Origin of the sequence: Nocardia amikacinitolerans NBRC 108937 (assembly GCF_001612615.1) — a bacterium.
In the GTDB taxonomy this organism is placed as follows: domain Bacteria; phylum Actinomycetota; class Actinomycetes; order Mycobacteriales; family Mycobacteriaceae; genus Nocardia; species Nocardia amikacinitolerans.
Genome location: NZ_BDAU01000002.1, coordinates 57,175 through 113,796, shown reverse-complemented (window position 1 = coordinate 113,796; position 56,622 = coordinate 57,175). Strand labels below are relative to the sequence as shown.

Here is a 56,622-nt window from a genome sequence, read left to right as displayed (position 1 = left end):
AGGCGCCCGCGCCGGGAGCCGCGCCGGTGGCGATGGGCGAACCGCTCGGCCGCAGCGCGTCCGCGTCGAACGGGATCACCGAGCTCGGCCGGTTGCTCGCCCGCACGAGGGGCTGGAGCAGCGAGGCCGGATCGAATCCGGCGATGGGCGAGACGACCGGTGCGGACTGCGGGCCGAGGCTGCCCACGTAGAGCTTGGCGCCGTCGGCGGTGAAGCCGACCGAGACCGGCGCGTCCACCGGGACCCTGTCCGTCACGCGATCGGTCGCCACGTCGACGACCTGGACCGCGTTCACGCCCGGCGTGGCCACCAGCAGCCGATCACCGTCGGGACTGAACGCGCCCGACACCGGGGCGCTGCCCGCCGGGAGCGCGATGGCGCCGAGCCGCTGCCAGGACGCCGTGTCGATCACCGAGACGTTGTCGCCGAGCGCGTTCATCGCGTACAGCTTGCGGCCGTCGGGGGAGACCGCGGCGAACGCGGGCACCGAGCCGTCGATCTGAATGCGTTCGCCGAGCTGGAATCCGCTCTCGGGGTCGAACGCGGCCGCGGTCGAATCGGCGAACACCGCGTAGAGGCGTTCACCGTCCGGCGCGATGGCGGCGGCGAGCGCGAGCGACGGCAGCGGCATCGAGCGGACCAGCGTGTTGGACGTGGTGCTCAGCACGTCGATGGACGGGCGAGCGGTGACGACGTAGACGAGGTCCCGGACCGGATCGGTGATCGGTCGTGTCATGCCGTCGGTGCCGCTGATCGGGATGCGGGCGGTAACGCGGTCGGTCGCTCGGTCGATGACAGCTATGTCGTCGGCGCCGACGAACGGGGGATTGAACGCCTGAACGTAGAGATGCTGTCCGTCCCGCGAGGCGGTCACCGCGGACGCCTGCGGTCCGACTCCTTCGACTCGGCCGACGATCCGGTCGGTCGCGGTGTCGACCACGACCACCGCGCCCTCGCCCGCGACCGGGATGTAGGCCAGCGGCCCGGTATCGGCGGCCCCAGCGGTCGGCGCGAGTAGCGACAGGGCGACCGCGGCGAGCGCCAACGCGCGCGACGATCGCCGCCGGAACCGGTTTGCCATCGTGGGACCTTTCTGGTGAGTATCCGAACGGACTATTCCGCGTAATCGCCGCCGCCGCAAGCGGTTGCCGCGCTACCGGGGCGTATTGGTCCGGTTTCCGCGCGTTCGGAGGCGACTCAGGCCTTGTCGGCCCACATGTTGCTGAGCAGTCGGTGACTCGGTGTATCGGCGAGCGACTGGCTCGACTCGTAGATCCGTCGGTAGCCGGTCTCGGTGATGCGCCACTGCCCGTCGGCGTCGCGACGGTAGCGATCGGAGTAATACCCCGCGCCGCGGATCAACACGCCGTACTCGGTGGCGATGACGGTGTCCTCGAAGGCCCACGAGCCCGTCGCGGTGTCGCCGTCGACGCTGATCTCGGGGTGGTTGGCGATGTGCACGGTGAGGACGGTGGGTCCGACGTTCTGGCGCATGAAGTCGGTGATCGCTTCGCGGCCGTCCAGGACGAGCGGCTCGCCGAGCGCGTGCGTGCCGTACCGCCCGACCGCGTCGACGGCGAGGGTGTCGGCGAACTCCGCCCAGAGCTTGAGATCCAAGGTCCGGAAGTATCGGTACTTCAGCTGGCGCACGGCTTCGACGGCGGCGAGATCCATCCGCTCAGCCTGGCACGGCGTCACCGGCTGGACAAGAACGTGTTCTCATTCGTCTTCCGTGTGAATCCGCGCTGTCCGAATGGGTAACCGACACGCGGGTGCGGAAGAGATCCGCGCCCCTGCCGTGCACATCCCCGTCACGAGGAGGAGCCGTGACCGAGACACCCGTGCCCGCCGATCGCCCCGCCGAACCGTCCCTCGACCAGCGGCACGCTTTGCAGACCGCCGCGGCCCGCTTGGAAAAGGAGTTCGAAGGGGTCGCGCCCGATGCCGCGATCGAACAGTTCCTGCAAGCCGCGTACGACCATATGGCAGACGGCGCCGCCTTCGACAATTTCCTGCCTCTTCTCGCCGAGCGTTATACACGGGAATGGTTGCTGGCCCTGGCCGAAGAGAAGTCCTCGGCATAGGTCCGGCGGCCGACCTCGGGGTCACTGTCGTAGCCGAGCGGCCAAGCCGGGGACACCGGGTCCGGCCAGCCGGTCGAGCGCCACTTCGCGTCCGGTCGCGAGCAGCAGCAGCGCGGAGACCGGTCCTTCGATCTCGGGTCCGTCGCCGCGTTGCCAGCCGGTGTCGGTCGCGGTGAGGCGGTAGCCGGAGAAGCGCCGTGCCGCCTGGAACGTCCGGCCCATCGTCCACACCCGATCGAGTGAGATACGCGCTGCCGCAACGGGCATCTCGCGGGACAGGCCGAGCGGAACGGCGATGTCCTGGCCGTGCACCAACAGGTCCATCAGCCGGTCGGTGGGGGTGGTGCCTGCCGCGGTGTATCGGTGATCGACGGTGGCGCGGAGCCGGGCGAGCAGTTCCGGTGGCGTCGATCGATCGGCGAGCCGGATAGCGGTGTCGCGGATCATCCTGTCGATGTCGCCGCGGGCGCGGATCATATTCACCGCGAGCACGCCGAGCGTCACTCTGCTCGACAGCACCACGTGCGCGACGACATCCGCGATCCGCCAGCCCGCGCACAGCGACGGCCGCTGCCACGCGGATTCCGGTATCGCCGCGAGCATGTCGGCCAGTTCGGCGCGTTCGCGGGCGACGGCGCGCCAGATGTTCTCCGTCATCGTTCTCCTTCCGTACGGGTCCGTGGGTTCGGCCCGCGCGTACGGTAGGAACTCCAGTCGGGTGGAGGTGCAAGGGACTGTGAGCGGAGACACGCGGCGGCGCGAGATCGCTATCGGCGAATTGGCCGAGGCGACGGGACTTTCCGTGCGCACCGTCCGGTTCTATTGCGACGAGGGGCTGGTGGCGGCGCGGCGCAGCACCGGTGGTCATCGGATGTTCGACGCGGGCGCGGCGATCGAGCGGGTGACGGCGATTCGCAGGCTGCGGGCGCTCGGGTTGGGGCTCGTGGTCATCGGCGATGTCTTGAACGGACGCCGGTCCTTGGACGATGCGGTGGCCGAGGAGCGGGCCGCCGTGGAGCGTTCGGTTCGCGAACTGTCTTGGCGGCGTGCGTCTTTGCGTGCCGTCGAGGCGGCGGCTCCCGGCGAGCGCGCGGCGGCACTCGCCATCCTCGCGGGCGCGGCGGACGGCGGGGCCGCCCACGACTCGCTGGTGCGTTTCTGGCGCGAGATTCTGGCGCCGATGGCGGCCGAGCAGTTCGACGGGCTCGTGTCGATGGACATCCCGCCGCCGCCCGCCGATCCGGCGGTGGAGCAGGTTCTCGCTTACGCCGAGATGATCGCGCTCGTCGCGGATCGGTCGATGTATGCCGCGGTGCGGCAACAGATCTGGCGCTCCGGTTCGGTGCGGGACCGGCGCGGGCTGCTGGACGGCGTCGGGGAAGCTTGTGGTGCGGTGATCGAGGTGCTGCCGTCCGGAGAACGCCCGCGCCCGGGTCCCGAACTCGACCGCTTCGTCGCCGCCCACGCCGAGGCCCGAAGGGCCCGCGACACCCCGGACTTCCGGCGACAGTTGCTGGTCGGCGCGACCGACGCCGATCGACGCATCGCCCGCTACTGGACGCTCACCGAGACGCTGATCGGCACGCCGATTAGCGTTGGGCGCGCGCATGATTGGCTGTACGAGGCGCTGCGACAGTCGGTGTCCACCGACGGGTGTTCGCGGTTGCCGGTGCCCTGACGGGCGGAAGGAAGCCGATCCGCGACGGGACGACAGGCCAAACCCCGGCGTTCTGGTGGCGCGGCGCCACGCAGGCAGTCCGTCTGGCCGATGCCGCTGGGTAGTCGAACCGGTCAGGAATCGAGAAGCGCTGGTCAGCGGGCCGCAACTAGCGTTGTCGCCATGAACAGCACCACTGAACAGACCACCATCGACGCCGTCATCCTCGAGGTGCCCGACCCGACGGCCGCCGCGACCTACTACGACGCTGCGTTCGGTCTCGGCGACAAGGTGCGATTCCGCGCCTCGGAGGCGCCGACGACCGGCTTCCGCGGCTTCATCCTCTCGCTCGTCGTGTCCCAGCCGAGCACCGTCGACAGCCTCATCGGCACCGCCCTCGACGCGGGCGCGACCACGCTGAAGCCGGCCAAGAAGAGCTTCTGGGGCTATGGCGGCGTCATCCAGGCGCCGGACGGCGCGATTTGGAAGATCGCCACGTCGGCGAAGAAGGACACCGGCCCCGCCACCCGCGAGATCGACGATTTCGTGGTGCTGTTCGGCGTCGACAACGTCAAAACCACCAAGCAGTTCTACATCGACCGCGGCCTGACCGTGGGAAAGAGCTTCGGCAGCAAGTACGTAGAGTTCGACACCCCACCGTCCTCGGTCAAGCTGGCACTCTACGGCCGCCGCGCCGCCGCCAAGGACGCCGGCGTCGCCCCGGAGGGCACCGGCTCACACCGGCTCGTCATCGGCAGCGGCCTCGGGGAATTCGTCGACCCGGACGGGTTCGAATGGGAGGCCACCCCGGCCTGAGCGGTGCGGCACTCCAGAAGCCGGAATTCGAGAAGGCAGCGTTGGTCGGTCGGCTCGGTCACGGTATCGAGGACCAGGCCGTGTGCGGCGGCGAGCGTGCGGAACTCATCGATGCGGCGTTCGCGGCCGCCGTAGATCGCGAGCATCGCCAGGTCCATTTCGGTACTGGCTCGCCGCCCTCCCACCGGTTCGATGACGAGGACGCGACCGGCCGGGTTGACGGCTTCGGCGCATCGGGCGAGGATGCGGTGGGCGTGCTCGTCGTCCCAGTCGTGCAGGATGTCGGACAGCAGATAGGCGTCCGCCCCGGCCGGGAGGGTGTCGAAGAAGCTGCCCGCGGTCACTTCGGTTCGGTCGCCGAGGCCATGAGCGCTGAAGGTGCGGCGGGCCTCGGTCGCGGTGGGTGCGAGATCGATCAGATGGCCGCGAATGCCGGTGTGCGCCAGCAGGATCGCGGCGAGCAGGGTTCCTCGGCCACCACCGACGTCGACGACGGTGGTGAATCGAGACCAGTCGAAACCGGCGACGAGTCGCGGGATCTGCTCCTGGAACCGCAGGGTCATCTGCCGGTCGAACGACTCACGCAGGTGCGGGTTTTCGGCGAGGTCGGCCCAGAAGTCTCGACCGTAGCGGCGTGGGTAGGCCGCTCGGCCGGTGGCGATGCTGTGGGCGAGCTCTACCAGGGCCAGTTCGGCGCGGCCGGCCGCGGAGCCCAAGTGCAGCAGGATGTTGGTGAAACCGTTGTCGGCATCGGCGCACAGATTCGCGCCGAACTCGGTGGTCCGGTAACCGGTGGCTGTCGGTTCGACGACCCCGAGTGTCGTCAGATGGCCGAGCAGGAGGTCGAGCGCGACCGGTGCGACGCCGAGTTCGACCGCGAGTTCCGCGGCGGCGGCGCCGTTTCCGAGGAGCCGGTCCGGCAGACCAATGGTCACCGCGACCCGCAAGGCCATCGGTGTCGCCAGACCGGCCATGCGACGGAGCGTGTCCGCATCGTTGCCGTTGTGTCCCATGAAGATTCACTGTGGCATGCCCGTCAATCGAAATTCAGCCGACATGTCATGTCGGTCTAGACGGCCAGTGGGGGTGATCCTGGGGCGGGGTGGTCGGGTGGTTCGTAGGTTCGCCATGCCTCGGCCAGGCGGCGTGCGGCTTCGCGGAGGTCGGCGGGGTCGGCGACGAAGCTGACGCGGACGTGATCGATGCTGCCGCCGGAGGCGTCGAGGCCGGCGCCGGGCAGGATCGCGACACCGTGTCGCAGGGCGCGCTGGGCGAACGAGGTGCCGTCCCCGTGGGGCAGGCGGATCCACAGGGTCTGACCGCCGGACACCGGAGGGACCTCCCATTCCGGTAGGCGCTCGGTCAGCTCGGTCACCAGGGTGTCGTGGCTTTCCTTGCGCTGCCGCGTGATTCGTTCACGCAGCGCGTCCAGATCGCGAAGCAGCCAGGCGGCGGCCAACTGAGCGGGGATGTTGCCGCCGAGATCGTGCACGGCGCGCAGCCGAGCCAGCCGGGCGATCACCGGGATCGGCGCCCGCACCCAGCCGACACGCAGGCCGCCCCAGACGATCTTGCTGAGCGAACCGATGGATATCACGGACTCGTCGAAGGCGGCCAACGGCGGTGGCGGCGGATCGGTGCCGGGAAATCCGAGCTCCGTCAGCACCTCGTCATCGATCAGCGGCACCCCGGCTGTTCTCGCAGACTCGACGAGCGTCCGCCGGGCCAGCGCGGAAAGCACCGCGCCCGTGGGGTTCTGGTGGGTCGCCACGACATAGGCGAGCGCCGCTGGGATCACCGCGCCGAGGCCGACCGGACCTGTCCTCGGGACCGCCGCGACCTCCCGAAACGCCTCCAGCGCACCGGGATAGGTCGGCGCCTCCACCAGAACCCGGTCGCCGGGCCGGAGCAGTGCTTGGGCGAGCAAGGACAGCGCCTGCTGCCCACCGCCGGTGACGAGAATCTGCTCCGGATCGGTCGGCACGCCACGTGCCCGATAACGCTCGGCGATCATCCTGCGCAACAGTGGATGCCCGGTCGGCCGGTAGCCGATGTCGCGGTCGGCCGCGGCGAGGTCGGGCAGGATGTGCTGATACGCCTGAGCGACTTCGGGCGGCGGCGTCGCGGGGGCGGCACAGGCGAGCGCGATGACATCGGCCTCCGGCTCCAGCAGCTGCAGAAAGGCCGGAGAATGGGTGGTTTCCCGCGCGGGGAGCGCTGCGGGTCCCGCGACCCGGGTGCCGCTGCCCTGCCTGCGCACCACCCGACCCTCCACACTGAGCAGGTCATAGGCCGCCACAACCGTGCTGCGCCCCACCGCGAGCGTTTTCGCCAGCCTGCGGTCGGGTGGCAACCGCGTGCCTGACGGCAGCTCACCGTCGTCGATCAACGTCCGCAATCGCCCGGCAAGCAACAGATACAACGGTCCGCGGTCGGCGGACCACCGACCGAGCCGGTCGGCAAGTTCGATTGGCTCCATACGCAAACCATTCTGCCCCGATTGGCTCTAGGACCACCACCCTGCCGCCGTGAGGATGAAGCCATGAGCAAGATCTCCATCACCGATGTCGTCGACGACCTGACCGGACCGTGGCAACCGAGGGACCTGGCAACGGCCAACGACGCCGTGGTGCGCATCGCCCGCTTCCACGGCGCGTTCCCCTGGCACCACCACGACGAGGACGAGCTGTTCCTGTGCTGGAGCGGAACCTTCCGCATCGAATTGCAAGACGGCGAGTCGGTGACGCTCCACCCCGGCGAAATCTTCGTCGTTCCCCGCGGAGTCGAGCATCGGCCGGTCGCCGAGGAACCGGCTCACGGGATCATGATCGAACGACCCGAAACCAAGCAGTACGGCAACTGACTACGAGAAACGGCTGATCCAAGCCGGCGGAACCGCTGCGCCATGCGTGCGTCGGGCCCGGGCAGAGGTGGGTGGGCCCGACGCACGGCCCCTCTCACAAATCCGGGCGGACCAGGATCTGAATGTGCTCGTCCGGATTGCGGAGGGCGTCGATGGCGTTCGCCACGCCGTCCAGCCCCACCTGGTCGGTGATGAGCGACGCCGCGTCGAGGGTGCCGTCGGCGATGCGGGTGAGGGTCTTCGCGTACTCCTCGTGCGGATAGACCATGCACATCTGCAACGAGATGTCCTTGTAGATGCCGACGATAGGGCGGATCACGTCGTCGGTCATCACCGCACCGATCTGCAGGATGGTGGTCTGGCGCGGCGCCTTGTACATCAGGTCGTTGATCAGGCCGGGCACTGCGGCGCACACCCAGATGTGCAGGAGCTGACCGGGTGCGGCGGCTGCACGCCACACGTCGATCGGGTCGGCCACCGCGGGATCGACGACGCGGTGCGCGCCGAGGCGTAAGGCGGTGTCGCGCCGCAGTTTCGACGGATCGGAGGCGACGATGGGCGCGACACCCCGTTCGGCCAGCGCGGCGACCGCGCCCAAACCGACAGGGCCGCAACCGATCACGATGCCGGATCCAGACGCTCCGATCCCGGTGCGCGCCACGTTGCCGAAGCCGACCGCGAGCGGCTCGGTCAGCGCGGCGACGTGCGGCGGGACATGCGAGGGGATCGGTTCGAGCGCCATGGCCTGCAAGACCATCCGCTCCCCGTAACCGCCGGGGAACTCGTTGGAGAATCCGACGCCGTGGATCTGCCCCGCGTGGTCGACCGCCCACGGCAGGGCGACCACGAGCTGTCCGGGTTCGTGCGGGGTGTCCGGCCCGGCCGAGACCACCCGGGCCGCGATCTCGTGGCCGAGCACCACGTCACGGCCCGGGTCGAACTCGAAGGTCGGTACCCCGCTGTCGCGCGAGGCCTGGAGGAACTCGTCGGTGAAATCCAGTGCCTGCTTGTCGGATCCACAGATCCCGCAGGCCACCGTCTCCACCAGCACCTGGCCGGGTCCGGGCACCGGATCGGCGACCTCGTCGACGACCAGACGGCGATCCCGCATCACCACCGCGCGCATCAGCGGCTCTCCTCATCGGTGCCGAGCGCGGCGGCCAGCGTCTTCCCGTGTTTGTCGAAGGCGCTCTGGATGCCCGCCTGCAGACCGCCGATCATGCGCTCGCTGTTGGCGTTCGCCCACTCGAGGGAGGCGACCCGGTTGCGATTCGCCTGGGTGAAATGCGGAATCACGTGCTCGGCGAACAGTCGCGCCGAACGCTGAGTCGCCTCCCAGTCCGCCACGTTGAGCCCGAGCAGCAAGAAGGTCCCGAAGCCGCCGGACTGTTCGGTCAGCTTCTCGATGGTGGCGATCGCGTCGTCCGGTGTGCCGATGGTGGCGCGGCCGAAGGCAGGGAAGCCCTCACCGACCCACTGCCGCACGGCATCTCGCGGCGACTGCCCCCACGGCGCGGTCCGGCCACTGAGCTTCTCGATGTAGTCGACCAGGTGCTCGACGCCCCACTCGGCGTCCCGCATCGCCTGCTCCCGCGTCTCGGCGAGGTGCATCGGCGCGACCAGCCGCCACCGCGACCGGTCCACCGCGTGCCCGTGCTCGAGCAGGGTCTTCTCGTAGACCTTCCAGTTCGGCACCAGCGCCTCGTAGCCGCTGGGATCCGAGGCGGCCAGCGAAAGCAGCCCGGCGCCGTGCCGACCGGCCAGCACCGCACCCGAGGGCGAAATGGTCGACGCCACAGCCATTTCCATGCCGCCGGACTGGTAGGGGAGCAGCTGCAGCCGCGCCTCGCCGAGCCGATACCAGTCGGTTTCGGCGGTCACCGTCTCCCCGCGCAGCAGCCGCACGAGCACGGCCATGGACTCGTGCATCATGTCGCGCTGCCGCACCGGGTCGATCCCCAGCATGGCCGCGTCGGTGGCCAGCTGGCCGGGGCCGACGCCCATCATGGTGCGGCCCATGGTGAGGTGGTCGAGCAGGCAGAGCCGGTCGGCGAGCATCAACGGCTGGTGATAGGGCAGCGAGTTCACACCGGTGCCGAGCCGGATCCGGCTGGTGCGCTGCGCCGCGGCGGCGAGGAACATCTCGGGCGCCGCGATGATCTCCAGCCCGGCCGAATGATGTTCGCCGACCCAGGCTTCCGCGTAACCGAGCCGGTCGGCCAGCTCCACCAACTCCAGGTCGCGCTGGAGTTGTAGCGTGGGGTTGCCGGTGAGCGGATGGTACGGGGCGAGGAAGAAACCGAACCTGGTGGGTCCGGTCGATGCGGTGTCGCTCAATTCAGTTGTCCTGACTTCGGGTTCGCGCGAGTCAGCGCGACCAGTCGTGGCCCCAGTAGCTGTCCGCGGTGATCTCCTCCGCGGTGTAGGTGGATTCGTCCACCAGCAGCCCCTCGGTGCCGAATTCCAGATCCCAGCCGCCCGGGGTGCGGACGTAGAAGGAGATCATCTTGTCGTTGGTGTGCCTGCCGAGGGTGGAGGACAGGTGGTAGCCGGCCTTGCCGACCCGGTCCAGCGCGCGGCCCACGTCGTCGAGTGCGTCGACCTCGACCATGATGTGCACCAGGCCGGAGCTCTCCTTCCCGCCGGACGGGATCAGCGCCAGGCTGTGGTGGCGCTGGTTGACGCCGAGGAACCGCACCCGCATCGGGCCGTACTCCGGCGGGGTCGGCAGCCGGAACGCACCGCGCGGCAGGAAGCCGAGCACGTCGGTGTAGAAGCGGAACGCGACGTCCAGGTCCGGCACCGGAAGCACGACGTGTCCGAGGCCGAGTCCTTCTGTGACGAAACGGTTTCCGTGCTGGGACACCACCGGGCTGTGGTCGAGCACCGGACCGTGGAACACCTCGACGGGCGTGCCCGCCGGATCGGTGAACGCGATCGCCTCCTCGACGCGGCGCGCGTCGGCCTCCTCGACCGAGAGCGTGGTCACCTCGATCCCCGCCGCCCGCACCGCGTCGCGCGCGGCGGCCAGCGCCCGATGATCGCGGACCTCCCAGCCGACGGCGAGCACCTTGTCGGTGTCGGCCGGAACCAGCACCAAGCGGGCGCCGCGCTCGTCCATCCGCAGGTAGATCGCGTCCGGATCCGGGCCGCTGCCCTCGGCGAAGCCCATCACGTCGAAGGCGAAGGTGCGCCAGGCGTGCGGATCGCTGACGGCGACCTGCACATAACCGAGCGAGCTGATGACAGCCATGGGGTGGTTCTCCTCAGTCATAGGTGATCCGGACCGTGTCGGTGACCGGAATCGCCTGGCAGGCGAGCACATAGCCGTCGGCCAGGTCTTCTTTCTCCAAAACGTCGTTGCGCAGCATCTTCACCTCGCCGTCGCGCAGGCGGCACACGCACGCGCTGCACGCGCCTTCCCGGCACGAGTACGGCGCCTCGACGCCGCGGGCGAGCAGCACATCCAGCAGCACGGTCTCGCGCGGCCAGCCGAATTCGTGTGTCTCGCCGTCGATCTCGACGGTGACGGCGGCGGCGTCCTCGGCCGAGTCGTCCGCGGTGGGCACCGGGGCGAACGGGTCGCCGGTGATCGAGACGAATCGCTCCGAGTGCACGCGGTCGACGCCGAGCTCGGTCGCCGCCCACTCGACGGCGTCCATGAAAGGCTCCGGGCCGCAGACGAACACGGCGTGGTCGGCCCACGGTTCGATCAACGTCCGCAGCTGAGCAGCGGTGGGCAGGCCCTGCACGGTCTCCAGCCAGTGCACCACCGTCAGCCGTTCGGGGTGCGCGCGCGCAAGCTCGGCCAGCTCGGCGGCGAAGATCACCGAGCGCTCGTCCCTGTTGGCGTAGACGAGGGTGCAGCGGCCACTGCCCTGTGCCAGCGCGGATTTCGCGATGGAGAGCACCGGCGTGATGCCGCTGCCCGCCGCGAGCAACAGCAGGTCGTCGTCGAGCGAGGCCGGTGTGAACACGCCCGCCGGGGGCAGGCTTTCGAGCTCCATGCCCTCGGCGGCGTTGTCGCACAACCAGTTCGAGCCGTACCCGCCCTTGGTCCGCTTCACGGTCACTTTCAGCGGCCCGTCCTCGTGCGGTGCGCTGGACAGCGAGTACGAGCGCGCCACCGACCCGGTGCGGTCGCTGGGGATACGCAGCGTGAGGAACTGGCCGGGCCGGTACGTGGGACGTCGGCCCTCGGCGACCAGCTCCAGCGACACCGCGTCGGCGGTCTCGGCGATCACCCGTGCGACGCGCAACCGGATACTCACAGCAGATCCTGCTCTCGGGTGCTGAGCCCGAGCGCGCCCGCGATGACCGCGTTGTCGATGCTGCGGCGCAGTGCGGCGCACCCGGCCACCGGACTGCCGTTGCCGCGCAGCTCGGCGCAGTTGCCCGCCGCCGCGGCGGACCACTGCACGCTGGTGTGCGCCGGACTGAATTTGACTACGGCGACCCGGTTTCCGCAGGCCTGACAGATGACGGCATCCATGGCGCTCCGCTCAGGCACCGCTGCCGGCGCGCTGGGCGGCCAGGTTCTCGGCGACCTCGGCCTCCCACGCGGTGATCGCGCGGGCGGTGTCGACCTCGAATTCGAAACGGTCGGTCATCTTCTCGTCCACCTCCGCGACGTCCCGGTAGAACTGCTCGTACCAGCGGCGCAGCTGGTAGACCGGCCCGTCCTCCTCGCACAGCAGCGGGTTGTCGATGCGGGTCTTGCGCTTCCAGATCGCCACGTCCTGCTCGAAGCCGCGGCCGAGCCCGCCCGCGAACCGCACCGCCATCGCATCGGCCTCCTCCGGCGCGAGACCGGGCAGCTTCTTCACGATCGCGCCGTACTGGAGCACGAACTTGGTCGGGGTCACCGGGTAGTGGCAGTTGATCAGCACCGCCTCCACCCGCTGGCCGTTGGACTCGTTGATCAGGTTGTCGATCATGTAGGAGGGGCCGTAGTAGTGCGCCTCGGAGTGCAGCACGTTCTTGCCGCCCGCCTCCTTGGCCAGTTCGCCCTGCATGTCCTCGCGGCCGATGGAGGTCATGTACTGGCTGGCGATGTGGCCCTCGAAGACGTTCTTGAAGTAGGTCGGGAAGGCGAAGTGCACGTAGAAGAAGTGCGCCATGTCGACGACGTTGTCGATGACCTCTCGGCAGTTCGCGCCGTCGATGACGATCTGGTTCCAGGTCCAGTCGCTCCACTCGTCGCTGAACGCGCCCTCGATGCGCGGGATGGTGATGTCTTCCGGCGGCGGGTTGCCCTCGGGGTCGTGCCAGACGAACAGCTGCCGGTTCTGTTCGAGGGTGGTCCACGCCTTGGTGCGGGCCAGCGGCGGCACCCGGCGCGCGTAGGGGATCGCGGCGCAGCGGCCGTTACCCTTCCAACGCCAGTCGTGGAACGGGCAGGCGATGGTGTCACCCTTGATGGTGCCGTCGCCGAGGTTGCCGCCCATGTGCCTGCAGTAGGCGTCGAGCACGTTGAGCTTGCCGTCGGCGCCCGCGAAGACCACCAGTTCGGTGCCGAACGCGGTGATGGTGTGCGGCTTGCCGTCGCGGAAGCTGTCGGCGAGGCCGAGGCAGTGCCAGCCGCGCGCGTAGCGGGTGGGCGGGGCGCCGGTGTCGATCACGCGCACCTGATCGTCGGTGTTCGCCGTGCTCATGATGTCGGGTCCTCCAGAGGTATTTCGCTCAGGCCTATGTCGTTCCGGGCTATTTCGATGCTGTGACGGCGCTCGCGGCGCCGGTAGGCGTGGTCCCACTGATCGGGAGGACGCTCACACCACCGCGAGCCGTTCGTAGCCGGACCGGTAGAACAGCAGCGGCGCCGCCTCGCGCTGCTCGCTCAGCTCGGTGACGTGCGCGACGACGATGGTGTGGTCGCCGCCGTCGACCTCGCGGTCGAGGGTGCAGTCGATCCAGGCGATCGAGCCCTCCAGCAGTGGCGAGCCGTTGGGGGAGCGGCGCCAGCGCAGATCGGCGAACTTGTCCTGGCCGCTGCGGCCCAGCTGCCTGCACACGTCTTCCTGGTCGTGGGCCAGGATGTTGACGCAGAACCGGCCGACCTCGCGGATGCGCGGCCACGTGGTGGACGTGCGGGCCGGGAACAGGGCGACCGCGGGCGGATCCAGCGACAGCGAGGAAAAGGACTGGCAGGCGAAGCCGAGCGGCTGATCGTCGGCGAGCGCCGTGATCGCGGTGATGCCGGTGCAGAACCGGCCCAGGACGGCCTTGAAGTCGAGATCGACGGCCATGGTGCTCCTAGTTTCGACTAGAAATATTCCGTTTCGTCATGACCGTAGGCGGTGGGGTGCCCGGAGTGTCAAGCACGGGTTCCGGCTACCGAGAAGATCCGTACCGATCTCCGTAGTTTCCGGGATTCAGGGTCGACGCCGGCGCGGCACTGTGATGGGAGACACATGCGCTTGTGCCTAAAATGCACATGCCTAATCGAAATACTTCTAAGCTTGATGCGCTACACAATGGAGGTGAGCCATGACGGTCGAGATGCTGACCCATCCCGAGTCCGGCGAGTGGACGGGTACGGGTCGTGCGACCGCCAAGCCGGCCCAGCCGCCGGTGTCGATGATCGAACGAATGACGCTGATCCTAGATGCGTTCGACGGCGCGACACCGACTTTGACGCTGCTCGGCCTCGCCGAACGCACCGGGCTGCCCCGCTCCACCGTGCACCGCATCCTGGATCAGATGATCCGCCTGCGCTGGCTCGCGCACGCCCCTGGCGGCTACCGGCTCGGCATGCGCACCCTGGAACTCGGCGGACTCGCCGCCGACCACAACGAGATTCGCGATGTGGTGAGCCCGCTGCTGCACGACCTGTGTCAGCGCACCGGGATGGTCGGACACCTCGGCGTGCTCGACGGGCGCGAGGTGCTGTATCTCGACAAGGCGGGTGGACGCTTGGCCGCGACCATCCCGACCAGGCTCGGCGGCCGCATGCCCGCGCACAGCACGGCGCTGGGCAAGGCGCTGCTCGCGACGCTGGAACCCAGCATCGTCGAAGCGTCGTTCCGTGACCGGATGCCCCAGCTCACCGCCCGAACCGTGTGCGACAGAGGCGAATTGCACCGGGAACTGAACCGGATCCGGCACCGTCAGGGTGTCGCCGTGGACAACGAGGAGTCGGTCAACGGCATCGCGTGCGTGGCCGTGCCGGTGCGCGGACGCGGCGCCGCGGTGGCCGCGCTGTCGCTGTCCGGACAGGTCAGCGGTGAGCGACCCGCGCTCGACACCGCCCGACTGGCACGCGTTCTCATCGAGGTCGCCCACGAGGCGGGTCGGGCGCTGTTCCCGCGCCACGCCCGCTGGCGCTGAGCCGTGCGGCATCGCGCGACCCGATCCCGGCGGCGCCGCGACACTTGGGTCCGGCGCGGCGTCACGCACGTCATCGAGCCGGTCTACAGCTCGGTAGCGGTCCGCCGCTTGCCCCCGCGTACAGGCACGCCCCGTTCGAGCGGACGGCACCGACCGCTAGAGCGTGAGCGAGAACGCGCCCGGCGCAACGAGACTCGATGGAGGCACTCGTGGTGAGCTCCGACTGCACGACGTCGACGCGGCGGTCGCGTTGGACCAGCTGGTTGCCGAGACCGTCGAGGGCATCACCGAGCACGAGTCACATATCGCGAAATAGCGAGAGCCCCCATGCGGAGTTTCGTTCGTTCGGCTCTTCCTGAGTCAAGCCGAGCAACATGCCGAGACCCTGGAAGGCACGTTCGCCGACCACCTGGCGGAGCGTTTCTGGATCGCCGGTGAAGCTTCCCGCGTGGAAGTTCGAGAACGTGCCTCCGACCTCGTACTCCTCGTTCTGGCACTCCCAGCAGTGATTCCCGATCAGGCCGACCTTGGCTTTCGTCGTCCCGCACACCCCGGAGATCCCCGCTTCGTAGAAGCCGTAGACGACGCCTCGCATCGTCGCGTTTCCCTGAATCTCGAGATTGCCCTCGAGGTACAGATGCCTGCACTCGAGCGAGCCGGTCACGATGAGACTGCCGGTCTCGTCGGTGGCGACCGAGCCTGTCGCCGAAAGGTTCCCGATTACGATGAGCGCGCCGCTGTCGATGCCGAGGTCTCCATCGATCCTCAAATCGCCGCGGTGCACCTTGGTGTCGTCATCGAGGCAAGCGCGAATATCCTCGTCGAGGATCTTCTCGAGATCCGCCTCCCTCGCCTGTTCCACGCGCCCGGTCGCGCTCAACGATTCGATCGACTCGTCCGCCACTGCTACTCCTCTTACGCGAATATGTCGAGGACACTATCGCTTCCGCGTCCGACACCCGTTCCTCGCCGCGGCCGTCGGATGACCTGCCCGGCAACAGATCCAACGCCGCACCGGCTTTCGACGCCGAACCCGCGCACCTGATCGACCTTGCCCGCCCGCAGGCCGAGGCCGCCGTCGAATGAGCCGATCGCGCAGCGCGGTGGATCGCCGGTCGTCATCGCGTGTCTCCATCGCGCCAACTGGCGCGAGAGCGGTAACGAGCTCATGCCTCGACGACTCGGATCCCCGCCGAACTCCGTGCGGCACACGGGGATTCAATTGGACACGCCGCCCGACGATGCCGCGTTGCCGAGAACGTGTCCACATCCGACGAATTCATGGATCGATGACTGCGATCGGGTTGAATACAGCGTGTAGTCCGAAGTGGTCGGAGATGTGTAAACCGTTGTGAGTGAATCTCATTATCTCGACCTCGGAGGTGATTGGACAGACAAGGTCCGCCGGACGCAGCAGGATGTAGTCCAGTCTCTGATCGGTGCCCGGCCGATCGTCTTCGTCTTCGTAGAAGGTGTTGTTCGTGACGAAGGTCGGACCGCTGGCGATCGGATTTCCGACCAGGGTCCAGGAGTCCCGGAACCCGTCCAAGGTGCGCAGTAGCCGGGTGTAATCGGCGGTGCGTTCCGCGGGAATGTTCAAGTCTCCCATGACGATCGCGGGCAATTCGTGGTCGGAATGAGCTTCGATGAATTCGCGCATGTCCGCGATTTGGGCGTGCAGCGTCGGCTGTCCCGCCCCGGTCGAAATATTCTGCGTGTGTGAATAGAAGATGTCGAGCGCGGTCGGCCACTGCGTGCCGCGGACCCGAATGTGCAAGACTCCCTTGTTCGCCCAGCAGTCGATGCCGTCGCATTCATCGAAGATGAAATCGTTCGACGCGAGGAGTGGGAACCTGCTCAGTAGCAGCAGGCCGCCATCGGAGTTGACGCCGAACTGGTCGGGTCCTTCTCTGAAGTAAGGGTAGATGTCTTTTACGGTCGTGCGAATTTCGTCTCGCTCCGAGTCTTTGAATACCTCGCAAAGTCCTACGATATCAGGGGACAACGCACGGATGCGCGCACAGATCTCGGCAACGGCGCCTCCGCGGTCGGTGCCGAGATACGGCGCCGGCGCGACGAGCAGTGCCATATTTTGTGTCAGGACCGAGATGGGTCCGGCGCGGGCCCCGATCCGGACAGGGCCGCTCGGGCGGCCGAGAATCTGCCGCAGACTCTTCCGGGGGCTCGCGCCTACTCCGAATCGGTGTTCGGCTAGTTCACCGAGCGTGAAACTATCGCCCGCCATCACGCCAGCCTTCCGTGTCGATTTCGATCGAGATCGCCAGGGCGCGAAGCGGTGTGGGGCGGCTGCTGCGTCCTCGCGATGCGCTTGCTACAAGTTCTCTGCCAAGGGGACGCGATAGTGCTTGAAGAACACGTCGTCACCGTCTGGCCAGTCGTTGTCGAGAAGTACTAGATGAACGTGGGTTTCGACGCCGTCGTAGGAGACGCCCTCCCAGATGGTGAGGCCTTCGACCTCTTCACCCTCGCCGCCATCCTTGCGGATGGGCACCCTGCCGAGATAGTGCCCGTTGAGGGCGCTGTAGCAGCGAATGTCATCGGTGTCGTTCGAGGCAAGAAGCACATGGCCGTTCTTTGAGAAGACCGCACCCTGAACGAACAACAGCTTCTCCGGCAGCACTATGTCGGCGTCGGGTACATGCACGAATCGCCGCCCTGCCGAATCGAATCGGTACGCATAGAGCGTGTCGTGAGCAATGCTTGCGGTGATCTGGGCGCTGTAGAGCAAGCCGTTCCAGGGGTTCACCGCACACCAGGCGCTGCGTGTCTGGGGCGGTGGTCCGCCCGACGCGCCGACCAGCGGAGCCGACCACCATCCCGTGAACGGTGGCGTATCGATGACGACGATCTTCACAGGATCGTCCATCGCGCAGTAGATGCGGCCTTTGTAGTAGTCGATAGCACCCAGGTGGTCGCTGCCATTGCCGGACAGCTCGACGTGGTCCACGACTTCATTGGACAGTGCGATCCGGTAGACGCGTTGTCTGCCATTGCTGCTGGACTTGCCCGCGTTACTCGACATGTACCAGAAGCTCTCGTCATGTGTTACGCCCTGACACTCCTCCGTCCAGCCCTTGTTGGCGAACTCTTTCTCGGCGGCCTTCGCCCACTGTTCAGGTTCAGGAGACCTGGTTGCCTTCATGAAGTCTCGCAGTCGGCCCGACGGTGGAAACACGAAAAAGTCTGTGGGAATTCGTACGCCGGCAGGTGACTTCGGCTCGCCGATCCGCGCCAAATGCTGTCGCAAGCTGAGGTCTGTCATCTCGCTCGAGCCTTTCGTAATCGCTGTGTCGGATGTTCTACTGCAGGCTGATGAGCATCGGGACCAGGCCTTCACCCGCATCCAGAGAATCGAGCGCCTTGCCGATGACGGTTCCGAAGGCGCGGCCGGGCTCCGAAGCCTTCATCGCGCACCCCGGGTTCGGGGATGTCGTGAGTAGATCTCCGACGCGGATACTGCCGTAGCGGGCGTCCGCACGGCATACCACCTTGCCCATGACCGAGATGGGCATCCGGCTGTCGTCCTGCGTCTCGCCGCGGTCGAAGACCAGCCCGGGCCGGTACCTATCGGCGCCGGACACGACGCCGACCACTGTCTGGTCGTAGGCGATGGAGCAGGGACGGAGTTTGCCGTCCTGCCCGAGCGACATGACCGTTCCCGGTGTCGCCTCCACGGGGTCGGCGATCTCGAAGTCCTCGGCGGCGTCCGCATTGCCGAGATGGATCTCGCCCTTGGCGCCGTCCAGTCTGATCGTCTGCTTGTTCGTCTTGTCGTGAACAACGAGGTCACCGTCGTTGCCCTGGCAACCGATAGAGACTCTTGCCGTCCTATCGATTTGAACCGCATTGTTGTTGCTGACCGGATCTTTCACCCAGATCATGCCGTCGTGACCATTGAGGACAACTTGGTGCTTGTTCTGATTGTCACGAACGATGAAAGAACCGCCGCCGGCGTCCTTGCCGCCGAGAAAGAGGGCGGTACCTTCGAGTTCGAGAGTCTTGTTTCCACGCGTATTCTTCACCGAGATCTCGCCCTCGGCGCCGTCCAGCTTGATCCGCTCCCTGAAGAGGTCCACGTCGACCGGGGTGTTCGGGTTGGCAGGGCGGTGACCGAGATACAGCGCGCCGGTGCTGGTTTCGAAACGAAACAGGATGTTGCCTTCGCCGTCTCGCGCCACAATACTGCCCGCGTCGTCCAACCGAAGGCGCTCCTTGCCGGTGGCATCTTTCACCCAGATCTGCCCCTCGCCACCGTCGAGCTTGATCCGCTCGTCGTTCGCTGCATCGCGAACGATTAGATCGCCCTCGTTGCCTTTTCCGCCGAGGTAAAGTGCGGCCCGCACGCCATCGAAATGTAACCGCAGATCGCCGCCTGCATTCTTCACCACAATGTCGCTTTGTGTGGCGTCCAGCTTGATTCTTTCCTTGTCGGCGTCGTCGCGAACGACGACTTCCTTTTTGAAATCAGGCATTGCAGCCTCCTGTGTGAGTCCGGTCGAGGCCGAAAATCATGCCTCGGAACAGATCCTTCGCTGGAGACTGCCGCGCGACGCGAGTAGTGCACTACGCGAATCGCGCTCGACATGGCGCGATATCGCTTGCTCTTTCAATTATCGGCCGGTGTCGGGCAGGGCCTCCGCGCGGCGCGAATCAGGGCGGTCGAGTGGCCATGATCCGCTCGATCGATTCCGCGTAGTTGGCGAGAGAGGCGTCGGAGTCCCCGCGGTGCAGGACTAGTGCGGGATGGAATCGATGAGGGCGCGGGCGCCCTGGCGGAGGAGGTCGGCGCCGACGAAGAAGCCGAGGGCCTGGGGGTCCTCCGGCACGCCCCAGTGTTTGGCGTCCAACCAGCGGCTGCCGTCGCTGTCGAAGACCTTGCCGTGCAAGGTGAGTCGGCCCGCGGGGTCGGTGGTGGCGTAACCGGCGATGGGGGAGTTGCAGTGGCCCTGGAGCGCGTGCAGCATGGCCCGTTCGGCGTCGGCGTGCCGGTGCGTCTCGGGATGATCCAGTTCGCCGCCGACGTCGAGCAGCCAGGCGTCGTCGGCACGGCATTCCAGCGCGATGACGCCCGCGCCGACCGGCGGGCACATGGTGTCCAGGTCGAGGATCTCGGTGATGCGGTGCTCCTGGCCGACCCGGTGCAGTCCGGCGACCGCCGCGATGAGCACGTCGACGTGGCCCTCCTCGAGCCGCGCCAGGCGGGTGTTCACGTTGCCGCGCAACGGTTTCACGGTCAGGTGCGGGAAGTGCAGATTCAGTTGCGCCTTGCGGCGCACCGAGCTGGTGCCGACCACGGTGCCCTCCGGCAGGTCCGCCAGCCGCGCCCCGCTCGCGGTGATCACCGCGTCGTGCACGTCCTCGCGGGCCAGAAATCCCGCGAATGCCAACCCCTCCGGCACCGGGATGTCGCCGGGAATGTCCTTGAGACAGTGCACCGCGAGATCGGCTTGGTCCGACTGCAAAGCGAAATCGATCTCCTTGACGAACGCGCCCTTGCCGCCGAGTTTCGACAGATCCCCCATCCACCGGTCGCCCGCGGTGGTCACCTTCACCAGCTCGCTGTCCACCCCCAGCCCGGCCAGCAGCGCCGCCACGTGCTCGGCTTGCGCGAGCGCCATGGGGCTGGATCGGGTAGCGATGCGAATGATGCGCGTCCGCGACATGGCGTGCACACTACTCCGGGGGTGTGCGCCCCGATGGCGAGGGCAAGGAGTAGAGCATGGGGTGGAATGTGGCCGGTCTGCTGGTGGAGGGTGAGATCGGCAAGAACGAGCTCGTCGCACTACCGGGAGCGCCGGATGAGAACGGCGAAACCTGTTCGGGCTACGAGGTTTTCAGCACGAGCTTCCAAGGCGACTACGCCATCGCGGCGGTCGGCGGGTGGACCGTGCTCGCCGATCCGTGGATCAGCGTTCTGGAGGACGAATCCGCAGGCCCGCGACTGGCCGAGGGGCGTCGGCTCCTGACGTTCGTCGGGAACGGCACGACGGACATGTACGGCGTCGGCTGGTATGTGGACGGCGAACTCGTCCGTGACGTCCTCGTCGTCGAAGGAGAGCCGGTCGCCGAGGAGGGCGTGCCGCTTCCGGAAGAGGACGGTCTCGGACTGCACCAAGAGGACGATCTGTTCGCGCTGATGCTCCGACTCACCGGAGTGGATTTCGGCAGCGTCGCCGACGCCGAGTATCGCGTCCTCGAGAACACCCAACCGGATTGATCGCGAGCGGGGGCCGGTGTCCCGGCCCCCGCCCCGCGACTCAGTACGCGGTGCCGCCGGTCGCTGGTGTGCGGCCGTGCCGCATGACCAGCGCGATCAGCAGCGCGAGCGCCGAGGCGCCCGCCGCGACCCAGAACCCCAGTTCGTAGCCCCGGTCGCCGAAGATGCCGGGAATCGGGTTCGATGGCGTCGGCTGACCGGCCACGGTGACCAACGCCCGCATCGGACTGGCGTGGAGGAACGCGGTGACGATCGCCAGCCCGACCGCCACGCCCATGGACTGCATGACACCGAGCATGCCGAGGCTGATGCCCTGCTGTTCCTGCGGGACCGCCTCGACCATGAGGATCGGCATGGCCGCGTAGTAGAAACCGAACCCGATGCCGAACGCGGCGCTGACCCAGAGGAACACCACCCAGGTGTGCGGCAGCACGGCGTAGCAGACGCCCGCGCCGACGAACAGCGCGAGCGCGGCGATCAGCGGAATCCTGGCGCCGATCTTGCGGGCCAGCACGCCGGCCAGCGCGCCGCACAGCATGGCGAGCACGGCTTGCAGCAGCGCGATGCGCACCGCGAATTCCATTAGCGTGTAACCGTTTCCGTAGCTGTAGCCGGGATCGAGCAGCACCTGCACGGCCTCGGGCGGCATCGGATGGCCGGTCTGCTGTTGGATCTGGGCCAGCGTCGCCTGCTGCACGCCCGCGGTGACAGTGGCCTGATCGGGCGTCTGCGTCATGTAGCCGAGCGCATAGGACTGCACGCCGATCAGGAACGAGGCGAAAAGCGCGCCCGCGAGCACCAGCGCGACCCGAGGATGGAACAGCAGGCGCATGTCCATGATCGGCCTGCTCACCCGAGTCTCGATCACCACGAACAGCACGAGCAGCGCGAGACCGGCCACCAGCCAGGCCAGCGTGGTCGGCCTGTCCCAGCCCCAGTCGTGGCCCTTGTCCAGGTAGATCAGGGTCAGGCCGGCGCCCGCGGAGAGCAGCACCGCGCCGACGATGTCGATGCGCTCGGGTACCCGCAGCTTGGACTCCGGCACCACGAAATAGACCAGCGGCAGCATCAGCAGCGTGAACCCGGCCAGGCACCAGAAGATGGCGCGCCAGCTGTAGTTGTCCACCAGGAAGCCGCCGAGCAGCGGACCCGCGATGGCCGAGAGACCGAGTCCGGTGGCGGTGATACCGAGCCCGAGCGGAACGTACTTGCGCGGCAACAGATCCCGGATCAGACCGTAGGCGATCACGGCGGTCGCGATGGCGGTGGCCTGCAGGCCGCGTCCGATCAGGAACAGCGCCCAGTTCGAGGTCACCGCGTCGAGCAGGCAGCCGAGCATGAACAGCACGCCGCACACGAGGAACATCCGCTTCTTGCCCCAGACGTCGCTCATCTTGCCGATCAGCGGCGAGGCGGCGGCGCCGATGAGGCCGAAAACGATGATGGCCCAGTTGATGTTCGCGCCGACACCGGGGAAGGTCGGCGCGATCTTCTGCAGGGCCGCGGCGACGATCGTGTACTGCATCGGGGCGACCTCGGTGAACAGCACGATGACCGCGAGAACGGCGAAGATCCGGCCGCGCGACGCGCCGTCGAGTCGTCCGGTGTCGTCGACGATTTCGGATACGGCGCCCGGACTTTCGGTAGTCGCGGGGTCGCGGGGAATGGTGGACATGAATCGCCCTCCGATGCTCAGGTGATACGTGTTGTGAAACCTGTCACATGGGCGGTGGATCGATGCCGCGCGAATCCCACTCAACGGGATTTCTCACCCGTTATATGCCTAAGCGATATAGTCCTAGCGTGACCGAAGCCAAGCCCGTCCCCGCCGACGCCGGGGTGCCCGACCTGCCCACGACGAGCTGGGCCGTGCTCGGAATGCTCTCGCACGCCGAGGAATTGTCCGGCTACGACCTGAAGAAGTGGGCCGACTGGAGTCTCCAATTCTTCTACTGGAGCCCGTCGTTCAGCCAGATCTACGCCGAACTCAAGCGGCTGGAGAAGCACGGTTACGCCACCTCGCGCACCGTGCTGCAGGACGACGGGGTGCGCGGCAAGCGGATGTACGCCATCACCGAGGCGGGTCGCGAAGCGGCAGCGCACTGGGTCAACCACGCGCCGGTGGAGGCGCCCGTCCTCAAGCACAGCGTGATGCTGCGCGCCTGGCTCGGTCATCTCGCCGAACCGGAGCGGCTGCGCGAGATCCTCACCGAACACATCGACTACGCCGAGCGGATGCGCAAGCTCGCCGAGGTGGACGCCGAGGGCGCCGAGGAGAATCCGGACTGGGCCTACCCGGGCGCGGTGCTGCGCTGGTGTGTGCGCCACTACGAGGCCGAACGCGACTTCGCCAAGGAACTGCTCGCCGACGTCGACAAACTCGCCGAAGGCCGGCGTCCGAAGCGGGCCGCCAAGGGCAAGGGGCGCCGCGCGTCCTGAGCGTGCCCGCTGAGCGGGACTGCCGCTTTCTATATCGATTAGGGATATTTCTACTAGTCATATAGGAGGTGGTCATGCGTACCGAATTCGCAGGACAGCGGACGTTGGATCCGGTCGAGACGGCGATCGCCGCGATCGCCGCGGGCGGGATGGCGGTCGTCGTGGACGACGAGGACCGGGAGAACGAGGGCGATCTCATCCTCGCCGCCGAGCTGGCTACCACGGAGTCCATCGCGTTCCTGGTCCGCCACACCAGCGGCGTGCTGTGCGCACCGATGGCGGGACCCGATCTGGACCGCCTGCTGTTGCCGCCGATGACCGCGGTCAACGAGGACCCGAAGGGCACCGCGTACACCGTGTCGGTCGACGCGGCGCACGGTGTCAGCACCGGAATCTCGGCCGCCGATCGCGCCCACACGCTTCGCCTGCTCGCCGACCCGCGCACCAGGGCCAACGATCTGACCCGGCCCGGCCACGTCTTCCCGCTGCGCGCCCACCCGAGCGGCGTGCTCGGCAGGCCTGGGCACACCGAGGCGGCGGTGGACCTCGCCCGCCTCGCCGGACTGCGACCCGCCGGGGTGATCGCGGAGGTCGTGCGCGACGACGGCGCCATGGCCCGGCTTCCGGAACTGCGCGAGTTCGCCCGCGCGCACGGCCTGCCGATCATCTCGATCGCCGACCTGATCGAGTACCGCCGCCGAGCCGAGCGAAGCGTGACGCGCGTGGTGCAGACTCGGATGCCGACGAAGTACGGCGAGTTCCGGCTCGTCGGCTACCGCGACGAACTCACCGGAACCGAATCGCTCGCCATGGTCTTCGGCGAACCCGGCCGGGACGCGGTGCTGGCGCGCCTGCACTCCGAATGCCTCACCGGCGACGCGCTCGGCTCGCTGCGCTGCGACTGCGGCGACCAGCTGGACGCCGCACTGCGCGCGGTCGCCGCCGAGGGCAGCGGCGTGGTGGTGTACCTGCGCGGGCAGGAGGGGCGCGGCATCGGACTGCTGAACAAGTTGCGCGCCTACGAGCTTCAGGACCGCGGCGCCGACACGGTCGAGGCCAACGTGGCGCTCGGGCTTCCAGTGGACGCGCGCCGCTATGCCGCGGGCGCGGAGGTCCTCGCCGATCTCGGCATCCGCTCCGTGCGCCTGCTGAGCAACAACCCGGCCAAACAGGCCGGGCTCGAGGAGCACGGCATCGCCGTGGTGCGCAGGCTGCCGTTGCAGTCCACCCCGACCGAGCACAACATCCGATACCTGCGCGCGAAGCGGGACCGGATGGATCACCAGTTGTCCGAGATGGACGCCGAACTGGAGCGGGCGAGCTCCTAGCGGAGGTCCGATCGAATCATTTTCGGTGCCGGGCGTCCGTCCAGTCTCGAATGCCGGGTATTTGCTTGGGGATTGCCGACTGGTGAGTCTCGCACGGCGAAGAATTTCCGTTCGGGCCGTGCGGGGCGAATTCTGCTGGTTTCCTAGTGGAGACAGGATCGACAGTCCGCGAGTGGGGAGAGCCGAAAGCCGGGGACGACCGTGCACCGAATACCGATACAGCAAACAAGCTTTCGGATGGGCTGGGTGTGGGCGTCCGTCGGCGCGGTGATCGCGGTGGTCGGCGTCGCGGTGTGGGCGGCGCGGCCCGAGGCGGTCGCGTGCGAGTCATCGGCGGATGGCGGCGTGCAGACCCTCCCGACGTGGTCGCCCGCGACCGGAGGCAGTTCCGGTGTGGCCGCCCGGCATTGGCCGCCGCTGCCGCCGATGCCCGGTGAGGCGCGGTACTACTCGTCCCGCTCGACCGTCGCGTGCTCGTTCGAGGACCTGCCCGCCGACGGACTCTACGCGGGGCTGTCCACAGCCGAGTTCGGACGCGCGGACCTGTGCGGGGGCCACCTCGACGTGCGCGGTCCGCGCGGCGCCGTGCGCGTGCTCGTCGCCGACCGTTGCCCGGGATGCGCTCCGGGACAGCTGGATCTGAGCACGGCCGCCTTCGACCGGATCGCCGACCGCGCCGACGGCGTCGCCCAGATCAGCTATCGGCTGGTGCGCGATCCGGAGCCCGCACCCGAACTCGGCTACGTGGTGAAGCCGGATTCGACGGCGGGCTGGTTCGCCCTGCTGATCACCGGCACCGGCAACCCGATCCGTCAGGTCGCGATGCGCGGTGTGGCAAGCGAGGAGTGGCGCGATCTGACGCGCGGTATGGACAACTACTGGACGCTCGTCGGGGGCGGATCGGGACCGTTCGTCGCGCGGATCACCGACGCCTACGGGCACGAGGCCGAGATCGTCGGCGTGACGCCGGATTCCGGTGAGCAGCGGACCGGCGTGCGGCTGTATACCGCCCAACCGGTCGACCCTGTTCCAGTTGCCCCGCCCGCGGCATCCACGGTGCGTGCCGAGCCGTCGGTCATGCCGTCGCTGTGCGTTCCCTAGTGTGCGAGCCAGCCCGACGCGATCCGATGTCGGCCATCGCGGTCGGCTCACGGTGGCGACCATCGGGACCATGCGAGGTCTCGAGCTGAACGCCGAGTGGCGTCCCTGCCGGGAACCGAGAGTTCGCTCCCGCACCGCGAACATCGAGCCCTTGTGCGGGAATTCCTGGGCACGCACGAAATTCGCGGGGTAACCGTGACGACGCGGGGGTACTCCTCGGGCAGGGCGGATCGAGCGCGCGGACTGTTCACGGGCGCAGTGGTTCTCGTATCGTCGTGTCCGCGAACCGACGGGCTACCCACTCGCACAACGATTGTGCGTTGACTCGGTCTCGCTTGGATCGAGTTGCTTGACGCAACTCACTGCCGTTCTTACCTTCGCGGATATAGCCGAGTGATTGTCACTGACAACCGTCACTCGGTGTTTTCTCACAACGGCGTGAGTGGGTGATCGTCATGGCCAACCGGAAGGTAATTCTGTTCCGAAATCGACCTCTGGCAAGGGTATTCGCAGTACTCCTGCTCGTGGTGGGGGTCGGAGCGACGACAAGTCTCGGCACGCAGGCGTCAGCGAACGCGTGCGCGTCGGTGGACGTGGTCGTCGCCCGAGGTACCGGGGAACCGGGGTGGTTGGGCAGTGTGGTCGGAGATCCGCTGTACCACACTCTGCTGCAGGCACTTCCGGTCGACTCCACCGCGTACCCGGTGAACTACCCGGCGAACCTGCTCGTTCCGTCCTCGGTGAGCGACGGCACGCGGGACATGACCGCTCACATCATGGCGCAGGCGGCGATGTGCCCGGATCAGCGGTTCGTCCTGGTCGGTTACTCGCAGGGCGCGGTCGTCACGCACGGTGTGCTCGGCACCGGCATCGTGACCGCGCTGCCCGGAATCTATACGCTCCCTTACGAATTGGAGTCGAGGATCGCCGCGGTCCTGCTGTTCGGCGATCCGGTCCGCCTGATCGGATGGAACGTGCCGGGGCTGTACGCCTGGCGCACCGCCAACTACTGCACCGGCGGTGACCCGGTGTGCGGCGGCGGTTTCGATCCGGGAGCGCACGGCAACTACGGATGGGCGATGTGGCTCGCCGCGAACTTCGCGGCCGTCCGCGTCTGAACATCGGACCGGGAAATCCGGGAGATGGGGCCGGTGACAACACCGGCCCCATCGCCGTGCGAGGACACCATCGCAAGGGTGACCTGGGGTGAGATGGGTCACCCGGCAGGCGGGCGCGTCACATCGCTACGGCGCGAAGCACTCTCATGCTCGAGACGTGCGGGCGACAAGGGAGATGTGATGGAAGACCGGAGCGGGGGCGCATCGGAGACCGATGCCGCGACCGAGGTGTTCCTGCGACACCGTGAGCTGCTGTTCTCGGTCGTCTACACGATGCTCGGCAGCGTCGCCGACACCGAGGACGTGCTGCGGGAGGCGTGGCTGTCGCTGACGCCGCGCGATACGGCGCTGTCGGCCGGGCGGATCGGGAACCCGCGCGCCTACCTGGTGCGGGTGGCGGTGAATCTGGCGCTGGCCCGGCGCAGCGCAATGGTTCGGCGGCGGGAAACCTCTGTCGGACAGTGGATTCCGGAACTCCGCGTGCGCGAATCGGACCCCGAGCCGGACGCCGCCGGCCGCGTGCCGCGCACCGAGGCCTTCTCGACAGCGCTGCTCGATGTGCTCGAATCGCTGAACCCCGCTGGAGCGCACGGTGTTCGGACTGCATGAGGTATTCGGCTACCCGCACACCGAGATCGTCGGCCGCGGCCCGGCGCCAGTTCGCGCATCGAGCCCGCGGCCACGCCTGGGCTCGGCGTCCCCGCGGGCCCGCCGAGCCCGAGGACCGCCGGGCGGTGACCGAACGGTTCGTCGCGGCGGCGATGGGGGCGATAACGAAGAACTGCTCGCCGTGCTCGTGCCCGACGTCACCCTGTGGACCGACGGCGGCGAGCACGGACCGGCCACTAGCCTGCGCCCGGTGCACGGCGCGGGCGCGGTGGCGCGGCTGTTCGCCGAGGCGGCGCGGCCTGCGGCCCGGCTACCGAGTTCGGTACCGGGCCGTCGGCACCGATCCGTGCGCGGTGCTCTTCGACGGCAACGCCCCGCTGGCCGTCGTCGTGCGGGAGGTGACCGCCGAGGACGCCGTGCGCGGCATGTACTCGGTCACCAATCCGGACAAGCTCACGCACATCCGCTGAGCGGCGCTACCACTGCAGGCCGGGTACCACCCTCGCCACCCTGGCCGCCGGGTTCGGCAGCGCCATCAGCGGCATCAGCACCGGCCCGAGCAGCGTCAGCGGGCTGCGACCGTCCTCCGCCGCGCCGGGGGAGACCTTGGCCGGAGCCGAAACACCCTTCGCCGCACTGGATTCGCCGAACAGACGGAAACCCTGGTGCATGATCGTGCGCTTCACCGAGGGCATCAGCAGGTCGACCGCCTGGGCGAAGGTGCCGACCGGGGTGTCGATCCGGTGCGGCCGGTCCTCCAGCGCGCGCACCACGATGGCCGCGGCACGGTCGGGATCCGGAACCGGCAGCGAGCGGTAGAGGTCGGTCGGCGCGATCATCGGGGTGCGCACCAGCGGCATCCGCACCGAGGTGAAGGTGATGCCCGCGTCCCGGTTCTCGACGGCGGCGATCTCGCTGAAGTTGTCCAGCGCCGACTTGCTCGCCACGTAGGCCGCGAAGCGCGGAACCTTCGTCTGCACCGCGATGGAGGAGATGTTGACGATGTGGCCGAAGCGGCGCGCCCGCATCGACGGCAGCAGGCCGAGGATCAGCCGCACCGCGCCGAAGTAGTTGACCGCCATGGTGCGCTCGAAATCGTGCATCCGGTCGGTCGAGTTCACCACCGAACGGCGGATCGAGCGGCCCGCGTTGTTCACCAGGTAGTCGACGTGGCCGTGGTCGGCGAGCACTGCGCGCACCAGCCCGTCGACGGCCTCGGGATCGGTGATGTCGCACGGGTAGACGTGCGCCGAACCGCCCTCCGCGCGCACCGACTCGGCCGCGGCGGCCAGGTCCGCGCGGCCGCGCGCCACCATGAGCACGGTCGCCCCGCGCGCCGCGACGGCGTGCGCGGTGGCAAGGCCGATGCCGGAGGACGCGCCGGTGATCAACACGATCCGGCCGGAAAGCGGGTCGCCGCTGACGGCGGGCCGGTCCCGGTTCGGATCCAGGTTCGCGCGCCAGTACTGCCACAGCCGCTCGGCGTAGCTCTCGAACGGCGGCACCGACAAGCCGCTGCCGCGCAGCTGCGCCCGCGTCGACTCCGAGACGAACTCCGAGGCGAAGGACACGTGCGGCGCGACCTCCGGCGGAATCCCCAACTGCGCCAACAGGAAATCGCGGATCGCGGGCACGCCCGGCAGGTGCGCGAGACCGGTCAGCGCCAGCCCGCTGCCCGGCACCGGACCGATGCCGGTCGGCGCGCCCGCCGCCGCGGCGAGAGCGCCGTATACCGCGTCGAACGGCTGGGGCTCCGGGTTCACCAGGTGGAAGGTGCGGCCGTCCAAACCGGGCTTGCGCACCAGCTCCACCATCGCGGCCGCGACGTAGTCGACCGGGACGATGTTGGTGGCGCCCAGATCGGGCAGCGGCATCGGCAGCTCGGACGGGAGACCGGCCAGCTTGGCGATGGCGGAGAAGAAGTAGTAGGGACCGTCGATCTTGTCCATCTCACCGGTGCGGGAATCGCCGACAACGATCGCCGGTCGGTACACCCGCCAGCGCACACCGCGCGACTCGCGAACCAGCTGCTCGGCGGCGAATTTGGTGCGGTGGTAGGGGGAGGTGAGGTTCTGTCCGAGGTCGAAATCCTCCTCGAAGAACTTGCCCTTGTGGTCGCCGGCGACCGCCACCGAGGACACGTGGTGCAGCACCGCGCCGAGCTCGCGCGCCAGCGCGATCACCGAGCGGGTGCCCGCCACGTTGGCGGCGTGGGTGACGGCTTCGTCGGCGGTCATGTCGTAGACCGCGCCCAAGTGGACGACGTGATCGGCCCTCGGCGCCTGGTCACGCAGGCCGAGCCGCTCCGCGGTGAGATCGCCGACCAGGGCGAAGACGCGTTCGCCGCCGTGCCAGCCCTCGGCCAATTCCGTGAACTTGGCTAACGATTCGGCGCGGACCAGCACGTGCACGATCGCCTCGGGATCGGCGTCCAGCAGCCCTTGTACGACCCGTCGGCCCAGAAATCCGGTTCCGCCCGTCACGATGTAGGAGACCATCGCGTCCCTCCTGCTGTTCACTCGAAACTTGTTGTCGCACACCATTGATCCAACATGCGGCGGTGAATGCGGGCATCAACGAATCGGCCCCCGGTGACAGCGGTCGGGCCGAAAGTAGGAACACCTTCGTCCTGACTTATAGGAAACCGTAATGGGTTCAGCGTCGGCTGGGCAAGCCGATGGGCGTCCGTCACTGTGTGGGACTGCTCACCATCACCCCAGGTCAAACGGTATGTGTTACAAGCTTTTCCAGTTACCTCGCGTGGTGATCACGATTCGGCAACTTTCCGGCGTACCTGATCAAGTTTCGGTGTCGAGCGCGCCGCCGAGTACGACGCCTGCACCGGCGCCACCCGCCATCGTTCCTCTTGGAGCGAATCGGGCTCGGCGGCAAGCCGTTTCGGATGATCGAGTTCCGCAGCCCGAGCGCACCGTGGCACCTGACCTGTCGCCGGAAGACCCCGCCGCCTGGCTCTGTCGTCCGTGGAGACCTGGTCGATGGTGCGCGATCTGCTGCTGATCGCCAAGCTCATCGGCGCGGTCGCGCGGGGGAGGGCGCCTCGGGGCACCGCACAGCGGTGCCACCCATCAGCGACTTCGAAACACTCCCTGGTGACCGTCAGGACGGGCGGCGCGCCGGGAATTCGGCGGCGAGTTCGGCGAAGATCGCGGAGTTGAAGTCGAAGGCGCGCTGGCATTCCTCGAGCACCCGTCGGCGCTCGAGCTCGTCCAGCGCGAGGTCGTCGAGCAGTGCTCGGTATTCGCGTTTGAAGGCGGCCGGATTCGCGATGCCGTCGAAGACGTAGAAGCGCACGCCGTCGCCGCGGCGCGGCAGATCCCAGAGCTTCTCGGCGGTGCCACGAATCACCTGACCGCCGGACAGGTCGCCGAGGTAGCGCGTGTAGTGGTGCGCGACATAGCCCGCGGGCCAGTCCCGCGCGCATTCCTCGATGCGTTCGGCGTAGGCAGCGGTGGCGGGCAGCGCCCTGAGTTCGGTGCGCCAGTTCGGGCCGAGGAGCGCGGCGAGGTCGCGTTCGAGCTCGGCGGTCCTGGCCAGTTCCGGCTTGATGAACGGACCCGCGACGGTGTCGTCCGCCAGTTCGGGCCAGCGCGCCTCGAGCGCGCGGTAGATGAACCACAGCTGGCCGGTGTAGCGGTGATAGGAGTCGATGCCGAGCGCGCCGCCGAGCATGTCGCTGATGAACGAGGAGTTCTCCGCTTCGGCGTGTTGACGCTCCGTGGCGGACCGGATGCGTGCCGAGAAAGGTACTGCCTCCGACATTCGAACCACCTCGCCATCGTTCAGCAGCCGTTGTTTGGCTACCCTAACCAACCGGACCGACCATACCGGTTCGGCGCCGCCACCGCACCGAAGCGGCGGCACGGTATCAGTGTGCGGGATTCGCGCGCCGCCTGCGCCGGACGATCGGTCGGCGCAGCGAACCGAAGCGGCTGAGGATCGGCGGGCGGCGCAGCGTGCGGTCGCACCATTCGCCCAGTGTCACACCGGCGGCCAGCGCGCAACCGATACCGAAGGCGGCGAGCAGCTGATCGAAGCCGAGCAGCGGTTCGTCGTTGAGCATGGCGTAGAGCCCGCGATACACGCTGAGACCGGGCAGCAGCGGCGTGATGCCCGCGACCGCGACGACGAGCGGCGGCGTGAGCGCGCGTCGCGCCATCAGACCACCGGCCAAACCGATCAGGGTGGCGGCCACCCCGGAGGCGATCACCGGCCCGAACCCGGCCTGCTGCACGAGCAGATAACTGATCGCGCCCGCCGCGCCGCCGAACGCGGCCGCGGCCAACGCGCGTCGCTCGGCGTAACAGGCGAGCGCGAAGGCCATCGCCGCGACCGCGCCCGCCGCGATCTTGACCGGCAGATTCGTGATGTCGCGACCGGAAGTCATCTCGATCGACGGCACGGTCGCGCCCGCCACCTGGCCGAGCCGCAGCGCGAGCGCGATGCCCGCGACGATGCCGCCGGTCATCATCACCACTTCGAGCAGGCGCGCGGTCGCCGTGATCGGCGCGCCGGTGATCGCGTCCTGCACCGAGCCGACCAGCTGCAGACCACTGAGCAGCACCGTGATGCCCGCCGCGATGATCAGCGTGGGATCGACACGGATGTCGAGTGGCTCGGCGAGTGTGGAGAGCACGATCGCCGGGGTCGCCGCGATGAGTCCGCCCGCCATGTGCTGGAAGAAGAACGGCAGCCCGTAGCGGTTGAGCACCCGGTTCGTGCGGTCGATCGCCGCGGTGGTCGCGAAGCTCAGCGCGGCGACGACGACACCCGCGCCGAGCAGCGCCGCGATGGCGGCGGCCAGCAGCGACCAGCCGAACGTCGCGGTCCAGCGGTGATACGGGTGCGGCGCGGAGGTGATGGCGTCGAGCGCCGCGCGGGCGTCCTCGGGCGCCACCACCTGGGTGCGGATACGTCGGGTGAGCCGGTCCACCGCGGCGAGCCTGGTGAAGTCGAGCGCACGGTACTGCACGATGCGCATCGTGCTGGCCGGCGGCAGCAGCGGCCCTCGGTCGGCCCAGATGCGGATGGCGTCGTAGGTGACGTCGACATCGCAGCGGGCCAAGCCGTAGGTGGCCGCGATGAATCGCACCTGGCTGGTGGTGTCCATGACGCCGGTGCCGGAGGCGAGCACGACCTCGCCGACCCGGACGGCGAGATCGAGCACTTCGGCGACCCTGGCGTCGTCGGTGAGGTCGATCGGTTGCAGGGGAGTCGGCGCGGCGACGATGGTGTCGGCGGTGGCCTGCCGGTCGGCCACCAGCAGCCCGACGGCCTGGCTGACGCCGGGCAAATGCGGTCCGCGGCGCGGCCGCAGCCGGTTGCGCCAGCCGAGGTGATCGGCTCGCCGATTCGTGTCGTCTCCTCCCGACAGCGCGTCAAGACTCATGCACGCGAACGTAGTCGTAGCGCGCCGCTCCAGCATCCGCGCCTGTCAGCGCGCCGTCCGTCCCGTGGAATCCATGGTGCGCCGCGCCGAAAGGTGGTAGAACTTGTTCTAATTTCTGGCGATGGGAGTGCGTGCGGTGCGGTACGGGATCGTGTTGTTCACCAGTGACCGGGGCATTACGCCCGCCGACGCCGCGGCGGCGGCCGAACGGGCGGGGTTCGACTCGTTCTATGTGCCCGAGCACACCCATATTCCGGTGGTGCGCGCGGCCGCGCATCCGCGCACCGGCGACGCGAGCCTGCCCGACGACCGCTACCTGCGCACCCTCGATCCGTGGGTTGCCTTGGGGACCGCCGCGGCGGTTACCGAGCGGATCACCCTCTCGACCGCTGTCGCGCTGCCCGCCGAACACCACCCGATCACCCTGGCCAAGGCCATCGCCTCGCTGGATCACCTGTCCGGCGGCCGAGTCAGTCTCGGGGTCGGATTCGGTTGGAACACCGACGAACTCGCCCACCACGGGGTGCCCGCCAACAAGCGGCGCACGGTGCTGCGCGAACACCTGGACGCGATGCGCGCGATCTGGAGCGAGGAGGAGGCCAGCTTCTCCGGTGAGTTCGTGAACTTCGGCCCGAGCTGGTCGTGGCCGAAGCCGACGCAGAAGCGCATCCCGGTGCTGCTCGGCGCGGCGGGCGGGGAGAAGTCGTTCACCTGGCTGGCCAAGAACGCCGACGGATGGATCACCACGCCCACCGAAGAGGGTCTCGGCGAGAAGATCGAACTGCTGCACCGGATCTGGCGGGAACACGGGCGCACCGAGACCCCGCAGATCATCGCGTTGGCCGGGCGGCACGACGCGGCGCAATTGGCGCGGTGGGCCGAACTCGGTGTCACCGAAGCGGTTTTCGGTCTCCCGGACCGCGACGCGGAAGAAGTCCGCGCCTATCTCGAGCGGCTCGCGGGCAAGCTGGGAATGGAGACCGACCGGCGCTAGAGCCGCCACGCGCCGCCGCTCGGGAGTGAGCGGCGGCGCGGAGGGAGGCTCAGCGCAGGTCGCGGCGGCGGTAGGCCGCGACGCCGACGGCGAGCAGGGCCGCGGCGATGCCGAGCAGCCACAGGATCGGCGTCGCCTCGAAGGCAGCGCCCGGCAGCTTCGGCGGGTGCACGAACGGCACCAGGTCGACCACCCACTGCGGCAGACCGTCCAGCGAGCCGACGAAGAAGATCACGATCATCCCGCTGAGCACGCCCCAGGCGACCGGCGTGTAGCGCGGCGCGAGCCCGAAGATCGCGATCGTGATGCCGGTGACGACCCACACCGCGGGCGCCTGCACCGCTGCGGCGGCCAGCGACTCCGGCAGCTTCTCGCCGAGCTCGCCGGTGCTGAGACCGTAGACGACGCCGATCGCGAGCCCGGCGGTGAGCAGGGCGATCGCGGGTCCGGCGAGCGCGAAACCGATGTGGCTCAACGCGTATCGTGTCCGGCCAACGGCGGCCGCCAACGTGGCCTCGGCCCGTTGACTGGACTCCTCGTCGTGTAAGCGCAGCGCCGCCGAGATCGAATAGGCGCCCGCCGCCGCGGCCAGCATGGTGATCGCGTAGGCGATGAACGACTCCTCCAGGCTCTCCGAACCACCCATGCGGGTGACCAGATCGGTGATGGTGCCGCTGTCGTCGAGCATGTCGCCGACGCTGTTCACCGCGCCGCCGATCAGCAGTCCGTAGAGGCCGAAACCCACGGTCCAGGCCAGCAGCGTGCCGCGTTGTAGCCGCCAGGCCAGCGCGACCGGCCCGGCGAATCCCGGCGCGGCGGCGGCCGGACCCGGACGCTCGGCGAGCAGGCCCGACCCGGTGTCGCGTGAGGCGAGCAGGGCGTAGGCGGCGCCCGTCGCCAGGACGGCGACCGTGGCCAGCGGCAGCAGCACCCACCAGCGCTCGTCGGCGTAGGGCCGGATCTGCAGGGACCAGCCGATCGGGGAGAGCCAGGACAGCACGCCGTTGCCCGCGTCGCCGACCGCGCGCAGCGCGAACGCCGCGCCGAGCGCCGCGAACGCCACGCCTCGTGCGACCCGCGCGCCGGCGCTGACCTGAGCGGCGACCGCCGCGATGGCGCCCCACACGATGCCGGAGGCGGCCAGCGCCGCGCCGAATGCCAGCGAACCCGCCGCGGGCAGATCCGTCGCGTACAGCGAAGCGGCGCAGGCGATTCCGGCGACGAGCGCGCCGCCGAAGGTCATGATCAGCGCCGCGGTCAGTCCGGCGAAGCGGCCGATGCTGGTGGCGCCGACCAGCTCCGCGCGGCCGGTCTCCTCCTCGACCCTGGTGTGCCGGATGACGGTCAGGATGGTCGCGATCGCGATCATCGTGTACATCGCCCCGGCCTTCCAGGTGCCGATCGAGCCCAGCTCGGTGCTGAACACCGGCCCGTACATGGCGATCAGCGCCGGACTGTCCGCGGTGGTCCGCGCGAAATCGTCGATCTGGGCCTGGGTGGTGTACAGATCCTTGATGCTCACCACCTGGAAGGCGGGCATCAACCCGATCAGCAGCGACCACAGCGGCAGCACGATTCGGTCACGGCGCAGGAACAGGCGCAGCAGCTGTCCGGTACCCGCGAAATCGGCGGATTCACCGAAAAGCGTTGCGGCAGGGACCCGGTGGGCGGCAGCGGGCCCACCCGTCGCCCGACCGCCACCCCTCAACGAATCGCTTCGCGATGCTGTCATGACCGCACCTTCTCCCCGAGCTTCGCCGCGGCCTCGGAGTCCTTGCCGTCGACGTGGTAGTGCCGCATGAACAGTTCCTCGAGGGTGGGCGGCGCACTGGTGAGGCTGCGCACGCCCGCGTCGCCGAGCACCCGGATCAGTTCGCCGAGGTGCTCGCTGTCCACCTGGCAGCGCAACGTCGACCCGTCGCGCTCGATGTCCTCGACACCCGCGATCTTGCTGAGATCGCCTGGGTCGCCGAGCAATTCGGCGGTGATGGCGGTATGCGAGAGGTGGCGCAGCTCGGCCAGCGAACCGCTCTCCACGGTCCGGCCCGCCCGGATGATGGTCACCCGGTCGCACAGCACCTCGACCTCGGACAGGATGTGGCTGGACAACAGCACCGTCGCACCGCGCTGCTGTGCTTCGTGCACGCACTCGCGAAACACCTGTTCCATCAACGGATCCAGACCGGAGGTCGGCTCGTCGAGCAGCAGCAGCCGCACGTCGGAGGCGAGCGCGGAGATCAGCGCGACCTTCTGCCGGTTGCCCCTGGAGTAGGTGCGCGCCTTCTTGCGGGGGTCCAGGTCGAAGCGTTCGATCAGCTCGGCGCGGCGTTCGGCGTTGATACCGCCGCGCATCCTGGCAAGCAGGTCGATGGTCTCGCCGCCGGACAGCGACGGCCACAGCGTGACATCGCCTGGTACGTAAGCCAATTCGCGGTGCAGGGCGACCGCGTCGGTCCACGGGTCGCGATCGAACAGCCGGACGCGGCCGGAGGTGGCGCGCAGGATGCCGAGCAGAACCCGGATGGTGGTGGATTTGCCCGCGCCGTTGGGGCCGAGAAAGCCGTGGATTTCGCCCTCGCCGACCGCGAGGTTCAGCCCGTCCAGGGCGGTGACGTGTCCGAAGGTCTTTCGCAGATCTTCGATTTCGATGACCTGGGTCATCTGTGCTCCTTAATGACAGTGTCCATCAGGGTGGTGTCGGTGAGCAGGCCCTGGGTGTAGAGCTCGAGGGCCGGTGGGGTGAGTTCTTCGGTGATGGCGCGGATCGCCTTGCGGAAGTCGATCTTCTCGCCGTCGCGGTAGTGCAATTGGACCCACAGCAGGACGGCGCCGATATTGAGCGTCATCAGGTAGCGGGCGCGGGCCTTGTGATCGCGACTCGGCTTGATGGTTCCCGCGTCGACCCCCTGCCGCATGTAGACCTCGGCGTCGGCGACCATGTGCTCGAACAGCGACTCGGCCATCGGTCCACCCGCTTGCAGGCTGCGCACCATGTAGGCGACGAGCGGTCCGTACAACTCGATCTCGGCCAAGGCGGCGAGCATGCCGGATGCGGCATTCGGCGCCGTGACGGCCTTGACCTTCTCGTCTCTGATCAGTTCCAGCACCCGGTCGTCGCATGCGGCGCGCAGGCCGTTCTTGGAACCGAAGTGATGATTGACGAGACCGGGGGAGACGCCTGCCGCCGCGGCGATGGCGCGGACTCCCACCTGGAATCCCTGCTCGCCGAAGACTTCGATCGCGGCGTCTCTGATACGGGCCGCGGTGGTCAGATCAGCGGCGGATCCTTGCGATACGGGCTGTTGCTTGAACACATGTTCAGTATATTAAACGGCCGTTCAATCGAGGGCAAGAGTTTTGGCTCGAGACCGGGTGGTACGTGGCGACTATGGTCGAAGTCATGGCAACCGGCAGCAGCTCTACGACGGCAGGACACCTTCGTGCGGCACTCGACGGACCGTGGGGTTCCGTCCGCGAGGAGGCCCGAACCCAACTGGCCGGACAGGAATTCACCGGCGATCCCTACCTCGACTACAAGGCGGCGCGCGCCCGCGTGCTCGACCAGATGCGGGTCATCGCGACCCTTGGCTACGCCGAGCGCGGATTCCGCAGGGAGAACGGCGGAACCAGCGAACCGGGCGCGGCCGTCACCGGGTTGGAGATGCTCGCCTACGCCGACCTCTCGCTGTGGGTGAAGGCGGGCGTGCAGTGGGGCCTGTTCGGCGGCGCGGTCGAGAATCTCGGCACCGAACGCCACCGCGACTACATCCGCAGGCTGATCTCGCTCGACCTGCTCGGCTGCTTCGCGATGACCGAGTCAGGGCACGGCAGCGACGTCGCCAACATCGAGACCACCGCCACCTACGATCCCGACACCCAGGAATTCGTGGTGCACAGTCCGACACCCTCGGCGCGCAAGGACTACATCGGCGGCGCCGCCGAGCACGCTCGGATGGCCGCGGTCTTCGCCCAGCTCATCACCAACGGGGAGAACCAGGGCGTGCACTGCCTGCTGGTGCCGATCCGCGACGAGCAGGGAGCCGACCTGCCCGGCGTCACCACCTCCGACGACGGCCTCAAAGGCGGTCTGCTCGGTGTCGACAACGGCCGCATCGTCTTCGACCACGTCCGCGTCCCGCGCGAGAACCTGCTCAACCGCTACGCCGACGTCGCGCCCGACGGCACCTACAGCTCGGAGATCGAGAACCCGAGCCGCCGCTTCTTCACCACCCTCGGCACGTTGGTGCGCGGGCGGGTCAGCGTGGGCGGCGCCGCGGCCGCCGGCGCGCGGGTCGCACTGAGCATCGCGCTGCGATACGCCCTGAAGCGCAGGCAGTTCTCCGATCCGGACACCGGCGAGGAGACGGTGCTGCTGGACTACCGCAGTCACCAGCGCAGGCTGCTGCCGCTGCTCGCGAAGTCCTACGCCTACGCCTTCGCGCAGAACGACCTGGTGCGCCGCATGCATTTGGTGCAGACCGGTCAGGACCTGGAGCCGAACGCGCAGCGTGCGCTGGAGAAGCGCGCCGCGGGCCTCAAGGTCGCCCAGACCAGGCACGCCACCCGCGCCATCCAGGAGTGCCGCGAAGCCTGCGGCGGTGCGGGGTATCTCACCGAGAACCGCCTGGTGACGCTGAAGGGCGACACCGACGTATTCACTACCTTCGAGGGTGACAACATAGTCCTCACTCAGTTGGTCGCTAAGGAACTGCTGACCGCCTACGCGGACGAGATCCGGGATCTGGACGCGCTCGGCTGGGTGCGCTTCGCGGCCACCATGGCGGGCGACGTGGTGCGCAAGCGTTCCGGCGTGCGCCAGCTGATCCAGACGCTGCGCGACCGCGGCGACGACGGCGTGGACGAGGGCGATCTGTCCCGGCGCGCGGTGCAGCTGCAGCTGTTCGCCGACCGCGAGGACTACCTGGTGCGCACCGCCGCGCACCGGCTGCGCGCGCGGGCGGAGGAGACCGGTCCCTTCGAGGCGTTCAACAATGCCCAGGACCACATCCTGGCCGCGGGCACCGCGCACATCGACCGGCTGGTGCTGGAGGCCTTCATCGAAGGCATCGGCGACATCGAGGATCCGGAGGCCAAGGCGCTCGCCGACCTGGTGTGCGATCTGTTCGTCTACACCATGCTCGAGGAGAACTCGGCCTGGTTCATCATGCACCGGTTCATGTCGGTGGAGCGGGCGAAAGCGGTCCGCCGCGGCGTGAACGAGCTGGTCGACCGGCTGCGCCCGCACGCGCTGACGCTGGTCGAGGGGATGGGCGTGCCGGAGAACATGTTGCGCGCCGCGCTGCTCGACGACGCCAGCGTCTACGAGCGGAGCTGATCGGAGGCGGTGCGGTCCGCCCCGCGCGCGTCGTCTGAGACGGCGCGCGCGAGCGGATCGGTGATCGCGCACAGGGCGATCACCATCGCGACGGCCGCGGACGCACCGCCGAGCACGTCCGTGGCGAGGTGGTAGTCGAGTCCGATCATGCCGACCGCCACCCCGCCGAGCGCGACGACGGTCACCACCGCGACCGTGCGCCGGGCCCCTGTCGAATCCGTCAGCAGGACGAACGTGGCCGCGATCGCGACCAAGTGCACGGTGTGCCCGCTGGGGTAGGCCAGATAGTCGTGCAGCGGACGGTCCCACAGCGGTTTCAGCACGAAGGTGTTGATCGCGACGGCCACTTCCGGAACCACGAACATCGTTGCGGCGCGCCACCATTCGCGGCGATAGGCGAACCACGCGGTCGCGGCGCAGAGCAGCGGAAGCAGGATGTAGGCGTTGCTCGGCACGACGAGGACGTGGTAGACGCCGCGATACCCGTCCAGCGTCGCGCGGACCGGTTCCTCGACCGCCCGATCGAGATCGGTGCGGCCACCGTCCGCCGGGAACGACAGCGGGATCGTCAGGGCGATCACCGCGCACAGCACGCCGGTGTACGCGCGCACCGCGCCGGAGATTCGCCGTTCGTCCATCACCCGTCGACGATAGCGGGGGTGCGATCACCCGCCCGCGGTCGATGAGCTCGGCTCAGCCGGGTCCATAGGTCAGGATCGCGGTGATCACGAACCACAGCACCCACGCGAAAGCGGCGACCATGCCGACCGTGAGCACCGCCCGCATCAGGGCGCGGCCCATGTCGATGTCGCCGCGCTCGGTCGGGTAGAGCTTCCACGGGCTGTACCACGGCGCCTCGAAGGCGGGCTTCTGCGCGTCGCGCTCCAGCTGGGCGAGCTCCTCGGCGTAGGCCTCGGCCTGCGCCTGCTGCGGGCCGCCGTGCCACAGGGTGATGTCGATGGGGCCGAGAAAGCCCTCGTTGAGCAGATCCTGCGGGGCGGGCAGATAGGGCAGGATGCCGAGGCCGCGGAAGGCGACCGCGACGTCGTTGGCGGTCCACAGGTGCTTCTCGCTGTCGGCGAGGGTGTCGAAGTAGTGCCGCAGCCTGCCGGGGTCGTTGCCCAGGATGACGTCGAAACTCGGGTCGCTCCAAGCCTGTTGGATCTGTAGCTCGGCCCCGCGCAGCGGCACAACCAGCGCGACGCCGTGCACCGCGCGCTGCCCGAGGCCGCGGGCGGACAGCCAGTCCTGCAGCGCGAAGGTGTGCTCCCTGGACTTCTCCAGCGGAGTGCGCCGGTCGCGCCCTTCCATCGCGGCGGTCTCGCCGTTGATGGTCCACGGTCCGTTGAGCGGGATCTCGAGCACGCCGTCCTGGCGGGCGACGAGCGCTTCGGCCTCGATCACCACGCAGCTCGTCGGCGTCCAGACGACGGCGTCGAACTGATGCAGCCGGTCCTTGTGGAACAGGCTGCAATTGATGGTGGCGACGCCGTGCGGGCTGGCCGGGTCCTTCCAGGTGCGCAGCCAATCGATCAGCGCCCGTTCGGCATTCGTGCCAGCCGGGTTCTGTACTCGTACGAGCATTCGCGACCGCCCTTCACGTCGTCACTCGACAGTGGACAGGATACGAGCAATGGCGCGGGGCACGCCGCGCCGACGGTGACACCCGGCGTGTTGGACGCGTGCGCCACCGGTCATTCGGGAATCTCCGCGGCGAGTTCGCCCGCCTTGACCGCGCGTTCGAGCTCGGCGTGATCGGCCTCGGTACGATCGGCGTAGCGGACCGCGAAGGCAGCGACCGCGTCCTCGAAGCGCTCGTCGCCGTCCAGATAACCCGAGAGCAAGCGCGGGTCGAGCGAGCGCGAATGCGCGCGGGCCAGCAGCGCGCCCGCCAGCCTGCCGTAATCGTCCAGGTCGCCCGAGGAGAGCCCGGCCGGATCGATGCTGCCCTTGAGATTGCGGAACTGCCGGACGATGAAGGGCAGCTTCTTGCCGCCCAGCTCCAGCGTCGTCCAGCCGAGCAGGATGTCGCTCTCGGACTGAACCAGCCTGGCGCCCTGGACGATTCGCTTGCCCTCGTGCCGCACCGGCGGCGCGGGCAGGTACGGCGCGAGCGCGGACGGGATGGACTGCTTGAGCTGAAGCACCAGCACCTCGCCGTCGTTGCCGTGCAGCAGCGCGACGTAGCTGTGCAACCCGACGCTTCCGGTGCCGACGATGCGAAAAGCGACGTCGGACACCGCGAATCGGGCGAGCAGATTGCGCCGCGACTCGCGCAGGGTGTCGCCGTAGCGTTCGAGTCCGTCGATGACGGCTTGCTCAACGACGTCCTCCACGGCGGTGAGAACCGGTGGGTCGCTGACGAATCGGTGCTTGCTGATGCCGGTCTCGTGATCGTCGAGGTGCCGCGTCCATTTGGCCGCGACCTTGGCGCTGGTGTTCTTGCGCGCCTTCTTGGCGGCCTTCTTGAAGTCGTCGATCAGGTCGTCGGCCTTGGCCTTGGCGATCACCGATTCGTCGGGCAGGGCGGACCAGGACTCCATGAACGGCTGCTCGGCGAGTGTGTCGACGGCGAGCCGGTAGGCGCGGGCGGCGTCGCGCGCGGCCGTGCGGCAGTCGTCCTCGTCGGCGCCCGACTCGCGCCCGGCCAGCACCAGGCTGGCGGCGAGGCGCTCCAGATCCCACTCCCACGGTCCGGCGATGGTCTCGTCGAAATCGTTGATGTCCATGATGATCTCGCCGCGGGCGGTGCCGTAGAGGCCGAAGTTCGCGGCGTGCGCGTCACCGCACAGCTGCGCGTCGAGCCCGCTGACGGGTCCGCCCGCCAGATCCGCGGCCATCAACCCGGCCGCGCCGCGGTAGAACGTGAACGGTCCGGACATCATGCGCCCCACCCGCAGCGGCACCAGGTGCGCGAGCCGGTCCGCGTGCGCGGCGCGCAGGAACTCCAGCACGTCCGGTCGCCGCTCGCCGACGGCCGCGCGGTCGCGCGCCGTCACCGGAACGCGCTCGCGCAGGGCGCGCCCCTTCGCCCGCACCTCCTCGGCGGGGACGTAGGAGCGCAGATCGATACCACTGTCGGACACAACCGATCACGCTATCCTGCCGCAGGCGATTCCGGCGCATCGTCCTCAGCTCGCGGGGACCGGGGGATCGACCTGCGTGATCGGCAGCCGCAGCGCGCCGGGTGCCGCGGCGGGCACGGCGGGCCGGACCGGCGCCACCGGATCGATGCGCCGATAGGGCTCACCGAGCGCGGGGCGCGGATCGGCCTGCCCCTTGTTCGGCCAGAACGCCATGGCTCGCTCGGCCTGGGCGGTGATGGTCAGCGACGGGTTCACGCCGAGATTCGCGGTGACCGCCGACCCGTCCGCGACGTGCAGGCCCGGATGTCCGAACACCCGCTGGTACGGGTCGACCACCCCGGTCTCGGCGCTCTCGCCGATGACGCAGCCGCCGATGTAGTGCGCGGTGGCGGGGATGTCGAAGACGTCCATGATCAGGCCGTGGGTGTCGCCGTCCACCTTGTCAGCGAAGCGGCGGCCGACCTCGTGCGCGAGCGGTATCCAGGTCGGGTTCGGCTCACCCGTGCCCTGCCTGGTCTTGAGCTGGCCGCGCTTGCGGAACGAGGTCAGCGAGTTGTCCAGCGACTGCATCACCAGCAGGATCACCGACTTCTCCGAGGCGTGCCTGGCGTTGAGGCTGCGCAGGAACACCAACGGGTGCACCAGGATCGCCAGCAGGAACCGCAGGAAGCGGAACGCGCCGCCGTCCACGATCGGCACCGACATGGGGAACAGCGCGTTCTGGCCCTTGCCGTAGTGGCAGACCTCGATGTGCGTGTCGGCTTCCGGGTGGATGGAGGAGGTGATCGCGATGCCCTCGGCGAAGTCGCGTCGCGAGCGGCTCACCACATTGAGGATCGCCTCGGAGTTGCTGCGGGTCAGTTCGCCGAGCCGCGGCGAGAGCGCGGGCAGGATCTGCTCGTCGCGCATCCGGTGCAGCAGCTTCTGGGTGCCGAGCGCGGCGCCGGCGAACACCACCTGCTCGGCGGTGAAGGTCTTGCGCTGCTTGCGAATCCAGCGATCCGAGCGCTCGGTCCGCACCGCGTAGCCGCCGCCGGACAGCGGGCGCACCGCGGTCGCGGTGGTCAGCGGATGGACCTCGGCGCCCGCCTGTTCGGCCAGGTACAGGTAGTTGGTCGTGGTGGTGTTCTTGGCGTTGTGCGGGCAGCCGGTGAAGCACCGCGCGCAGTGCACGCAGCCGCGGCGGCGCGGGCCCGCCCCGCCGAAGTAGGGGTCGTCGACCTCGGCGCCCGGGTCGGACTCGTTGAAGAAGACGCCGACATTCGTGGCGTGGAAGGTGTCGCCGACGCCGAGATCGTCGGCGATCTCCCTGATCACCTCGTCGGCGGGGGTCATGCGCGGGTTGGGCGCCACGCCGAGCATGCGCTTGGCCTGGTCGTAGTAGGGCGCCAGCTCGGCTTTCCAGTCGGTGATGTGCGCCCACTGCCGGTCGGTGTAGAAGTTCGGCAGCGGCTCGTAGAGGGTGTTGCCGTAGATGAGCGAGCCGCCGCCGACGCCCGCACCCGAGAACACCGCGCACTTGCCGAGGATGCTGATCCGCTGCGGTCCGGTGAGACCGAGGCGCGGGGCCCAAAGTGATTTCCGCACGTTCCAATTCGTGTTCGGCAGGTCGTCGGCCGTCCAGCGCCGCCCTGCCTCCAGCACGCCCACCCGGTATCCCTTCTCGGTCAGCCGCAGGGCGCTCACGCTGCCGCCGAACCCGGAACCGATCACTACCACGTCGTAGTCGAATGCGGGCATGACATCCTCTCCTCACCTGTCGATGATGAGATATTTTCATACTCATTCTTTCAGGGTGGGCGTTGTGGCGTAATCCCACGGCGAGCCCGGATGGCGGTCCGCGGGGTTCGTGCGGTAAGCACAGGCGTGTGACAACGGAATCGGGGACCACCGAACCCGGCGAGCGCGCCGACACCGGCGGCGGAGTGTTCGACGACCGCATCCTCACCGTCCCGAACGTGCTGAGCGTGCTGCGGTTGATCGGCGTCCCGCTGTTCCTGTGGCTGCTGCTCGTCGAAGAGGCCGACGGCTGGGCCTTCGCGCTGCTCGTCGCAAGCGGCGTCACCGATTTCCTGGACGGCAAGCTGGCCAGGCTGCTCGATCAGGGCTCGCGCCTCGGCGCGCTGCTCGACCCGTTCGTCGACCGGCTGTTCCTGGTGACCACCTTGCTGGCCTTCGTGATCCGCGGTCTGCTTCCGTGGTGGGTCGCGCTGCTGCTAGTCGGCCGCGACCTGGTGCTCACCCTGACGCTCTCGGTGTACAAACGGCGCGATCTGGACCCGCCCGAGGTCATCTATCTGGGCAAGGCGGCCACCTTCGCGCTCATGTCCGCGCTGCCCTGGTTGCTTGCCGGACAGATGGATTGGGCGCTGGACGGTTTCGGCCGGGCCTTCGGTGGGGCCTTCCTGGTCTGGGGCACGGCGGTGTATCTGTGGACCGGCGTGCTCTACGCGGGCAAGGCCATTGCTGTGGCGCGAGCGATACCGGCTGTGGGGCACCGTCACCCATAGCGGATAAGGTTGCGTGCAACGTTCACTACGAAAGGACGCCAAGTGCCACTGACCCCGGAGGATCTGCGGTACACCGAAGAACACGAGTGGGTGCGCCGGGTCGCCCCGAATCGGGTGCGGGTCGGCATCACGGACTACGCGCAGTCGCAGCTCGGTGACGTCGTGTTCGTGCAGCTGCCCGACGCGGACCGGGAGGCGAGTGCGGGCGAGGGCATCGCGGAGGTCGAATCGACCAAGAGCGTGTCGGACATCTACGCGCCGCTTGCCGCGAAAGTCGTTGCGGTGAACGAAGAACTCACCGCGGAGCCGGAGCTGCTGAACACCGATCCGTACGGTGCGGGGTGGCTGTTCGAGCTGGAGGTCGAGGACGCTTCCGGACTCGATGTCACGCTGGCCGAACTGCTGGATGCGGCAGGTTATCAAGGAGTTATCGGGGCCTGACGCGGCCTTCCGAGTTCTACCTGCACGGGCACGCCCCGGCAGGGTACGGTCAAAGCCATCAGATGTACCGGCCCTCGAGGCCGGTGTTCTAGCGACACGACAGGTCGTGTCGGCGAAGCATCACCTGCTTGCATGGATAATCAGGTTCGAGGAGGAGAGAAACGGTGAGCGAGAACAAAGACCCGGGTTACCAGGAGACCGCGGCCGAGACGACGTCGGTCTTCCGCGCGGATTTCCTGAACGAGGTCGACGCGTCGCGCGCCGCTGAGCAGACCGGCGAACAGCCGGTTCAAGGGGTCGAGGGCCTGCCGGTCGGCGCGGCCCTCCTGGTCGTCAAGCGTGGACCGAACGCTGGATCGCGGTTCCTTCTGGATCAGCCGACTACTTCGGCGGGTCGTCACCCCGACAGTGACATCTTTCTCGACGACGTCACCGTCAGCCGTCGGCACGCCGAGTTCCGGCAGGACGACGACACCTTCCAGGTGGTGGATGTGGGCAGCCTGAACGGCACCTACGTGAACCGGGAACCGGTGGACTCCTCGGAGCTGCAGAACGGCGACGAGGTTCAGATCGGCAAGTTCCGGCTCGTGTTCCTGACCGGACCGCGCGCCTCCGTGAACGAGCCGTCAGCGGGTGCGGGCAGTCTATGAGCACGACGGCGCCGATGTGTGTGAAAGGCACGGCGCTGTGACGGGCGCGGCGCAGTGGGCGCGCGGAGGGATGTCGATCGGCTCCGTTCTCGACCTGCTGCGACCCGACTTCCCGGATATCACCATCTCGAAGATCAGGTTCCTCGAAGCCGAGGGCCTGATCCGGCCGGAGCGCACGCCGTCCGGCTACCGCAGGTTCTCGGTCGCGGACTGTGAACGGCTCAGGTTCGTCCTGACCGCGCAACGCGATCAGTACCTGCCGCTGAAGGTGATCAAGGAGCAACTCGAAGCGATCGACAGCGGGGCGGCCACGCTCGGTGTGCGGGAAGCCCGCGCCCGAGCGCATTCCGGCCGTCCGGGCGGTGCGGAGTCGGGGCCGGTCACGGCCGCCGATTCCGGAGCCGCGGGCGCGCAGGCCGGCCGTGCCGCGCGTGCGGCCGCGCCGCGCCGATTGGGCGTGGTGCCCGGCGAGGTCTCGCCGGACGAGTTGCGCTTCGATCACGAAATCCGGCTCACCCGAGCCGATCTGCTGGAGCAGGCCGAGATCGACGAGAGATTCCTCAACGATCTGATCCGGGCCAACCTGATCTCGCCGGGCGCCGCCGGATTCTTCGACGGCGAGGCGGTGACGTTGGCCAGAACCGCCCGCGCCATGGCCGAATTCGGTCTGGAGGCACGGCATCTGCGCGCCTTCAAACTGGCCGCGGACCGTGAGGCGGCGCTGCTCGCCCAGATCGCCGCGCCGATCGCGAAGAGCCGCGACGCGGGGGCACGAGCAAGGGCCGAGGAAACCGTGCGCGAACTCGCGGCACTGTCGCTGACGCTGCACACCTGCCTGGTGAAAGCCTCGGTACGCAACTCTCTCGGAAGCTGACCTCCGCGCCTGTATTCCACCCCGGCAACACGCCGATTTCGGCTGTGCACACCGATCGCAGCACCGCTGTGGGTTCGCCTAGACTCGTGGTACGGCGAGCTCTGCAGCGGTCAGGTCGGGCGGCCGGCGAATATGGGAGGCAGTGCTATGAGCGAGCGCAGCGTGCGAATCATGTCACAGCGTGCTTCGCGCATGCCGGATCCGAGTGTTAGCGAGGCTTAGGCATGAGTGAAATGCGCGTGATCGGCATCCGCGTCGAGCAGCCACAGAACCAGCCCGTGTTGCTGCTGCGCGAGGTGTCCGGGGATCGGTACCTGCCGATCTGGATCGGCCAGGCCGAGGCGACCGCCATCGTGCTGGAGCAAGAGGGGGTGACCCCCATCCGCCCGCTGACCCACGATCTGATCAAGATCTTGATCACCGAGCTCGGGCACACCCTCAAGGAAGTTCGGATCGTGGATCTGCAGGAGGGCACCTTCTACGCGGATCTCGTCTTCGACAACGAGCTACGCATCTCGGCCCGTCCGTCCGACTCGGTCGCCATCGCCTTGCGGGTCGGTTGCCCGATCCACGCCGAGGAGTCGGTGCTCGAGGAGGCCGGGCTGGTGATGCCCGACGAGCGCGAGGACGAGGTGGAGAAGTTCAAGGAGTTCCTCGAGTCGGTGTCGCCGGACGACTTCAAGGCCACCGACAGCTGAAGGGTTCGCCGAAATCTTCTAGACCTCAACTACAGCTGAAGACTTTTACCGCGCGTCGCGTTTGGTCCGACGATGTCGCTCCCGAGACAATCAACGGGAGTAATCTCGATAGTTGGGCCACGTCCGGAATGACGGGTTGTTGGTCATCACCGGAGCCGGGCCATCGATGAGGCTAGGCGTCTGCGGAGCAAGGGAGTGGTCAGTGGCAGAGCAATCGCAGGATGTGCGGCGGCCGGACGTCCGTCCGACCGAGGGCTCAGAGGTTCAGCCCGGCCTGTTCCCGGATGACTCCGTACCCGATGAACTAGTCGGTTACCGTGTGCCGAGCGCGTGCCAGGTCGCTGGAATCACCTACCGGCAGCTCGACTACTGGGCGCGGACCGGGCTTGTGGTGCCGTCCATTCGCAGCGCGGCGGGTTCGGGCAGTCAGCGGCTGTACTCGTTCAAGGACATCCTCGTCCTCAAGATCGTGAAGCGGCTGCTGGACGCGGGGATCTCGCTGCAGAACATCCGCATCGCCGTGGATCATCTGCGTAGCCGCGGTGTCCAGGATCTGGCGGGCATCACCCTGTTCTCCGACGGCACCTCGGTGTACGAGTGCACCTCGCCCGAGGAGGTCGTCGATTTACTGCAGGGTGGGCAGGGCGTCTTCGGTATCGCGGTCAGCGGCGCCATGCGCGAGCTGACCGGCGCCATCGCCAATTTCCCCGCGGAACGCGCCAGCAGCGCGACCGAGCGTCCGGAGGACGAGCTGGCGTTCCGGCGCAAGGCGCGGATGAACAGAGCTACCGGCTGACACCGGCGAATCGAGGCCACCGTCTCCCGCGAGGGACGGTGGCCTTTCTCGGCGTGCGCGCGGAGTGACGAGGGCGACACCGGGGCGGAGGCATCGTTTCGCGCGGCGGCGACATAAACTGACGGTGCGTCGCCGCCGTGCGGGAGAGTTCCGGTCTCGAACAGACCGGGCGCCGAAGGAGCAGCACCTCCCCGTCAATCTCTCAGGCAACAGGGACCGTACGGGCTTCGGCGCCTCTGGAAAGCGGTGGTCTGCGCACGCGCAGGGCCGCCCGCCCATGGGGAAAGGGAGCCGGCCTCGACCGGGCCGCCCGAATCTCTCAGGCACCACGACAGAGGGGGAGGGCTGGACCCCGTCGACACCGCGTCTACCCATCGACACGGCTCGACCCGCCCGACCTTGGAGCTGCTGCCGTGACTCGATCATTCGCCGACCGTCATATCGGACCCGACCGGGACGAACTATCCCGGATCCTGCCCGTCGTCGGCGTCGGATCGCTGGACGACCTGGCGACCGTCGCGCTGCCCGCCAGCATCCTGGACGACTCCGCGGCCGGGGCGCTCGCCGCGCTGCCGCCCGCCGCCACCGAGCACGAGGTGCTCGCCGAGCTGGCCGCGCTCGCGCACGCCAACACCGTGGCCACCTCGATGATCGGCCTCGGCTACTACGACACCCTCACCCCGCCGGTGCTGGTGCGCAATCTGCTGGAGAACCCGGCCTGGTACACCGCGTACACGCCGTATCAGCCGGAGATCAGCCAGGGCCGCCTCGAGGCGCTGCTCAACTTCCAGACCATGGTCTCGGACCTGACCGGCATGGAAGTCGCCAACGCGTCGATGCTGGACGAGGCCACCGCGGCGGCCGAGGCCATGACGCTGCTGCGCAGGGCGGGCCGGTCGAAGTCGGCGCGGCTGCTCGTCGACGCGGACCTGTTCCCGCAGACCCGCACCGTGCTGGAGACCAGGGCCGAGCCGCTCGGCATCGAGATCGTCGAGGCGGATCTGGCGACCGGCGAGCTGCCCGAGGGCGACTTCTTCGGCGTGCTGCTCCAGGCGCCGGGCGCCTCCGGCCGGATAGTCGACTGGACGGCCGTGATCGCGGCGGCGCACGAGCGTGGCGCGCTGGTCGGGGTCGGCGCGGACCTGCTCGCGATGACGCTGATCACCCCGCCGGGCGAGCAGGGCGCCGACGTCTGTTTCGGCACCACCCAGCGGTTCGGTGTTCCGCTCGGCTTCGGCGGTCCGCACGCCGGTTATCTGGCGGTGCGCGGCCAGTTCGCGCGGCAGTTGCCGGGCAGGCTGGTCGGCGTCTCGGTGGACGCGGACGGCGATCTCGCCTACCGGCTCGCTCTGCAGACCCGCGAGCAGCACATCCGCCGCGAGAAGGCGACCTCGAACATCTGCACCGCCCAGGTGCTGCTGGCCATCGTGGCCGCGATGTACGCCAGCTACCACGGCGCGGACGGACTGCGGGCGATCGCGCGGCGGGTGCACGGGCACGCGGCGGCCATCGCGGCGGGCCTGGACGGCGCCGTCGTGCACGCCACCTCCTTCGACACGGTGCTCGCGCACGTGCCGGGCGGCGCGGAAGCCGTTGTGGCCAAGGCGAAGTCGCGCGGCATCAACTTGCGATTCGTCGACGCCGACCACGTCGCCATCGCCTGCGACGAGGCGACCACCTCGGCGCACGTCGCCGCCGTGCTCGAATCCTTCGGCACCGCACGGTCGCTGGAGGACGCCGCCACCGCACCGGCCACCTCCATCGAGACGCGCACCACCGAGTTCCTGACCCATCCTGCGTTCACCAGCTACCACACCGAGACCGCGATGCTGCGCTACCTGCGGCGGCTGTCCGACAAGGACATCGCGTTGGACCGCAGCATGATTCCGCTCGGTTCGTGCACCATGAAGCTCAACGCGACCGCCGAGATGGAGCCCATCACCTGGCCCGGCTTCGCCAGGGTGCACCCGTACGCGCCGGTCGAGGACGCGCCCGGTCTGCTGAAGGTCGTCGCCGATCTGGAGAACTGGCTCTGCGAGATCACCGGCTACGACTCGGTGAGCCTGCAGCCGAACGCGGGCAGCCAGGGCGAGTACGCCGGACTCCTCGCCATCCGCCGCTACCACCTGGATCGCGGCGACACGCACCGCGACACCTGCCTGATCCCGTCCAGCGCGCACGGCACCAACGCCGCGTCGGCGGCCATGGTCGGTATGCGCGTCGAGGTGGTCAAGTGCCGCGACAACGGTGACGTCGACCTGGACGACCTGCGCGCGAAGATCGCCGACCACGCCGACCGGCTGGCCTGCATCATGATCACCTACCCGTCCACGCACGGCGTGTACGAGCACGAGGTGGCCGAGCTGTGCGCGCTGGTGCACGACGCCGGCGGCCAGGTGTACGTGGACGGCGCGAACCTGAACGCGCTCGTCGGCCTCGCCCGTCCCGGCAAGTTCGGCGGCGACGTCAGCCACCTGAACTTGCACAAGACGTTCTGCATCCCGCACGGCGGCGGCGGTCCGGGCGTCGGTCCGGTGGCGGTGCGCGAGCACCTGGCGAAATACCTGCCCGGCGACCCGCTGGAGCGCGGCTCGCACGCGGTGTCGGCGGCGATGTACGGCTCCGCCTCGATCCTGCCGATCACCTGGGCTTACATCCGGATGATGGGCGCCGAGGGCCTGCGCCGCGCCACCCTCTCGGCCATCGCGTCGGCCAACTATGTGGCGCGCAGGCTGAACGAGCACTTCCCCGTCCTCTACACCGGCGAGAACGGCATGGTCGCCCACGAGTGCATCCTCGACCTGCGCGAGATCACCAAGCGCACCGGCGTCACCGTCGACGATGTGGCGAAGCGCTTGGCGGACTACGGTTTCCACGCGCCGACCATGAGCTTCCCGGTCGCGGGCACGCTGATGGTCGAGCCGACCGAGAGCGAGAACCTCGCCGAGCTGGACGATTTCATCGAGGCGATGATCGCCATCCGCGCCGAGATCGATCAGGTCGGCGCGGGAGTCTGGCCGGTGGAGGACAACCCGCTGCGCGGCGCGCCGCACACGGCGGCCAGCCTGGTCGGCGACTGGGAACACCCCTACAGCCGCGAAACCGCCGTCTACCCAAGGGGTCTCGCGCACGCGCGGGCCAAGGTGTGGCCGCCGGTGCGGCGCATCGACGGCGCGTACGGCGACCGCAACCTGGTGTGCTCCTGCCCGCCGCTGGACGCCTACACCGACTGACACACGACGCGAGCCGCCGTGCCGAGGACAGCTCCTCGACGCGGCGGCTTTCGCGTATTCGGAAGCCTGTTCACAGCGTGCGCGCGACGACGAGGGCCGCGTCGGCCGCCACTCGCGCGTCCTCGGCGGTCACCGGTTCGCGGGAGATGAACAGCCGGTAGAAGATCGGCGCGACGGCGAAGCGGACGATCTGCTCCGCGTCGACGGTGGCCGGGAGTTCGCCGCGATCGACGGCGCGGCGCACGATCTCGGCCGACTGCCGGTGGCGCGCCTGGTAGAAGTCGTGCAGGGCGGTCGCGGCGGCGGGGTTCTGCATGGCCGCGGCGATGAACGCGCTCGCGACCGGACCGGCTTCCTGGTCGGCGAATCCGGTCCGCACCAGGTCGGTCAGCGCGCGCAGGTCGCCTGCGAGCGTGCCGGTGTCCGGAATCGGCCACGGTTCGGCGGCGGCGAGGTCGAGCGCGTCGGCGATCAGTCCCTCCGGGCAGCGCCAGCGGCGGTAGACCGTGGTCTTGTGCACGCCCGAACGCTGGGCCACCGCGTCCACCGATAGTCCCTGGTAGCCGTGTTCGGCGAGTTCCGCGAGGGTGGCCGCGCGCACGGCGTCGCGGACCCGCGCGCTGCGGCCGCCGGGGCGTTTCCGAGTTTCCAAAGACAACTCCTGTTGCGTTTGTGTGGTCGGCTTGCTACCTTAAAGCTACACAAGTAGCGATTGGAGTTCCATCTGACCACCCAACTGACCCTCCGGGGTGTTGCGAAGTCCTATGGCGACCGCCGCGTGCTCGACGGCGTCACGCTCACGATCCGGCCCGGCGAACGGGTCGGCATCGTCGGGGAGAACGGTTCGGGCAAGTCGACATTGCTGCGCCTGATGATCGGGGCCGAGCGCGCCGACGACGGCGTCGTGACCGTCGACGCGCCGGGCGGCATCGGCTATCTCGGTCAGACGCTGGCCGGTGAGACCGTCGCCGACGCCATCGATCTGGCCCTTGCCGAACTGCGCGACCTCGAGCGGCGGATGCGGGAGGCCGCCGCCGCGCAGGACATGGACGCCTACGGCGAGCTGCTCACCGCCTTCGAGGCCAGGGACGGCTACGACGCCGACGCCAGGGTCGACAAGGCGATGCACGGCCTCGGGCTCGCGGGCATCGGGCGCGACCGCGCGGTGGCGAGCCTGTCCGGCGGCGAGCAGGCGCGGCTCGGGCTGGCCTGCCTGCTGGCGGCGTCCCCGGAGATCCTGCTGCTCGACGAGCCGACCAACCACCTCGACGAATCGGCGCTGACCTGGCTGGAGGATCGACTGCGCGCCCATCGCGGCACCGTCGTGGTGGTCTCGCACGACCGGGTCTTCCTGGACCGTGTGGTGACCGCGATCATCGAGGTCGAGCACGGCGGTGTCACCCGGTTCGGCGGCGGCTACACGGGGTTTCTCGCCGAGAAGGCCGCGGCCAGGCAGCGTTGGGAGCAGGCCTACGCGCAGTGGCGGGACGAGATTCGGCGGCTCGAGGAGTTCTCCGCGACCACCGCGCACCGCGTCGCGGCGGGCCGGGTGATGAAGGACAACAACAAGATGGCCTACGACCGCAACGCGGGCCGGGTGCAGAGTTCCATCTCCTCGCGCGTGCGGCAGACGGCCGAGCGGTTGCGCAGATTGACCGACGACCCGGTGCCGGCGCCGCCGAAGCCGCTGCGCTTCCGCGGCAGATTCGGTGCGGCACAGGCGAAGTCGTTCGAGATCGGCCAGCTCACCCTTGGCCCGCGCGACCGGCTGCTGATCGACGGGCCCAACGGCTCGGGCAAGTCGACGCTGCTGGACGCGATCTACGCTCGCACCCCGGGCCGGGTCGGCTACCTGCGCCAGGAGGTCGCGTTCGATCCGACGCAGACCGTCGCACAGGCCTACGGCCACGGCAGGGACGCGCTGGTGGCGACCGGGCTGTTCCACCGGAGCGCGCTCGACGTACCCGTCGGAGCGTTGTCGGAGGGGCAGCGTCGCAGGCTCGCGCTGGCCGGGGTGCTGGCGGGCGAGCACGATCTGCTGCTGCTCGACGAGCCGACCAATCACCTGTCACTGGCGCTGGTGGAGGACCTGGAGCAGGCGCTCGGTGAGTATCCGGGCGCGGTGGTCGTGGTCAGCCACGACCGGGCGCTGCGCCGCCGGTTCCGTGGCGAACGAAAGGGAGTGCACGAATTTGCCTGAGATCCGCACGACGATCGAGGCGCCTGGCGCGCCGTACGGCGTCACCTTCGACAAGACGGGCACGCTGTGGTTCACGATGGCCGCTCAGGGCTCGGTCGGCCGGTGGACGGGGGAGAGCGTCGAGACCTTCGCCCTCGACCCGGCCGACGGGCAGCCGACGGTGATCGTCGCCGGGCCCGACGACGCGGTCTGGTTCACCGAGTTTCGCGGCAACCGGATCGGCCGGATCGGCGCGGACGGCGCGCTGTCCTTCGTCACCGCCGACGCGCCGTACGGTCTCTGCCTCGGTCCGGACGGCGCGCTCTGGTGCACCGAACTCCAGTCCGGTCACATCGGTCGGCTGTCCGCCGACGGGACGATCACCCGATACCCGGTCGAGGGGATGCCCTCGATGATCACACTGGGCTCCGACGGCGCGCTCTGGTTCACCTTGAACCAGGCCAACGCCATCGGACGGGTCACCACGGACGGCGCGATCACCACGTATCCGCTGCCGACCGAACAAGCGAACCCGGTCGGCATCACCGCCGGTCCCGACGGCGCGCTGTGGTTCGTCGAGATCGGCGCGGGACAGATCGGCCGCATCACCGTCGACGGCGCGATCGAGGAGTTCCCGCTACCGGATCGTGCTGCGCGTCCGCACGCGATCATCGCGGGATCCGATGGGGCGCTGTGGTTTACGCAGTGGGGGAGCTCCCGGCTCGGCCGGATCACCACCGCGGGGGAGGTCAGCGAACTGGACCTGCCCGGCGCGGAACCGCACGGCCTCGCACTCGGCCCCGACGGCGCGATCTGGGTCGCCATGGAGTCGGGCGCGCTGCTGTGTGTCGCACCGGACGGGCTCGAGTAGTCATCCGATTCGCCTCCGGGCCGGTACAGGTCAGGCCTATTCGCCCGGTCGGCCGAATTCGTCGAGTGCGGCCTTCGCGAATTCGGGCACCGCGCCAGCCGATGTGCTGCCGAGCCGGCTGGCGCTGCCCCCGCTCGCGACCGAAGGCCACCTTCATGACGGGCTGACCTCGGTCGGCCAAGGCGGCGCGAGCCTACGGCGTGGTGAGCGCCTGGACCACCGCGCTGCCGAAGCTGAGATCGTTCGAGGTGGTCAACCGGGTGTAGGTGCCGCCGGTGCGCTGGGCGGCGGTCTGGAGCGTGTCGGTGCCGTTGCCGCCGATCACGATGACGTCGACACGCACCGGGCGGTCCGGGTCGGCGGCCGCCGCGAGATCGGCGAGCAGTTGCGCGCCGGTCACCGAGGAGTCGTCGTCGGGTCCGTCGGTGATGAGCAGCACCGAGTTCGTCCGCCCCTCGGCGTAGCCGTTCACGGCGCTGCGGTAGGCGGCGAGCAGGGCGGGATAGGCCTGGTCGGGCCGTGCCTCGGTGGCGCGAACGGCGCTCAGCGCGGTGTCGATCGCGGTGCGCTGGTCGTCGGCGAGGGCGGCGGTGCGGGCCTGCACGCGGTACGGGTTGGCGCCGTCGAGGCTCTTGCCGAAGGTCCAGACGCCGAGGCCGAAGTCCGGCGGCATGACGTTCATGGTCGAGCGCAACGCGCCGAGGGTGTTCGCCAGTCGAGTGCTCGCGCCCTCGGCGGTCGACATGGACGCCGACACGTCGAGCAAGACCGTGGAATGCACGCCGAGCACCGGATGCGCGAGGGTGGCCCGCAGCTTGTCCAGCGCGGCGCGCGACGCGCCCGGACCGGTGGGCGGCGGCACCGCGGTGAAGCCCGCGCTGGTGAAGAACGGCGCCTGTTCGGGATTGCGCAGGTAGTCGACGAACAGCCCGGCGATCAGGTTCTGCGTCTGGTCCACCCACGGGCCCGACATGAGCGCTGCGGGATGATCGGCCACCGGCGGGTTGCCCGCTGGGCGGAAGACTGCGACACCGGGCTGCCCGGCTATTTGCTGCTCCGTAGCGGCTACCGCGTGGATGGCGGAGTTCGCGGCATGGGCCGGATCGGCGATCGCGGCGAGCGCTGCGGCGGTGTCGGCGACCTCCGGCGCGCCCGACGCCAAGCCGGAGACCGCGGCGACCACCTGGCCGGACTGCGCGCCGGCGTCGGTCAGCGGCTCCTCGCCTGCCACGGCCGAACCGACCGCGACCGCGGCGGCCAGTGTGGCGTCACCGTCCGGCAGCGCCATGCGCAACCCGCCCCATCCGGACAGACCGAGCTCGCCGAGCGAACCCTGTTGCAGCCGAGGCAGATCGCCCCACGCGACCCGAGCGCCCTCGAGCGCGGCGCGCACCTGTTCGGGCACGCCGAGCGCGATGGGGCTGCCCGCGATCGGACTCGGTTCTCCCGCAACGAGTCCCGGCACCCGCATGATCTCGACGGCACGCGAGGAGTTCGGAATCCACAGTGCGGGTTGCGGTCCCATCGCCGGGTTCCACGCGCCGCCCGCGCGGAACGCCTCGGCCACCTCGGCCGAGGGCCGCGCCGTCACCGAGACGCGCGCGCAGTGATCGCGCACTTGCGGCTCGGTGGCGTTGTACTTGTCGGCGATGGCGCGCACCGGCGCCTCGAGGTCGGGATCGACGGTGACGAACAGCGTCGAAGGCCCCTCCACGCATTCCGCGGCCGCCGCGCTGTCGCGGTCCGCGGCCCGGTCGCGGAACTGGAACCAGGCGAAAACCGCGGCGACGAGTAGCAGGATGGCCACCACTGCGATAACCGGACCTTTGCTGATACCTCGAGATCTGGTCCCGCTGCGATGAGTGCCCACGGCGGTACAGTGTATGGTCACCGCCGGTTCGCCCGCCCGGCGAGTCCACCGGATCGGCGCCCGAAGCGCCCGGCGCATTCTCGACGCACCCGAGCCGCC

General features: G+C 68.7%; 53 protein-coding genes, 1 pseudogene and 1 riboswitch (1 of these 55 only partly in view). Of the genes and pseudogenes, 24 read left to right on the top strand and 30 right to left on the bottom strand.

All coding sequences use genetic code 11. The annotated features are described in order from the left end of the window. Window positions 1-1,081, bottom strand: the 5' portion of a protein-coding gene (locus NAM01S_RS02760; protein WP_067778674.1) for a YncE family protein. Its footprint begins 11 nt before the window's first position; 1,081 of the gene's 1,092 nt are visible here — the first part of the coding sequence; the start codon lies at window positions 1,079-1,081; the stop codon falls past the left edge of the window. Window positions 1,082-1,197: 116 nt separating this feature from the next. Further along, window positions 1,198-1,674 (bottom strand): nuclear transport factor 2 family protein, encoded by a 477-nt coding sequence (locus tag NAM01S_RS02755; protein WP_067778671.1) that lies wholly within the window; start codon window positions 1,672-1,674, stop codon window positions 1,198-1,200. A 152-nt stretch (window positions 1,675-1,826) separates the two neighbouring features. Here NAM01S_RS02755 and NAM01S_RS02750 point away from each other — a divergent pair, with 152 nt between their 5' ends. Then, the gene (locus NAM01S_RS02750) at window positions 1,827-2,084 is read left to right on the top strand and encodes a three-helix bundle dimerization domain-containing protein (RefSeq protein ID WP_097243449.1); all 258 of its coding nucleotides are present in this window, start codon (window positions 1,827-1,829) and stop codon (window positions 2,082-2,084) included. Window positions 2,085-2,105: 21 nt separating this feature from the next. Here NAM01S_RS02750 and NAM01S_RS02745 read toward each other — a convergent pair whose 3' ends face one another. After that, window positions 2,106-2,741: a maleylpyruvate isomerase family mycothiol-dependent enzyme gene (locus NAM01S_RS02745; protein WP_067778665.1), complete on the bottom strand. Its 636-nt coding sequence runs from the start codon at window positions 2,739-2,741 to the stop codon at window positions 2,106-2,108. Window positions 2,742-2,820: 79 nt separating this feature from the next. Here NAM01S_RS02745 and NAM01S_RS02740 point away from each other — a divergent pair, with 79 nt between their 5' ends. Both NAM01S_RS02740 and NAM01S_RS02735 read left to right on the top strand, forming a co-directional pair. Beyond that, window positions 2,821-3,762, top strand: coding sequence for a MerR family transcriptional regulator (locus tag NAM01S_RS02740; protein WP_067779008.1), 942 nt, complete (start codon window positions 2,821-2,823; stop codon window positions 3,760-3,762). 162 nt (window positions 3,763-3,924) lie between these two features. Beyond that, window positions 3,925-4,557, top strand: a complete 633-nt coding sequence (locus NAM01S_RS02735; protein ID WP_067778661.1) for a VOC family protein — start codon at window positions 3,925-3,927, stop codon at window positions 4,555-4,557. 137 nt (window positions 4,558-4,694) lie between these two features. Here NAM01S_RS02735 and NAM01S_RS37140 read toward each other — a convergent pair. Next, window positions 4,695-5,510 (bottom strand): annotated as a pseudogene (locus NAM01S_RS37140) (methyltransferase); the annotation flags it as partial. A 116-nt stretch (window positions 5,511-5,626) separates the two neighbouring features. Then, entirely contained in the window at window positions 5,627-7,036 is a 1,410-nt protein-coding gene (locus NAM01S_RS02725) for an aminotransferase-like domain-containing protein (RefSeq protein WP_067778658.1), read from the bottom strand. A 63-nt stretch (window positions 7,037-7,099) separates the two neighbouring features. Here NAM01S_RS02725 and NAM01S_RS02720 point away from each other — a divergent pair, with 63 nt between their 5' ends. Beyond that, complete coding sequence (locus NAM01S_RS02720) at window positions 7,100-7,420, top strand: cupin domain-containing protein (RefSeq protein ID WP_067778655.1); 321 nt, start codon at window positions 7,100-7,102, stop codon at window positions 7,418-7,420. A 94-nt stretch (window positions 7,421-7,514) separates the two neighbouring features. Here the strand turns inward: NAM01S_RS02720 and NAM01S_RS02715 are convergent, their stop codons facing one another. The 7 genes from NAM01S_RS02715 to NAM01S_RS02685 all read right to left on the bottom strand — a co-directional run bounded on the left by NAM01S_RS02715 (window position 7,515) and on the right by NAM01S_RS02685 (window position 13,665). Continuing rightward, entirely contained in the window at window positions 7,515-8,546 is a 1,032-nt protein-coding gene (locus NAM01S_RS02715; RefSeq protein WP_067778652.1) for a zinc-binding dehydrogenase, read from the bottom strand. Beyond that, a complete protein-coding gene (locus NAM01S_RS02710) occupies window positions 8,546-9,757 on the bottom strand; it encodes an LLM class flavin-dependent oxidoreductase (protein WP_067778650.1) in 1,212 nt (403 codons plus the stop codon). The genes NAM01S_RS02715 and NAM01S_RS02710 overlap by 1 nt, the downstream gene beginning before the upstream one ends. Before the next feature lie 31 nt (window positions 9,758-9,788). Next, window positions 9,789-10,673, bottom strand: coding sequence for a VOC family protein (locus tag NAM01S_RS02705; RefSeq protein ID WP_067778648.1), 885 nt, complete (start codon window positions 10,671-10,673; stop codon window positions 9,789-9,791). Between the two features lie 13 nt (window positions 10,674-10,686). Beyond that, on the bottom strand, window positions 10,687-11,691 hold the full coding sequence (locus tag NAM01S_RS02700; protein ID WP_067778646.1) for a ferredoxin--NADP reductase: 1,005 nt from the start codon (window positions 11,689-11,691) through the stop codon (window positions 10,687-10,689). Beyond that, window positions 11,688-11,912, bottom strand: a complete 225-nt coding sequence (locus NAM01S_RS02695; protein ID WP_067778643.1) for a hypothetical protein — start codon at window positions 11,910-11,912, stop codon at window positions 11,688-11,690. The genes NAM01S_RS02700 and NAM01S_RS02695 overlap by 4 nt, the downstream gene beginning before the upstream one ends. A gap of 10 nt (window positions 11,913-11,922) precedes the next feature. After that, window positions 11,923-13,074 carry a 3-ketosteroid-9-alpha-monooxygenase, oxygenase component gene (locus NAM01S_RS02690; RefSeq protein ID WP_067778640.1) on the bottom strand — a complete coding sequence of 384 codons (1,152 nt, stop codon included), beginning with the start codon at window positions 13,072-13,074 and terminating at the stop codon, window positions 11,923-11,925. 114 nt (window positions 13,075-13,188) lie between these two features. Then, window positions 13,189-13,665 (bottom strand): flavin reductase family protein, encoded by a 477-nt coding sequence (locus NAM01S_RS02685; RefSeq protein WP_067778638.1) that lies wholly within the window; start codon window positions 13,663-13,665, stop codon window positions 13,189-13,191. Between the two features lie 241 nt (window positions 13,666-13,906). On the opposite strand from NAM01S_RS02685, the gene NAM01S_RS02680 reads away from it, so the two are divergent. Together NAM01S_RS02680 and NAM01S_RS34695 are read left to right on the top strand one after the other, a co-directional pair. Continuing rightward, window positions 13,907-14,746, top strand: a complete 840-nt coding sequence (locus tag NAM01S_RS02680; protein WP_067778636.1) for an IclR family transcriptional regulator — start codon at window positions 13,907-13,909, stop codon at window positions 14,744-14,746. Between the two features lie 163 nt (window positions 14,747-14,909). Beyond that, complete coding sequence (locus NAM01S_RS34695; protein ID WP_157107567.1) at window positions 14,910-15,062, top strand: hypothetical protein; 153 nt, start codon at window positions 14,910-14,912, stop codon at window positions 15,060-15,062. Here NAM01S_RS34695 and NAM01S_RS02675 read toward each other — a convergent pair. The 5 genes from NAM01S_RS02675 to hemC form a co-directional block, all read right to left on the bottom strand. After that, a complete protein-coding gene (locus tag NAM01S_RS02675; protein WP_067778633.1) occupies window positions 15,045-15,650 on the bottom strand; it encodes a bactofilin family protein in 606 nt (201 codons plus the stop codon). The two genes, NAM01S_RS34695 and NAM01S_RS02675, sit on opposite strands and share 18 nt — an antisense overlap. Before the next feature lie 375 nt (window positions 15,651-16,025). Further along, complete coding sequence (locus tag NAM01S_RS02665; protein WP_067778627.1) at window positions 16,026-16,835, bottom strand: endonuclease/exonuclease/phosphatase family protein; 810 nt, start codon at window positions 16,833-16,835, stop codon at window positions 16,026-16,028. A gap of 243 nt (window positions 16,836-17,078) precedes the next feature. Beyond that, complete coding sequence (locus NAM01S_RS02660; RefSeq protein ID WP_157107566.1) at window positions 17,079-18,029, bottom strand: hypothetical protein; 951 nt, start codon at window positions 18,027-18,029, stop codon at window positions 17,079-17,081. Window positions 18,030-18,066: 37 nt separating this feature from the next. Beyond that, a complete protein-coding gene (locus tag NAM01S_RS02655; RefSeq protein WP_067778622.1) occupies window positions 18,067-19,239 on the bottom strand; it encodes a hypothetical protein in 1,173 nt (390 codons plus the stop codon). A 261-nt stretch (window positions 19,240-19,500) separates the two neighbouring features. Further along, the gene (hemC, locus tag NAM01S_RS02650) at window positions 19,501-20,430 is read right to left on the bottom strand and encodes a hydroxymethylbilane synthase (RefSeq protein ID WP_067778619.1); all 930 of its coding nucleotides are present in this window, start codon (window positions 20,428-20,430) and stop codon (window positions 19,501-19,503) included. A gap of 56 nt (window positions 20,431-20,486) precedes the next feature. Here hemC and NAM01S_RS02645 point away from each other — a divergent pair, with 56 nt between their 5' ends. Beyond that, window positions 20,487-20,984, top strand: a complete 498-nt coding sequence (locus NAM01S_RS02645; protein WP_157107565.1) for a hypothetical protein — start codon at window positions 20,487-20,489, stop codon at window positions 20,982-20,984. Window positions 20,985-21,024: 40 nt separating this feature from the next. Here the strand turns inward: NAM01S_RS02645 and NAM01S_RS02640 are convergent, their stop codons facing one another. Next, window positions 21,025-22,659: an MFS transporter gene (locus NAM01S_RS02640; RefSeq protein WP_067778614.1), complete on the bottom strand. Its 1,635-nt coding sequence runs from the start codon at window positions 22,657-22,659 to the stop codon at window positions 21,025-21,027. 128 nt (window positions 22,660-22,787) lie between these two features. Between NAM01S_RS02640 and NAM01S_RS02635 the strand changes: the two genes are divergently transcribed. From NAM01S_RS02635 to NAM01S_RS36050, 6 genes are all read left to right on the top strand, one after another. Beyond that, the gene (locus tag NAM01S_RS02635; RefSeq protein ID WP_245909813.1) at window positions 22,788-23,423 is read left to right on the top strand and encodes a PadR family transcriptional regulator; all 636 of its coding nucleotides are present in this window, start codon (window positions 22,788-22,790) and stop codon (window positions 23,421-23,423) included. A 74-nt stretch (window positions 23,424-23,497) separates the two neighbouring features. Next, window positions 23,498-24,751, top strand: a complete 1,254-nt coding sequence (locus NAM01S_RS02630; RefSeq protein ID WP_067779002.1) for a bifunctional 3,4-dihydroxy-2-butanone-4-phosphate synthase/GTP cyclohydrolase II — start codon at window positions 23,498-23,500, stop codon at window positions 24,749-24,751. 237 nt (window positions 24,752-24,988) lie between these two features. Continuing rightward, window positions 24,989-25,852, top strand: coding sequence for an expansin EXLX1 family cellulose-binding protein (locus tag NAM01S_RS02625; protein ID WP_067778610.1), 864 nt, complete (start codon window positions 24,989-24,991; stop codon window positions 25,850-25,852). A gap of 524 nt (window positions 25,853-26,376) precedes the next feature. Then, window positions 26,377-26,970: a cutinase family protein gene (locus tag NAM01S_RS02620; RefSeq protein WP_255284285.1), complete on the top strand. Its 594-nt coding sequence runs from the start codon at window positions 26,377-26,379 to the stop codon at window positions 26,968-26,970. 180 nt (window positions 26,971-27,150) lie between these two features. Continuing rightward, complete coding sequence (locus NAM01S_RS36055; protein ID WP_218018323.1) at window positions 27,151-27,579, top strand: sigma factor; 429 nt, start codon at window positions 27,151-27,153, stop codon at window positions 27,577-27,579. A 125-nt stretch (window positions 27,580-27,704) separates the two neighbouring features. Next, window positions 27,705-28,049 carry a hypothetical protein gene (locus NAM01S_RS36050; RefSeq protein WP_218018322.1) on the top strand — a complete coding sequence of 115 codons (345 nt, stop codon included), beginning with the start codon at window positions 27,705-27,707 and terminating at the stop codon, window positions 28,047-28,049. Window positions 28,050-28,055: 6 nt separating this feature from the next. Here the strand turns inward: NAM01S_RS36050 and NAM01S_RS02610 are convergent, their stop codons facing one another. The 3 genes from NAM01S_RS02610 to NAM01S_RS02600 all read right to left on the bottom strand — a co-directional run bounded on the left by NAM01S_RS02610 (window position 28,056) and on the right by NAM01S_RS02600 (window position 32,890). Next, the gene (locus NAM01S_RS02610; RefSeq protein WP_067778607.1) at window positions 28,056-30,077 is read right to left on the bottom strand and encodes an SDR family oxidoreductase; all 2,022 of its coding nucleotides are present in this window, start codon (window positions 30,075-30,077) and stop codon (window positions 28,056-28,058) included. A gap of 619 nt (window positions 30,078-30,696) precedes the next feature. Continuing rightward, window positions 30,697-31,359 carry a biliverdin-producing heme oxygenase gene (locus NAM01S_RS02605; protein ID WP_067778604.1) on the bottom strand — a complete coding sequence of 221 codons (663 nt, stop codon included), beginning with the start codon at window positions 31,357-31,359 and terminating at the stop codon, window positions 30,697-30,699. A 106-nt stretch (window positions 31,360-31,465) separates the two neighbouring features. Then, the gene (locus NAM01S_RS02600) at window positions 31,466-32,890 is read right to left on the bottom strand and encodes a threonine/serine exporter family protein (protein ID WP_253798187.1); all 1,425 of its coding nucleotides are present in this window, start codon (window positions 32,888-32,890) and stop codon (window positions 31,466-31,468) included. 217 nt (window positions 32,891-33,107) lie between these two features. Here NAM01S_RS02600 and NAM01S_RS02595 point away from each other — a divergent pair, with 217 nt between their 5' ends. Then, window positions 33,108-33,980, top strand: a complete 873-nt coding sequence (locus tag NAM01S_RS02595) for an LLM class F420-dependent oxidoreductase (RefSeq protein WP_301317573.1) — start codon at window positions 33,108-33,110, stop codon at window positions 33,978-33,980. Between the two features lie 49 nt (window positions 33,981-34,029). Here NAM01S_RS02595 and NAM01S_RS02590 read toward each other — a convergent pair whose 3' ends face one another. The 3 genes from NAM01S_RS02590 to NAM01S_RS02580 are packed head-to-tail and all read right to left on the bottom strand — an operon-like array spanning window position 34,030 to window position 37,294. Then, window positions 34,030-35,712, bottom strand: a complete 1,683-nt coding sequence (locus NAM01S_RS02590; protein WP_253798121.1) for an ABC transporter permease — start codon at window positions 35,710-35,712, stop codon at window positions 34,030-34,032. After that, window positions 35,709-36,641 (bottom strand): ABC transporter ATP-binding protein, encoded by a 933-nt coding sequence (locus NAM01S_RS02585; protein ID WP_067778601.1) that lies wholly within the window; start codon window positions 36,639-36,641, stop codon window positions 35,709-35,711. The genes NAM01S_RS02590 and NAM01S_RS02585 overlap by 4 nt, the downstream gene beginning before the upstream one ends. Beyond that, window positions 36,638-37,294, bottom strand: coding sequence for a TetR/AcrR family transcriptional regulator (locus NAM01S_RS02580; protein ID WP_067778596.1), 657 nt, complete (start codon window positions 37,292-37,294; stop codon window positions 36,638-36,640). The genes NAM01S_RS02585 and NAM01S_RS02580 overlap by 4 nt, the downstream gene beginning before the upstream one ends. A gap of 86 nt (window positions 37,295-37,380) precedes the next feature. Here NAM01S_RS02580 and NAM01S_RS02575 point away from each other — a divergent pair, with 86 nt between their 5' ends. After that, window positions 37,381-39,315 (top strand): acyl-CoA dehydrogenase family protein, encoded by a 1,935-nt coding sequence (locus NAM01S_RS02575; protein WP_067778987.1) that lies wholly within the window; start codon window positions 37,381-37,383, stop codon window positions 39,313-39,315. On the opposite strand, the gene NAM01S_RS02570 is transcribed toward NAM01S_RS02575, so the two are convergent. From NAM01S_RS02570 to NAM01S_RS02555, 4 genes are all read right to left on the bottom strand, one after another. After that, a complete protein-coding gene (locus NAM01S_RS02570; RefSeq protein WP_067778594.1) occupies window positions 39,300-39,953 on the bottom strand; it encodes a phosphatase PAP2 family protein in 654 nt (217 codons plus the stop codon). The genes NAM01S_RS02575 and NAM01S_RS02570 overlap by 16 nt on opposite strands. 55 nt (window positions 39,954-40,008) lie before the next feature. Further along, window positions 40,009-40,899 (bottom strand): nuclease-related domain-containing protein, encoded by an 891-nt coding sequence (locus NAM01S_RS02565; protein WP_067778586.1) that lies wholly within the window; start codon window positions 40,897-40,899, stop codon window positions 40,009-40,011. A 110-nt stretch (window positions 40,900-41,009) separates the two neighbouring features. Next, window positions 41,010-42,401: a DUF2252 domain-containing protein gene (locus tag NAM01S_RS02560; protein ID WP_067778578.1), complete on the bottom strand. Its 1,392-nt coding sequence runs from the start codon at window positions 42,399-42,401 to the stop codon at window positions 41,010-41,012. 45 nt (window positions 42,402-42,446) lie between these two features. Next, window positions 42,447-44,141 carry a GMC oxidoreductase gene (locus tag NAM01S_RS02555; RefSeq protein ID WP_067778575.1) on the bottom strand — a complete coding sequence of 565 codons (1,695 nt, stop codon included), beginning with the start codon at window positions 44,139-44,141 and terminating at the stop codon, window positions 42,447-42,449. A gap of 128 nt (window positions 44,142-44,269) precedes the next feature. Between NAM01S_RS02555 and NAM01S_RS02550 the strand changes: the two genes are divergently transcribed. From NAM01S_RS02550 to gcvP, 7 genes are all read left to right on the top strand, one after another. Continuing rightward, on the top strand, window positions 44,270-44,911 hold the full coding sequence (locus NAM01S_RS02550) for a CDP-alcohol phosphatidyltransferase family protein (RefSeq protein WP_372509776.1): 642 nt from the start codon (window positions 44,270-44,272) through the stop codon (window positions 44,909-44,911). Window positions 44,912-44,953: 42 nt separating this feature from the next. Then, window positions 44,954-45,352: a glycine cleavage system protein GcvH gene (gene gcvH, locus NAM01S_RS02545; protein ID WP_067778573.1), complete on the top strand. Its 399-nt coding sequence runs from the start codon at window positions 44,954-44,956 to the stop codon at window positions 45,350-45,352. Window positions 45,353-45,516: 164 nt separating this feature from the next. Beyond that, on the top strand, window positions 45,517-46,002 hold the full coding sequence (gene odhI / locus NAM01S_RS02540; RefSeq protein WP_067778571.1) for an oxoglutarate dehydrogenase inhibitor Odhl: 486 nt from the start codon (window positions 45,517-45,519) through the stop codon (window positions 46,000-46,002). A 70-nt stretch (window positions 46,003-46,072) separates the two neighbouring features. Further along, entirely contained in the window at window positions 46,073-46,876 is an 804-nt protein-coding gene (gene ftsR / locus NAM01S_RS02535; RefSeq protein WP_157107563.1) for a transcriptional regulator FtsR, read from the top strand. Between the two features lie 224 nt (window positions 46,877-47,100). After that, a complete protein-coding gene (locus tag NAM01S_RS02530; protein WP_067778565.1) occupies window positions 47,101-47,574 on the top strand; it encodes a bifunctional nuclease family protein in 474 nt (157 codons plus the stop codon). 202 nt (window positions 47,575-47,776) lie between these two features. Then, on the top strand, window positions 47,777-48,370 hold the full coding sequence (locus NAM01S_RS02525) for a MerR family transcriptional regulator (RefSeq protein WP_067778562.1): 594 nt from the start codon (window positions 47,777-47,779) through the stop codon (window positions 48,368-48,370). A gap of 130 nt (window positions 48,371-48,500) precedes the next feature. Beyond that, window positions 48,501-48,599, top strand: a riboswitch (glycine riboswitch). 184 nt (window positions 48,600-48,783) lie between these two features. Then, complete coding sequence (gcvP, locus tag NAM01S_RS02520) at window positions 48,784-51,603, top strand: aminomethyl-transferring glycine dehydrogenase (RefSeq protein WP_067778559.1); 2,820 nt, start codon at window positions 48,784-48,786, stop codon at window positions 51,601-51,603. A gap of 70 nt (window positions 51,604-51,673) precedes the next feature. Here gcvP and NAM01S_RS02515 read toward each other — a convergent pair whose 3' ends face one another. Continuing rightward, on the bottom strand, window positions 51,674-52,255 hold the full coding sequence (locus NAM01S_RS02515) for a TetR/AcrR family transcriptional regulator (protein ID WP_067778556.1): 582 nt from the start codon (window positions 52,253-52,255) through the stop codon (window positions 51,674-51,676). A gap of 60 nt (window positions 52,256-52,315) precedes the next feature. On the opposite strand from NAM01S_RS02515, the gene NAM01S_RS02510 reads away from it, so the two are divergent. Both NAM01S_RS02510 and NAM01S_RS02505 read left to right on the top strand, forming a co-directional pair. Further along, entirely contained in the window at window positions 52,316-53,803 is a 1,488-nt protein-coding gene (locus NAM01S_RS02510) for an ABC-F family ATP-binding cassette domain-containing protein (protein ID WP_084482349.1), read from the top strand. After that, on the top strand, window positions 53,796-54,653 hold the full coding sequence (locus NAM01S_RS02505; protein ID WP_067778553.1) for a Vgb family protein: 858 nt from the start codon (window positions 53,796-53,798) through the stop codon (window positions 54,651-54,653). The genes NAM01S_RS02510 and NAM01S_RS02505 overlap by 8 nt, the downstream gene beginning before the upstream one ends. Before the next feature lie 193 nt (window positions 54,654-54,846). Here the strand turns inward: NAM01S_RS02505 and NAM01S_RS02500 are convergent, their stop codons facing one another. Beyond that, a complete protein-coding gene (locus NAM01S_RS02500) occupies window positions 54,847-56,463 on the bottom strand; it encodes a VWA domain-containing protein (protein WP_253787517.1) in 1,617 nt (538 codons plus the stop codon). Window positions 56,464-56,622: the final 159 nt, after the last annotated feature.

What these genes read in the sequence shown, in the direction of transcription:
- NAM01S_RS02755 (WP_067778671.1), bottom strand. Translation starts at nt 1,674, where the DNA reads ATGGATCTCGCCGCCGTCGAAGCCGTGCGCCAGCTGAAGTACCGATAC.
- NAM01S_RS02745 (WP_067778665.1), bottom strand. Translation starts at nt 2,741, where the DNA reads ATGACGGAGAACATCTGGCGCGCCGTCGCCCGCGAACGCGCCGAACTG.
- NAM01S_RS02735 (WP_067778661.1), top strand. Translation starts at nt 3,925, where the DNA reads ATGAACAGCACCACTGAACAGACCACCATCGACGCCGTCATCCTCGAG.
- NAM01S_RS02725 (WP_067778658.1), bottom strand. Translation starts at nt 7,036, where the DNA reads ATGGAGCCAATCGAACTTGCCGACCGGCTCGGTCGGTGGTCCGCCGAC.
- NAM01S_RS02720 (WP_067778655.1), top strand. Translation starts at nt 7,100, where the DNA reads ATGAGCAAGATCTCCATCACCGATGTCGTCGACGACCTGACCGGACCG.
- NAM01S_RS02715 (WP_067778652.1), bottom strand. Translation starts at nt 8,546, where the DNA reads ATGCGCGCGGTGGTGATGCGGGATCGCCGTCTGGTCGTCGACGAGGTC.
- NAM01S_RS02705 (WP_067778648.1), bottom strand. Translation starts at nt 10,673, where the DNA reads ATGGCTGTCATCAGCTCGCTCGGTTATGTGCAGGTCGCCGTCAGCGAT.
- NAM01S_RS02695 (WP_067778643.1), bottom strand. Translation starts at nt 11,912, where the DNA reads ATGGATGCCGTCATCTGTCAGGCCTGCGGAAACCGGGTCGCCGTAGTC.
- NAM01S_RS02690 (WP_067778640.1), bottom strand. Translation starts at nt 13,074, where the DNA reads ATGAGCACGGCGAACACCGACGATCAGGTGCGCGTGATCGACACCGGC.
- NAM01S_RS02685 (WP_067778638.1), bottom strand. Translation starts at nt 13,665, where the DNA reads ATGGCCGTCGATCTCGACTTCAAGGCCGTCCTGGGCCGGTTCTGCACC.
- NAM01S_RS02680 (WP_067778636.1), top strand. Translation starts at nt 13,907, where the DNA reads ATGACGGTCGAGATGCTGACCCATCCCGAGTCCGGCGAGTGGACGGGT.
- NAM01S_RS02665 (WP_067778627.1), bottom strand. Translation starts at nt 16,835, where the DNA reads ATGGCACTGCTCGTCGCGCCGGCGCCGTATCTCGGCACCGACCGCGGA.
- NAM01S_RS02660 (WP_157107566.1), bottom strand. Translation starts at nt 18,029, where the DNA reads ATGACAGACCTCAGCTTGCGACAGCATTTGGCGCGGATCGGCGAGCCG.
- NAM01S_RS02655 (WP_067778622.1), bottom strand. Translation starts at nt 19,239, where the DNA reads ATGCCTGATTTCAAAAAGGAAGTCGTCGTTCGCGACGACGCCGACAAG.
- hemC (WP_067778619.1), bottom strand. Translation starts at nt 20,430, where the DNA reads ATGTCGCGGACGCGCATCATTCGCATCGCTACCCGATCCAGCCCCATG.
- NAM01S_RS02645 (WP_157107565.1), top strand. Translation starts at nt 20,487, where the DNA reads ATGGGGTGGAATGTGGCCGGTCTGCTGGTGGAGGGTGAGATCGGCAAG.
- NAM01S_RS02640 (WP_067778614.1), bottom strand. Translation starts at nt 22,659, where the DNA reads ATGTCCACCATTCCCCGCGACCCCGCGACTACCGAAAGTCCGGGCGCC.
- NAM01S_RS02630 (WP_067779002.1), top strand. Translation starts at nt 23,498, where the DNA reads ATGCGTACCGAATTCGCAGGACAGCGGACGTTGGATCCGGTCGAGACG.
- NAM01S_RS02625 (WP_067778610.1), top strand. Translation starts at nt 24,989, where the DNA reads ATGGGCTGGGTGTGGGCGTCCGTCGGCGCGGTGATCGCGGTGGTCGGC.
- NAM01S_RS36055 (WP_218018323.1), top strand. Translation starts at nt 27,151, where the DNA reads ATGGAAGACCGGAGCGGGGGCGCATCGGAGACCGATGCCGCGACCGAG.
- NAM01S_RS02610 (WP_067778607.1), bottom strand. Translation starts at nt 30,077, where the DNA reads ATGGTCTCCTACATCGTGACGGGCGGAACCGGATTTCTGGGCCGACGG.
- NAM01S_RS02605 (WP_067778604.1), bottom strand. Translation starts at nt 31,359, where the DNA reads ATGTCGGAGGCAGTACCTTTCTCGGCACGCATCCGGTCCGCCACGGAG.
- NAM01S_RS02595 (WP_301317573.1), top strand. Translation starts at nt 33,108, where the DNA reads ATGGGAGTGCGTGCGGTGCGGTACGGGATCGTGTTGTTCACCAGTGAC.
- NAM01S_RS02590 (WP_253798121.1), bottom strand. Translation starts at nt 35,712, where the DNA reads ATGACAGCATCGCGAAGCGATTCGTTGAGGGGTGGCGGTCGGGCGACG.
- NAM01S_RS02585 (WP_067778601.1), bottom strand. Translation starts at nt 36,641, where the DNA reads ATGACCCAGGTCATCGAAATCGAAGATCTGCGAAAGACCTTCGGACAC.
- NAM01S_RS02575 (WP_067778987.1), top strand. Translation starts at nt 37,381, where the DNA reads ATGGCAACCGGCAGCAGCTCTACGACGGCAGGACACCTTCGTGCGGCA.
- NAM01S_RS02570 (WP_067778594.1), bottom strand. Translation starts at nt 39,953, where the DNA reads ATGGACGAACGGCGAATCTCCGGCGCGGTGCGCGCGTACACCGGCGTG.
- NAM01S_RS02565 (WP_067778586.1), bottom strand. Translation starts at nt 40,899, where the DNA reads ATGCTCGTACGAGTACAGAACCCGGCTGGCACGAATGCCGAACGGGCG.
- NAM01S_RS02555 (WP_067778575.1), bottom strand. Translation starts at nt 44,141, where the DNA reads ATGCCCGCATTCGACTACGACGTGGTAGTGATCGGTTCCGGGTTCGGC.
- ftsR (WP_157107563.1), top strand. Translation starts at nt 46,073, where the DNA reads ATGTCGATCGGCTCCGTTCTCGACCTGCTGCGACCCGACTTCCCGGAT.
- NAM01S_RS02530 (WP_067778565.1), top strand. Translation starts at nt 47,101, where the DNA reads ATGAGTGAAATGCGCGTGATCGGCATCCGCGTCGAGCAGCCACAGAAC.